The organism is Coleofasciculus sp. G3-WIS-01 (assembly GCF_040223135.1).
Classification (GTDB): domain Bacteria; phylum Cyanobacteriota; class Cyanobacteriia; order Cyanobacteriales; family Coleofasciculaceae; genus Coleofasciculus.
The window spans coordinates 1-57671 of the sequence record NZ_JAVJZI010000168.1; the positions used below are offsets into that span (position 1 = coordinate 1).

The 57671-nt window shown below is 46.1% G+C and carries 47 protein-coding genes and 1 pseudogene (1 of these 48 running past the window's edge); 26 read left to right on the forward strand and 22 right to left on the reverse strand.

Annotated elements, in window-relative coordinates; translation table 11 throughout:
• Window positions 1-371 precede the first annotated feature (371 nt).
• Both RIM23_RS16195 and RIM23_RS16200 read right to left on the reverse strand, forming a co-directional pair.
• On the reverse strand, window positions 372-707 hold the full coding sequence (locus tag RIM23_RS16195) for a DUF760 domain-containing protein (RefSeq protein ID WP_446359296.1): 336 nt from the start codon (window positions 705-707) through the stop codon (window positions 372-374).
• A gap of 125 nt (window positions 708-832) precedes the next feature.
• Window positions 833-1792, reverse strand: coding sequence for an RNA polymerase sigma factor, RpoD/SigA family (locus tag RIM23_RS16200; RefSeq protein ID WP_446359310.1), 960 nt, complete (start codon window positions 1790-1792; stop codon window positions 833-835).
• Window positions 1793-2279: 487 nt separating this feature from the next.
• On the opposite strand from RIM23_RS16200, the gene RIM23_RS16205 reads away from it, so the two are divergent.
• Together RIM23_RS16205 and RIM23_RS16210 are read left to right on the forward strand one after the other, a co-directional pair.
• On the forward strand, window positions 2280-2918 hold the full coding sequence (locus RIM23_RS16205; protein ID WP_446368277.1) for a histidine phosphatase family protein: 639 nt from the start codon (window positions 2280-2282) through the stop codon (window positions 2916-2918).
• 12 nt (window positions 2919-2930) lie between these two features.
• Entirely contained in the window at window positions 2931-3971 is a 1041-nt protein-coding gene (locus RIM23_RS16210; protein ID WP_446368228.1) for a glucokinase, read from the forward strand.
• 5 nt (window positions 3972-3976) lie between these two features.
• On the opposite strand, the gene RIM23_RS16215 is transcribed toward RIM23_RS16210, so the two are convergent.
• Window positions 3977-4132, reverse strand: coding sequence for a hypothetical protein (locus RIM23_RS16215; protein ID WP_446368229.1), 156 nt, complete (start codon window positions 4130-4132; stop codon window positions 3977-3979).
• A 220-nt stretch (window positions 4133-4352) separates the two neighbouring features.
• Here RIM23_RS16215 and cysC point away from each other — a divergent pair, with 220 nt between their 5' ends.
• Window positions 4353-4907, forward strand: coding sequence for an adenylyl-sulfate kinase (gene cysC / locus RIM23_RS16220; RefSeq protein WP_446336355.1), 555 nt, complete (start codon window positions 4353-4355; stop codon window positions 4905-4907).
• Between the two features lie 188 nt (window positions 4908-5095).
• Here the strand turns inward: cysC and RIM23_RS16225 are convergent, their stop codons facing one another.
• The gene (locus tag RIM23_RS16225; RefSeq protein WP_446368230.1) at window positions 5096-5605 is read right to left on the reverse strand and encodes a hypothetical protein; all 510 of its coding nucleotides are present in this window, start codon (window positions 5603-5605) and stop codon (window positions 5096-5098) included.
• Between the two features lie 798 nt (window positions 5606-6403).
• Here RIM23_RS16225 and RIM23_RS16230 point away from each other — a divergent pair.
• Window positions 6404-8284, forward strand: coding sequence for a glycoside hydrolase family 10 protein (locus RIM23_RS16230; RefSeq protein WP_446368231.1), 1881 nt, complete (start codon window positions 6404-6406; stop codon window positions 8282-8284).
• 264 nt (window positions 8285-8548) lie between these two features.
• Here the strand turns inward: RIM23_RS16230 and RIM23_RS16235 are convergent, their stop codons facing one another.
• Complete coding sequence (locus RIM23_RS16235) at window positions 8549-8992, reverse strand: hypothetical protein (protein ID WP_446368232.1); 444 nt, start codon at window positions 8990-8992, stop codon at window positions 8549-8551.
• A 755-nt stretch (window positions 8993-9747) separates the two neighbouring features.
• Between RIM23_RS16235 and RIM23_RS16240 the strand changes: the two genes are divergently transcribed.
• Window positions 9748-10389 carry a DUF938 domain-containing protein gene (locus tag RIM23_RS16240; RefSeq protein ID WP_446368233.1) on the forward strand — a complete coding sequence of 214 codons (642 nt, stop codon included), beginning with the start codon at window positions 9748-9750 and terminating at the stop codon, window positions 10387-10389.
• On the opposite strand, the gene RIM23_RS16245 is transcribed toward RIM23_RS16240, so the two are convergent.
• Window positions 10380-10937, reverse strand: a complete 558-nt coding sequence (locus RIM23_RS16245; RefSeq protein WP_446368234.1) for a hypothetical protein — start codon at window positions 10935-10937, stop codon at window positions 10380-10382. The two genes, RIM23_RS16240 and RIM23_RS16245, sit on opposite strands and share 10 nt — an antisense overlap.
• 222 nt (window positions 10938-11159) lie before the next feature.
• A complete protein-coding gene (locus RIM23_RS16250; RefSeq protein ID WP_446368235.1) occupies window positions 11160-14141 on the reverse strand; it encodes a glycerol-3-phosphate acyltransferase in 2982 nt (993 codons plus the stop codon).
• 364 nt (window positions 14142-14505) lie between these two features.
• Between RIM23_RS16250 and RIM23_RS16255 the strand changes: the two genes are divergently transcribed.
• Complete coding sequence (locus RIM23_RS16255) at window positions 14506-14991, forward strand: TerB family tellurite resistance protein (protein WP_446359284.1); 486 nt, start codon at window positions 14506-14508, stop codon at window positions 14989-14991.
• 168 nt (window positions 14992-15159) lie between these two features.
• A complete protein-coding gene (locus RIM23_RS16260) occupies window positions 15160-16050 on the forward strand; it encodes a tRNA-dependent cyclodipeptide synthase (protein WP_446359283.1) in 891 nt (296 codons plus the stop codon).
• A 149-nt stretch (window positions 16051-16199) separates the two neighbouring features.
• Here RIM23_RS16260 and iscB read toward each other — a convergent pair whose 3' ends face one another.
• Both iscB and RIM23_RS16270 read right to left on the reverse strand, forming a co-directional pair.
• Window positions 16200-17501, reverse strand: a complete 1302-nt coding sequence (iscB, locus tag RIM23_RS16265; protein WP_446368236.1) for an RNA-guided endonuclease IscB — start codon at window positions 17499-17501, stop codon at window positions 16200-16202.
• Window positions 17502-18173: 672 nt separating this feature from the next.
• The gene (locus RIM23_RS16270) at window positions 18174-20096 is read right to left on the reverse strand and encodes a transglycosylase domain-containing protein (RefSeq protein WP_446368237.1); all 1923 of its coding nucleotides are present in this window, start codon (window positions 20094-20096) and stop codon (window positions 18174-18176) included.
• A 497-nt stretch (window positions 20097-20593) separates the two neighbouring features.
• On the opposite strand from RIM23_RS16270, the gene tyrS reads away from it, so the two are divergent.
• The 6 genes from tyrS to RIM23_RS16300 all read left to right on the forward strand — a co-directional run bounded on the left by tyrS (window position 20594) and on the right by RIM23_RS16300 (window position 27117).
• Window positions 20594-21766, forward strand: coding sequence for a tyrosine--tRNA ligase (tyrS, locus tag RIM23_RS16275; RefSeq protein WP_446368238.1), 1173 nt, complete (start codon window positions 20594-20596; stop codon window positions 21764-21766).
• A 793-nt stretch (window positions 21767-22559) separates the two neighbouring features.
• Complete coding sequence (pyrF, locus tag RIM23_RS16280) at window positions 22560-23276, forward strand: orotidine-5'-phosphate decarboxylase (RefSeq protein ID WP_446368278.1); 717 nt, start codon at window positions 22560-22562, stop codon at window positions 23274-23276.
• A 100-nt stretch (window positions 23277-23376) separates the two neighbouring features.
• On the forward strand, window positions 23377-24522 hold the full coding sequence (locus RIM23_RS16285; RefSeq protein ID WP_446368239.1) for an SDR family NAD(P)-dependent oxidoreductase: 1146 nt from the start codon (window positions 23377-23379) through the stop codon (window positions 24520-24522).
• Complete coding sequence (locus tag RIM23_RS16290) at window positions 24515-25420, forward strand: glycosyltransferase family 2 protein (RefSeq protein WP_446368240.1); 906 nt, start codon at window positions 24515-24517, stop codon at window positions 25418-25420. The genes RIM23_RS16285 and RIM23_RS16290 overlap by 8 nt, the downstream gene beginning before the upstream one ends.
• Before the next feature lie 221 nt (window positions 25421-25641).
• Window positions 25642-26202, forward strand: a complete 561-nt coding sequence (locus RIM23_RS16295) for a hypothetical protein (RefSeq protein ID WP_446368241.1) — start codon at window positions 25642-25644, stop codon at window positions 26200-26202.
• A 114-nt stretch (window positions 26203-26316) separates the two neighbouring features.
• The gene (locus RIM23_RS16300; RefSeq protein WP_446368242.1) at window positions 26317-27117 is read left to right on the forward strand and encodes an ion transporter; all 801 of its coding nucleotides are present in this window, start codon (window positions 26317-26319) and stop codon (window positions 27115-27117) included.
• Window positions 27118-27260: 143 nt separating this feature from the next.
• Here the strand turns inward: RIM23_RS16300 and rsgA are convergent, their stop codons facing one another.
• The 6 genes from rsgA to grpE form a co-directional block, all read right to left on the reverse strand.
• Window positions 27261-28463 (reverse strand): small ribosomal subunit biogenesis GTPase RsgA, encoded by a 1203-nt coding sequence (rsgA, locus tag RIM23_RS16305; RefSeq protein ID WP_446368243.1) that lies wholly within the window; start codon window positions 28461-28463, stop codon window positions 27261-27263.
• The gene (locus RIM23_RS16310) at window positions 28460-28729 is read right to left on the reverse strand and encodes a sulfurtransferase TusA family protein (protein ID WP_446368244.1); all 270 of its coding nucleotides are present in this window, start codon (window positions 28727-28729) and stop codon (window positions 28460-28462) included. The genes rsgA and RIM23_RS16310 overlap by 4 nt, the downstream gene beginning before the upstream one ends.
• Window positions 28726-29850, reverse strand: a complete 1125-nt coding sequence (gene dnaJ, locus RIM23_RS16315) for a molecular chaperone DnaJ (RefSeq protein WP_446368245.1) — start codon at window positions 29848-29850, stop codon at window positions 28726-28728. The genes RIM23_RS16310 and dnaJ overlap by 4 nt, the downstream gene beginning before the upstream one ends.
• 22 nt (window positions 29851-29872) lie before the next feature.
• Window positions 29873-30004 (reverse strand): hypothetical protein, encoded by a 132-nt coding sequence (locus tag RIM23_RS16320; RefSeq protein ID WP_446359274.1) that lies wholly within the window; start codon window positions 30002-30004, stop codon window positions 29873-29875.
• A 12-nt stretch (window positions 30005-30016) separates the two neighbouring features.
• Window positions 30017-31987 carry a molecular chaperone DnaK gene (dnaK, locus tag RIM23_RS16325; protein ID WP_446368246.1) on the reverse strand — a complete coding sequence of 657 codons (1971 nt, stop codon included), beginning with the start codon at window positions 31985-31987 and terminating at the stop codon, window positions 30017-30019.
• Between the two features lie 174 nt (window positions 31988-32161).
• Complete coding sequence (gene grpE / locus RIM23_RS16330; RefSeq protein WP_446368247.1) at window positions 32162-32968, reverse strand: nucleotide exchange factor GrpE; 807 nt, start codon at window positions 32966-32968, stop codon at window positions 32162-32164.
• A 728-nt stretch (window positions 32969-33696) separates the two neighbouring features.
• Here grpE and RIM23_RS16335 point away from each other — a divergent pair.
• From RIM23_RS16335 to RIM23_RS16350, 4 genes are all read left to right on the forward strand, one after another.
• Window positions 33697-35700: a GspE/PulE family protein gene (locus RIM23_RS16335; protein ID WP_446359271.1), complete on the forward strand. Its 2004-nt coding sequence runs from the start codon at window positions 33697-33699 to the stop codon at window positions 35698-35700.
• 112 nt (window positions 35701-35812) lie between these two features.
• Window positions 35813-36934 (forward strand): type IV pilus twitching motility protein PilT, encoded by a 1122-nt coding sequence (locus tag RIM23_RS16340; RefSeq protein ID WP_446368279.1) that lies wholly within the window; start codon window positions 35813-35815, stop codon window positions 36932-36934.
• An 89-nt stretch (window positions 36935-37023) separates the two neighbouring features.
• Window positions 37024-38244, forward strand: a complete 1221-nt coding sequence (locus RIM23_RS16345) for a type II secretion system F family protein (protein WP_446368248.1) — start codon at window positions 37024-37026, stop codon at window positions 38242-38244.
• 285 nt (window positions 38245-38529) lie between these two features.
• Window positions 38530-39114: a hypothetical protein gene (locus tag RIM23_RS16350; protein ID WP_446368249.1), complete on the forward strand. Its 585-nt coding sequence runs from the start codon at window positions 38530-38532 to the stop codon at window positions 39112-39114.
• Between the two features lie 64 nt (window positions 39115-39178).
• Here RIM23_RS16350 and bioU read toward each other — a convergent pair whose 3' ends face one another.
• Entirely contained in the window at window positions 39179-40177 is a 999-nt protein-coding gene (gene bioU / locus RIM23_RS16355) for a (S)-8-amino-7-oxononanoate synthase BioU (protein WP_446368250.1), read from the reverse strand.
• Between the two features lie 364 nt (window positions 40178-40541).
• On the opposite strand from bioU, the gene RIM23_RS16360 reads away from it, so the two are divergent.
• Genes RIM23_RS16360 through RIM23_RS16370 form a run of 3 tightly spaced genes read left to right on the forward strand, consistent with a single transcriptional unit; the run spans window position 40542 to window position 41626 of the window.
• Window positions 40542-40751 carry a DUF2997 domain-containing protein gene (locus RIM23_RS16360; RefSeq protein WP_446368251.1) on the forward strand — a complete coding sequence of 70 codons (210 nt, stop codon included), beginning with the start codon at window positions 40542-40544 and terminating at the stop codon, window positions 40749-40751.
• A 33-nt stretch (window positions 40752-40784) separates the two neighbouring features.
• Window positions 40785-41171, forward strand: coding sequence for a DUF1257 domain-containing protein (locus RIM23_RS16365; RefSeq protein ID WP_446359266.1), 387 nt, complete (start codon window positions 40785-40787; stop codon window positions 41169-41171).
• Window positions 41171-41626 carry a ferredoxin gene (locus RIM23_RS16370; RefSeq protein WP_446368252.1) on the forward strand — a complete coding sequence of 152 codons (456 nt, stop codon included), beginning with the start codon at window positions 41171-41173 and terminating at the stop codon, window positions 41624-41626. The genes RIM23_RS16365 and RIM23_RS16370 overlap by 1 nt, the downstream gene beginning before the upstream one ends.
• An 846-nt stretch (window positions 41627-42472) precedes the next feature.
• On the opposite strand, the gene RIM23_RS16375 is transcribed toward RIM23_RS16370, so the two are convergent.
• The 3 genes from RIM23_RS16375 to RIM23_RS16385 all read right to left on the reverse strand — a co-directional run bounded on the left by RIM23_RS16375 (window position 42473) and on the right by RIM23_RS16385 (window position 44937).
• On the reverse strand, window positions 42473-42754 hold the full coding sequence (locus RIM23_RS16375) for a YiaA/YiaB family inner membrane protein (RefSeq protein WP_446353167.1): 282 nt from the start codon (window positions 42752-42754) through the stop codon (window positions 42473-42475).
• Window positions 42755-43238: 484 nt separating this feature from the next.
• A complete protein-coding gene (locus tag RIM23_RS16380; protein WP_446368253.1) occupies window positions 43239-44417 on the reverse strand; it encodes an RNA-guided endonuclease InsQ/TnpB family protein in 1179 nt (392 codons plus the stop codon).
• Window positions 44365-44937, reverse strand: a complete 573-nt coding sequence (locus RIM23_RS16385; protein WP_446368254.1) for an IS607 family transposase — start codon at window positions 44935-44937, stop codon at window positions 44365-44367. The genes RIM23_RS16380 and RIM23_RS16385 overlap by 53 nt, the downstream gene beginning before the upstream one ends.
• 619 nt (window positions 44938-45556) lie before the next feature.
• On the opposite strand from RIM23_RS16385, the gene RIM23_RS16390 reads away from it, so the two are divergent.
• Window positions 45557-51235 carry an Ig-like domain-containing protein gene (locus RIM23_RS16390; RefSeq protein WP_446368255.1) on the forward strand — a complete coding sequence of 1893 codons (5679 nt, stop codon included), beginning with the start codon at window positions 45557-45559 and terminating at the stop codon, window positions 51233-51235.
• Between the two features lie 208 nt (window positions 51236-51443).
• Here RIM23_RS16390 and RIM23_RS16395 read toward each other — a convergent pair whose 3' ends face one another.
• Together RIM23_RS16395 and RIM23_RS16400 are read right to left on the reverse strand one after the other, a co-directional pair.
• Window positions 51444-52292, reverse strand: a complete 849-nt coding sequence (locus RIM23_RS16395) for an ABC transporter permease (protein WP_446368256.1) — start codon at window positions 52290-52292, stop codon at window positions 51444-51446.
• Between the two features lie 160 nt (window positions 52293-52452).
• On the reverse strand, window positions 52453-52608 hold the full coding sequence (locus RIM23_RS16400) for a hypothetical protein (protein ID WP_446368257.1): 156 nt from the start codon (window positions 52606-52608) through the stop codon (window positions 52453-52455).
• Here RIM23_RS16400 and RIM23_RS16405 point away from each other — a divergent pair.
• Entirely contained in the window at window positions 52600-53154 is a 555-nt protein-coding gene (locus RIM23_RS16405) for a TRAP transporter small permease subunit (protein WP_446368258.1), read from the forward strand. The two genes, RIM23_RS16400 and RIM23_RS16405, sit on opposite strands and share 9 nt — an antisense overlap.
• Complete coding sequence (locus RIM23_RS16410) at window positions 53138-54475, forward strand: TRAP transporter large permease (RefSeq protein WP_446368259.1); 1338 nt, start codon at window positions 53138-53140, stop codon at window positions 54473-54475. The genes RIM23_RS16405 and RIM23_RS16410 overlap by 17 nt, the downstream gene beginning before the upstream one ends.
• A 266-nt stretch (window positions 54476-54741) precedes the next feature.
• On the opposite strand, the gene RIM23_RS16415 is transcribed toward RIM23_RS16410, so the two are convergent.
• Window positions 54742-55065, reverse strand: a complete 324-nt coding sequence (locus tag RIM23_RS16415) for an efflux RND transporter periplasmic adaptor subunit (protein WP_446368260.1) — start codon at window positions 55063-55065, stop codon at window positions 54742-54744.
• A gap of 537 nt (window positions 55066-55602) precedes the next feature.
• Here RIM23_RS16415 and RIM23_RS16420 point away from each other — a divergent pair.
• The 3 genes and pseudogenes from RIM23_RS16420 to RIM23_RS16430 all read left to right on the forward strand — a co-directional run.
• Entirely contained in the window at window positions 55603-56859 is a 1257-nt protein-coding gene (locus tag RIM23_RS16420) for a DUF4114 domain-containing protein (protein WP_446368261.1), read from the forward strand.
• Between the two features lie 153 nt (window positions 56860-57012).
• Window positions 57013-57273: pseudogene (locus tag RIM23_RS16425) on the forward strand (transposase); the annotation flags it as partial.
• 223 nt (window positions 57274-57496) lie between these two features.
• A protein-coding gene (locus RIM23_RS16430; RefSeq protein WP_446368262.1) for a hypothetical protein crosses the window boundary here: on the forward strand, window positions 57497-57671 show its beginning. 569 nt of this gene lie beyond the right edge of the window; the window shows 175 of its 744 coding nt (coding positions 1-175); it begins with the start codon at window positions 57497-57499; its stop codon lies beyond the right edge, outside the window.

The following is a 57671-nucleotide window of genomic DNA, read 5'->3' on the forward strand; positions in this document are numbered from 1 at the left end:
TTAATCGTAGACACGATTACTACTGCGTCTCTAACTGGGAGCCGTTGGTTAAGGCTGATATCGAGCAACAATGCCGGGTATCAGCCAAGCATAAGCGTTAACGGTTATCGACCAAAAGTTACACCGTGGACTTATACCAAGACAGAATTACTGATGGGTAGGTTTGTCTAGGTTTTTAGAAGCGGTATTTCCTCAAGATGACTTTTAACCTTCGAGGACATGGCGCCTCTCGTGTGTAGGGGCTCTTTTCACGACTATCTTTTCGGTTCTACAACAGATGTAACTCGCGCCCTCCCCGATTCAGGGTTCTAGACGTCTAGGGATGGGTTCTTCCCTAGTTAACTGACCAATCCTATCCTTTACTTCAGGGCTTACTCTCTGCCGGAGGAATCGGTCTTTTGCAGAGACTTTTCAAACGTCATGCGTTGTTCAGCGTTACGTAGAAAATAACCACTAACCATTGCTGAGGCTAATAAACGTCCGAGATTTTCGCGGCTAGTATTAATGGTGACATCAAAGTGGTCTGAAGGAATATTCCCCAACAATCCCACCACATTACGTTCGATGACCTGAAACACATCAGCCGAGGTGGGTTTGGATAAATGGGAAACGATTTCTGGACTCAGGGATTGTACGTACTCCCACAAAAGATTATTGTCTCCATTGCCGTCAAAAAATTCTGGGTCGCGATCAGATTGGTTGTTCACCGTTTACCTCCGAGCAATAGCTCTCTATCTGTAATTTAATTTAACAAGGGACTTTTGATCATCAGGTAGTTGGAACCGAACCTCACCTATTGGGTTGTCCCACAAAACATAAGACATAAGACAAACTAACTGACTGCAATATATTCGCGCATTTCGGCTTGGCGCTTGCGAAGCTTAGACAGGGCTTCCCGTTCAATTTGTCGGACTCGTTCACGGCTGATTTTGAGTTGATCGCCAATCTTGGCGAGTGTCATGGGTTGACCATCGACTAAACCAAAGCGTAGCATTAATACCTCACGTTGCTGCTCGCTCAAATCCGCCATCAGCTTCTCCAGATCGACTTGCATGGCTGAATAGGTGGCAAAATCTTCTGGCGAAGGTCCGCTGTCTTCGAGCAGTTCTCCGAGTTCCGTATCTTGATTATCGCCAACCCGCAGATCTAATGACAGAGGTTGACGCGCTTTCTCCAGGTACTCCCGGACTTGCTTTGGTGTCAGGTCTAATTCTGTCGCCAATTCCGACATAGTGGCTGCACGCCCTAGCTGCTGGGAGAGTTGGCGCTGGGCTTTTTTGATTTTGTTGAGCTTTTCTGTGATGTGGATTGGTAAGCGAATCGTTCGTCCTTTTTCTGCGATCGCACGGGTAATGGCTTGGCGAATCCACCAGTAAGCGTAGGTGGAGAAACGATACCCTTTGGTCGGGTCAAATTTTTCTACACCCCGTTGCATACCAATCGTACCTTCCTGAATCAAGTCCAGCAAGTCTACATTGCGCTTGATATACTTCTTCGCCACGGAAACCACCAGACGTAAATTGGCTTCTACCATTTTGCGCTTAGCGACTTGACCCGCCCTAATGCACCCTTTTAACTCAGTTTCCGATAGGGACGAGGCTTTCGCCCACTCACACAGCGTTGGTTCGTAACCCAATTGTTCAAACAGCGACTCTTTGATTTGCTCTAGGGCATTTAAACGCTGTACTTGTTTTCCATATAATATCTCTTGCTCGTGGGTCAATAGGGGTACACGACCAATTTCTTGGAGGTAAGTCCGGACAAGGTCTGTAGAGGTCTGAGCAGTTTTCATAGCGATCGCTATATCATGAGTGAAGTTCAAGCAACTAAGCTCCTTTTCAGGAGGGTTCACCTCAGGCTTGGGTGAACGCTTCTCTATGAGAGAAATGTTAATTTTTATTTCAATAGCGGGAGAATAGATTGATTAGAAAACTCGAAACTTGGATGAACAGAGTAAGTCAAATTCCCCATCCATAACCCAATTTAGGGCTGGCTATCCGATTTGTTTGTTTTTGCCTCTGCCTATTTCATAAGTTATCTGCCACAATCCAACACTTCGTTAAATATTGTAACATATCTTAATCAAAAACCGTTCATCTAGAACAGGAAGGCAGGGGTGCACCGTTGTAGGGGCGGGTTTTACTGATAACGTTTTGGAGAAAACCTCTAACCTGACTAAACTGGCCCTTGTTAGAGAGCAAGAGCGCAGGTTCTTGATGTGCTATGGCGCTATGGCGAGCGGTTTTCCTGGATTTTTTGTATTATCGGTTATTTATGTCATGACTCAAACCGTCTGGATTGCCCGACACGGAAATCGCCTCGACTTCGTTAACCCGGAGTGGTTTAACACAGCTCAACGTCCTTATGATCCCCCTTTATCGGAAGATGGCGTTGGTCAAGCAAAGGAATTAGGTCAACGGTTACGCGGTGAGACGATTAAGCATATTTTCGCCTCACCGTTTTTGCGAACGGTACAAACAGCGAACCAAATCGCTCAGATTCTGGACTTACCCATTAAGATAGAGGCGGGTTTGAGTGAATGGCTGAATCCGGAATGGATGCAAACAGAGCCAGAACGACTGTCTGTTGAGGAAATGCAAAAGCGCTTTCCCTGTATTGATTCGGGTTATACCTCCCGCGTCATCGCTCACTATCCAGAAACCAACGAGAAGGTGCTAGAACGCACCGCTCAAACAGCACGCCGACTGACCACAGAATTCACAGACGATATCTTATTGGTAGGTCATGGTGCCTCAGTCGTCGGTGCGACCTGGGGATTAGTTGGGGGTCAACCCGAAGTGAACGCGACTTTATGCTGTTTAGTCAAACTCGTGGGTCATGGGGAAAAATGGGTGATGGAACTCAACGGGGATACATCCCACCTCAGTCAAACTGAGAAGGTAATTCGATTTAATTAAAGTTAAGATTCTATGACATTAATACTGGCAGGAGATATCGGCGGGACTAAAACGATTTTGCGACTGGTGGAGGAAAAAGACTCTCAATTGTTGCAGGTTCTCCATGAAACCCGTTATCCTAGCCGTGATTTCCCAGACTTAGTACCTCTCGTCCAGAGGTTTGTATCGGAAGCGGTACAAAAGCTACAGCGGAAACTGACCATCGAAAAAGCCTGTTTTGCGATCGCAGGTCCTGTAGTCAACGATACCTCCAACCTGACCAATTTGGCGTGGGTACTGGACGCCAGACGCTTAGAGGAAGAACTCGCCATCGCCAAAGTCACTCTAATCAATGATTTTGCGGCGGTTGGTTACGGGATTCTCGGTTTAGACTCGGACGATGTATGTACTCTACAATCGGTTACTCCCCAATCCGAGGCGCCAATTGCGCTACTCGGTGCGGGTACAGGTTTAGGACAAGGATTTCTGATTCAGAACCAGGACAGGTATCAGGTTTTTCCCTCTGAGGGCGGACATGCTGATTTTGCCCCCCGCACTGAACTGGAGTTCCAACTTTTACAATATTTACGCGAGAAATACGATATCCAGCGCATTTCCGCCGAACGAGTCGTTTCCGGTCAAGGAATTGTCGCCATTTACCAGTTTTTGAGAGATCGGCAATTTGCCCACGAATCCCCAGATATTGCCCAAGTTGTCAGAACCTGGGAAGGAGAAATGGGACGCAGTGAGAAAACCGTTGATCCGGCGGCGGAGATTTCTAAAGCGGCGTTGCAAAAGAGCGATAGCCTCAGTGAACAGACTTTAAAAATGTTTGTGGAAGCCTATGGTGCTGAAGCGGGGAATCTGGCGATCAAACTCTTACCCTACGGGGGGTTATATATTGCTGGCGGGATTGCGGCTAAGATTTTGCCCTTGATGCAGGATGGTACTTTTGTGCGAACTTTTACTGAAAAAGGTCGGGTTAGTCCCCTGTTGGAAAAGGTTCCAGTTCATATTGTGATGAACTCCCAAGTTGGGCTAATTGGTGCAGCAATATGCGCCTCTCAATTGTAAATCCCTCAAAACGTTTTCGGTTGTTGCGATCGCGGCGAAACCAGAGAAGCAGGAGAAGCCATGTTCCAGACGTGCCATGGCGCGTCTTTGATCAGAGGAGACTTTTGGCACAACAGAGTTAAACTATTGTCAATCCTGAACTTAGGTTGAATAGCACTCAAAAGCGTGCATTTTGGGAGCGCCAAAACCCTTGAGCTACCGTAGGGTGGGCAATGCCCACCAGCATACCAGTCAGTGACATTCAACTTAGGTTAAAATCTAAGCCTGATCAGCAAACAATGTGTTATTAGAGAAAACAGAAGTTTGACGATTAGTGTTTCACCTGAGAAAACAGGATCAGTTTTACTTACAGTAGGTTTTAGGACAGCGACAGAAATAATTATGAATCAGCGCGGTGTAACAATATGGTTCACGGGTCTAAGTGGTGCGGGTAAAACCACGATTACCCAAGCATTAGCCAAAACCTTGCAAGACAAGGAATGTAAGCTAGAAGTTTTAGACGGCGACATCGTTCGCCAGAATCTCACCAAAGGATTGGGCTTTAGCAAAGAAGACCGCGACGAGAACATTCGTCGCATCGGTTTTGTATCCCACCTACTTACCCGCAATGGTGTAGTTGTCTTGGTATCGGCTATCTCGCCCTACCGTGAAATTCGAGAAGAGGTACGCCAAAAAATCGGTGATTTTTTAGAAGTTTACGTCAATGCTCCTCTGGCAACATGTGAAGAACGAGATGTCAAGGGATTATATAAACGCGCCCGCGCTGGAGAAATTATCGGGTTTACCGGAATTGACGATCCTTACGAACCCCCCCTCAACCCAGAAGTGGAATGCCGTACTGATCAGGAGGAGTTATCGGAGAGTGTCGCCAAAGTGCTGCAAAAACTGGAAGAGTTGGGTTATCTACCAAAGCAGCTTGCTGCCGAAAGCGCTTAGAGACTAGTAGAAGAAGGCTCCAAGGCTCCAAGGCAGTAATGGGTATCTGCTTTTTAGTTTACTGCAAGCTTTGTGGACGTGTAACCACAGCCGTCACCCGAAGTAGAGACGCGCCATGGCGCGTCTCTACATAAATGATGTCTCCTAACCGCTATGGCGGTTGCCATATCACATCCTGAGCTTATTTGTTATTTCAGATGAGCGCAAACCATCTTGTAAGCTTGATAAAAAGCTCGCTGGTTGAAGCATTCCAACCGAATGGGATTCGCTGCCCAACTTTTAAAATCAGGAGCTAATCGAATCATCTTTTGCAAAATTCTATCATCGATCCACAAAACGAGTGGAAAAGGAAACTGTTTGCGAAACTCCTCACGCACCAGATTAGTCGCACTCAATACTTGATCAACAGCAACCACCGAATCAAGACCAAAGACGACTAAAGCAGGTGGTGGTGGTTCATCCAATGCTGTGAGGATTGCCGTAAACAGAGTATCTACTGAGGGATGCAACCTCACACCTTGAATAGGAAGTGAAGAGAGTTCTTGCAACTGGTTTAGTACGCATAGCGGTTGGGGTGAAAACTTGCAGCATACCAAAATCAGGGCAAAGTGACCTTGGGACATAACAATCGCTCTGGCAAGCTTTCTCAGAGATTGTCCGTTATTGGCGTTGAAAGCTTGTGCTTCTATATCAGTCATAGGAAGATGCTGACAGTTTGTCCTAATTTGAATGCTTGGATTTTATCTAAATTTTCCGGTGGTATTCTTCTTACTTTTAAATAAAAAAATAATCCCACTTCCTAATTTCTAATAAATTTTAGGGGATGGATGAATGAGTATGAACCGATAGAGAACAACAGGGTATGGGTCTCCTAATCCGTTCAATTGTAATAAAACTTCAAACTTCCATCCAGTTCAGATTCCCTGGGCTAGGGTGGAAGTCTCTAGTACCCCATGGCATGCTGACTAGCTCAATCTCCCCTGCACCTTTCCACCCCCTCCTCTCCCGTCTTGTTGCCCTCAACCGTTCTACTCATCTAACGCCCAGTTTTGTTAACCTAGCCGATGGAGATGGGTTCAGCCGTAATGGGATCTTTATCCTAAAAGCGCCTGGGGCAATCATGAGCATAAGGGGAGAGCAGCTAAGATTCCTGACCTGAAGACAGTATTACTCACAAAATACACTTTAAATGTGAAATTTTTGGGTAAGTATGGAGAGTACCCCAGTCGAAAAATGTTGCAAAACTTAAAATATTGTGCCAATTCACCATGTCACCCACCAAGAACGCCGAAATGTTTGTAGCAAAAAATACAAAAATCTCCCGATCAACATTCCGAATCAGTCAGAGTTTCAAAATTCAAAACGATTCCCTCATTCCTCATCCGATAGCCTTGGGCGACAAGTATCTTTGGCAACCTTTACCTAGCCCAGCCAGTCATTCCTGATCAGTAAGGGGTGCAGCCTCTCAATAGTGATATCTCTAGACTTGCTACTTTATGAAACAATTTGTCAAAACGTTATTTACAGCCTTTGCCAATGGGCTAATTGCGTTTAGCCGTGCTTTTGGGCATCAGGCTTGGTTAATATTTCTATTTATATTTGGCTTGTGCTTAGCCTTATGGCTGCCCACCCTAGCTTATGCTCAAACGCGGATGAGTGATATCCAAGGAAATTGGGCGCAATCGTGCATTGAAAAGCTAGCACAGCAGCAGATTATTCGCGGTTACCCAGATGGTCATTTTAAACCCGATTCTCCCGTCACCCGGGCTGAATTTGCCGCCATGCTGGGTCAAGCATTTCCGGATGCGCCAGAGATACGCACGGGCGGAAAATTTGCCGATGTGCCAACTCAACACTGGGCAAGTCAGGCGATTCGCCAAGCCTATCAAACTGGGTTTTTAGCGGGCTATCCGGGCGGACTATTCCAACCCAATCAACCGATCCCCCGTGTGCAAGCCTTAGTATCCTTAGCCAGTGGATTAAAATATTTTCCCCAGCAACCTGCGATTGAAACCTTGACATCAGCATTTGAGGATGCTAAAGCGATTCCCAATTATTCCCAAGGCGCGATCGCAGCCGCTGTAGAAAACCAGCTTGTAGTCAATTATCCCACCGTACAAACCTTCAAGCCGAACCAAAATGCCAGTCGGGCTGAAATTGCTGCTTTTTTGTGCCAAGCCACTCAAACCGCCGAGTTGCTCCCCTCCCAGTATATTGCCAAAGTCGATACTCAAGTCCCCAATTCGGCTCAAGCTGAGTTACGAGGGGTGTGGCTGACGAATATTGATAGCCAAGTCTTATTTTCTACTCAAGGCATTACCGACGCCATTCAACGCCTAGAGACACTCAACTTCAACACCGTCTATCCTACCGTTTGGAATTGGGGTTATACCCTCTACCCCAGTCAAGTTGCCCAACGGGAAATTGGGCGGGCGGTAAGGCTTGTGACTCCCCTAGATCAATCCCCTGATCCCGATAGGGGTACCCAAGGACGAGATATGCTCAAGGAAATCATCCAGCAAGCCCATCAAAAGGATATCAGGGTGATTCCCTGGTTTGAATTTGGTTTTATGGCACCGGCTGACTCGGAGTTAGCCAAACGTCATCCCGATTGGCTGACGCAAAATCGCCAAGGTGTGAAAATTTGGCAAGAAGGAAGTCACGATCGCGTCTGGCTCAATCCCTTTAACCCTCAAGTGCAGCAGTTTATCCAGGATTTAGTAGTCGAGTTAGTCAACAACTATGACATCGATGGGATTCAATTCGACGATCACTTCGGCTTGCCCTCTGATTTTGGTTATGATCCCTTGACAATTAAGCTTTATCAACAAGAGCATCAAGGTCAATCACCTCCCCGTGATCCCAAAAACCCAGAATGGGTGCGCTGGCGGGCAAACAAAATTACAAACTACTTAACCCAGCTTTGGAAAGCAGTTAAAGCGCAAAAGTCGGATGTGATTATCTCCCTTTCTCCTAATCCTCAACGTTTTTCATATGAATTCTTTCTCGCCGATTGGTATACCTGGGAACGCCGTGGTTTAGTCGAAGAATTAATTGTACAGATTTATCGCGATGACTTTGATCGGTTTATTTCAGAACTCGAACAGCCGGAAGTGCAGGCGGCGCGACGTCATATTCCTGTGGGGATCGGTATTTTAGCGGGTTTAAAAAATAAGCCAATTTCTTTATCGCAAATTCAAAACCAAGTAGAAGCCGTGCGTCAACGGGGATTTGCTGGAGTGTCGTTCTTTTTCTACGAAACCCTGTGGAACAACGCCTCAGAACCCTCACCACAGCGTCAGGCGGCGTTTCAGGCACTCTTTCCTATGCCTGCGCGAGCCCCTGAGATTTCAGCGGATTGGGAAGTCTCTGATTAGATATGGATTCACCCTGGGGAAGTTTTAAGTTTTGAGTGTTGATCCTTTGCTTCGCTAGTCTGGCATGGTTTGTCGGGGCGGGTTTATGTGATGCAAGTGTCAGCTATTGATGGCAACGTTTATTCAAAACCCGCCCTGACCGATGTGTAGGGGCGGGTTTTACTATTATCGTTTCTTGCCTCACAAGGGATGTGACTCGCACCCGCCCTGACAAATGACGAATGACAAATGACCACCCTAACCCGTTCAATCGTGCTAACCTACTTAGTTATTGGGCTCAAGGTTACTGCGTTCTAATTTAACCACGGAACCGGAAGCATCCGTGCGATAGATCCAGCGGCGTTGTCCATTGGCAACAGCTACTTGCCATCCAGATACAGGCATTGGTTTACAAGAGGCTTTTTCCTCAGCCAATCCTAGACAATTATCAGACCAGGTATGGGGTTGCACATCCACTAGGTCGAGTTTAGAAGAAGGCACTCGCGTATGCTGCGATGCATGTTGCAAAACTATATGACCAATCGCCGCAGATAACTGAGAATTTGCCTGAGTAGACTGATTGATCATTCCTTTATTATTGGGTGATAGATAATCCGCACTAAAGGACAAAATCAGAGTAAAGGCAATGGCTTGCAGAATTAGACGGGGTTGGATGACACTGTTTTGAAGGGTTTGTTTTTCTGAGTTAGTTGCTTTAATCGTTTTCATAACAAATCTCGCATAAGGGGGCTTGAGTCGGATAGCGTACCAATCGGTAGATCACAGCACCCCAATGCCGAATTTATCCGGAATCTAGCAGCTTATTCCGGTTGCAGCATTTTTAAATCGATTGCGATGAAATGGTTAACTCAAATAAAGTAGGAAAGATCTTGTTTGATTGGACGCTACCCAAAGGCAACATCTACAGAATTAAGTTAAACGTTGTTCTGTTGGCTTAACTCAATCCTGATAGTTTGTAAGTCTAGTCACTCAGCTTTACAGATACTTGGCTTTCCTACAACTTTAAACAGGGTGAGCTGCTAGGGTATAAGGGTTAACACAAGACCCAATCTATCCTCTTGAGTAAGAGGAGCTGTGGTTGAGCGAGTTATTAGCACGCTCTAGAAAGGCTTAAAGGTCATCCCTCAAGCCGGCGCTGTACCGCTTGTATCGGTCAGCGTGGGGTCGGTGACTCTGGCTGTGTTTACCCTTAGCTGTTCTTTGTATATATTATTTTAACTGATAAAACAATAAATTTCTAGCTGCCAAAGACCCGGATGCTTATACACTAAGCGTTACAAACACTACCCTCGCGATCGCGCCCTGAGCTAATTTCTCTGACAAGCTTTGGCTTTTCCCAGAGGAGCTAATGCCCGATGCTCACCTTCAGCCTTACTGATGCCGACTCCTGCCCTGCTCACGCAACAGATAAGGAACCGGGTAAGTGCTAGACATTAAACAAGTCTAATCGATAAGAATAAATTATGAGTACAACGGACGACGAACGGCAATACGCACCTGCCACCCAACGCAACCGCGAACCGATTCTGGAGATTCTACGGCGCGTGCTGCCTGCAAAAGGTACAGTTTTAGAAGTTGGTAGTGGTACAGGGGAACATGCCATTTTCCTTGCCCCACGTCTAAAGCCACGTCAATGGTTACCTTCTGATCCCAATCCTCAGATGCGTGCCAGTATTGCAGCATGGTCTGTAGGCGAAGCTGCTGATAATCTTTACCCGCCCCTAGATATTGACGTGCAGACACCGGTTTGGTCTGTGGAGAAGGATGCGCCTGTGGATTGGGAAACCTCACCATTAAATGCAATAGTCAGCATTAACCTGATTCACATCGCCCCCTGGTCAGCTTGCTTGGGACTGATAGCCGGGGCGAGTCGCCTGCTTCCTCCAAGGGGCATTCTCTATTTATACGGCCCGTTCAAGCGCAATGGACAGCATACTGCTGCTAGCAATGCTGCTTTTGATGCCTCGTTGCAGGCGTCCAACCCAGACTGGGGCGTGCGTGACCTTGAGCATGTTGTGGCAATAGCCCAAGATCAACATCTAGTCTTGCACCAAATCTACCCGATGCCTGCGAACAATCTTTCAGTAGTTTTTCGTCATTCTTGAGCGGTTTGCGTCGCTTTCTCCAAAATATTGGTGCGAATACATCCGCTATGCCAAGTCCAGTTCGGTTGAGAGTCTAGGGGATTGTATTGCGCCCAAATCTTGCCACTATGGGTTTGGTAAAAGTCTACAATTTCTGCTGTCGCTTCACCGCCCCAAGGTGCTTTTACCGTAATCTGGTCGCCTTTTTGAAACAGTTCGCCTGCTTTGTTTGTCGCTTCTGTAACCGGAGGGGGTGGCGGTTGCTTTTCAATTAATTTGGCGGGGGTAGGTTTGGGTTTAATGACTATATAGGGTCTTTTTTCTGCCGCCGGAGGGCTGGCTGGGGCAGAACTCTGGGTTGACTCGGGTTTTTTTTCTGCCTCTGGGGGGGTGGCTGGGTCAGAACTCTGGGTTGACTCCTCAGTGGGAGGAGGATTAACCTCAGTGGTGTTTTGGGTTGATTCCTCAATTTTTTCTGTGGATTCGGATGTCTCTGACGTTTCAGGAACATTCGGCGTCAGAGATTCGATATTGGTTTTTTTGCGGCTGGATTTTTTTTTGCGAGCCATAGCAGTCTGGTAGTTGTCAGCTTATTAGAACCTGAATTTTCCTGTCGGGGGGGGTGGGGGTATTACCCCTCATCCCATCCTGGACGAGTTGGGTTATGTTTTATATCTGGGGTGCATCTACATTTACCCCATAATACTCAAAGATTCAGGAAATTCTATATATTGATTGATCCTCTCGCTTTCCCACATAGGAAGTCGTGGGAAGCAGAATGAGAGTTATCCTCACTCCAAAACCTCTACGATTCCGGATTGTCCATCAATCCTTACCCGTTGACCATTGCGGAACATCTGAGTCGCGTTATGAATATCCATTACCGCTGGAATTCCATATTCCCGCGCCACGATCGCGCCGTGAGATAGCCGCCCTCCAACCTCAGCAATTAAACCGCCTGCACGCGCTAATAAGGGTGCCCAACCCGAATCAGTATAAGGGACAACCAGAATCGTTTGGCGGTCAATTTCTGGAACTGATTGTAAGTTATCTAAAACTCTAACCCAACCTTCCACTTGTCCAGCACTTGCACCAATTCCCATAAGACGCTGTTGAGCGGGTTCGGATTGGGTTTGCATCAGCAAGGAAACCGCCGGAGGATTGCCATAGAATAGGGGAGGGACACTGACTAATTGACGATGCTCGTCTAAGAGCGATCGCCGATAGTTAATCAATCTTGGAAGTTCCTCTCGCAAAACCCCATCTGTTTCAGCCATTAGACGCTGAATTTCCGCAAATTCTAAGAAGAAAATATCCCCAGCCTCAGATAGTAAACCTGATTCTAACCAATGCTTTTCCAGTTCCACAAAACTCCAACGCAATTGGGCTAAAAATTGCGAATATACTTCAGTCACTTGCCCTTTTAAATTCAAACGCGCCTGTACCACTTCTGCTTTCCATCGCTGACGCTTGGGTGGTTTAGTCGCTGGGGGAGGATCGCATAAAAACTGGGCAAAGAGTTGCCGTATCGGTCGCGGGTCTTCTTTCCAAGTGGGAACGGCAATATCTGTGGCGACATCGCTGAGATAGCCATATTCTGTCAGAAATTGATCGAATTGTTCCAACACACTTTGAGCATCGGGAATTTCTGACAAGGATGTAAATACAGAAGCGTGATTATCACAATTAATTTGTTTTGGGCTTAATAAATGGCGCGTATCATGGGCTAATTGGGCTAGCGATCGCACGCTGGCAATTTCTGGAGTTTGGCTATTATCTAATTCTTTATCCTTTACCTTGAGCAACGCTTGCCGCAGAGACAGACTTAAAGGAGCGAGAATACTATAATAAGTTGCTCGTTGTAATTCCGATAAAATCTGGTTCACTCGTTCCAGAATTTCGGCGTCTGATAATTCAGAAACTGGTTGTTCTTGCAGTTGACTCAAAGCCGGAGCAAAATGGTGTTGATAATCTTGCTCAAAATCCTTATCTAAATTCCATTCTCGACCTAATAGACGAAATAATCCGGGGAGGTTCCGCAGCGTGGATTTCAGGGGCGGTTTAGAAAACTTAGCCCCCCGTGTCAGAAATTCCAAACTTTCTGGCGGTAAACCCATGCGCCGGAAAATATCGCCTAACAATGTAGCATTAAAATAGGCGCGAGCATAATGCAGTGTAGCGGTTTGATTAAACTCCAATCCCTGCGCCCGTTCTTTTAACACGATGGTAAAAATTTCCCCCCAAACGCCACAGGTGAGGGGACGGTTAATTGACCAGGTAAGGGGTCGAATCAGTCCGGGAATTACCTCCGCCGCAATCTTGCGCGTCCAGATGGGTTGTAGATTGGTAATCGGTCGCGCTTGCAGTAGCCATAATTGCTGACCATCATAGGTCCATTCAATATCTTGGGGAATCCCATGGTAGCGGTCTTCCAATTCCCGCGCCAAAATAGCCACCTCTTGGACTAACGCCGAGGGTACATCCCCTTGTCCTTCAATTTCAACCGATGGGTAACGATTATCTCCAGTCTCCTGTTGATCAAGTGGGGCTGGTTTCGTCGAGTTATCGGTTTTGTCCTCAAGGTTATCGGTTAAACCCGCCCCTACAAGCTGGGGTTGCTGGAAAAATACCCGATACTGTTCTGGGGTGACTTGACCCGATACAATGCGGGTGGCATCTCCGGGTAATCCTTCGATGACTACGGTGTCTTGTTGTTGCTGGATGGGGTCACGACTAAATGCGACACCGGAAAAGACGCCCTGAATTTGTTTTTGAATTAAGACAGCCATAGCCGTGTCTGGCAAATCCCGATTACGGCGATACCCTCTGGCGGCGGGGTTATGATAAGAGGCTAAGACTTGGGTAATCGCTTCCTGTAAAGCCGGACGGCTGGTTACCTGTAAAACTGTTTGATATTGTCCGGCGGCTGACGAGAGTTCTGCATCTTCCCCAATAGCAGAAGAACGAACCACAAGGGGTTCTGATTCCGAAACGGGGAGATATTTGACCAAGGGTTCCATATCATCCCCTGGAGGTAAGACCCATCCCTTTGGCACAGCGTAACCCCAACGTTTAAGCTGGGATAAGGTAGCTGCTTTGGCTCCAACCTGTTGCGGCTCAAGCTCGCGCTCAAGAGGAATAATCGCTTTATCGCCTCGGAAAAAATGAAACACGGATTGAGATTCTGATTTAGCTTGTTCGGTGGGAAGGTCTAAGTCATCGGGAATTTTATGATAAATCCAACCGATAATCAGACCCAGCGCGATCGCACTGACAATTCTAGCGAAATCATCGGGGTGCAACAGCGCCAGAATTAGGGGAAATAGAACTAAAACACCGATACGTCCCGTCGTGCGATCGCGGATAATTGTAAAGCCTATACCCCCAATTAAAAATACCAATAACGCCACTCGCCACTCATGCACCACAAATCCCCAGACCACATTTGTGGTTCCAGCACCTTTACCCATCCAGTAGCGTCCCATCACTAGCATAATCAGGGCAATGATTTCCCAGGTGGGTTCCCTAGGAAAGAAATAACGCGCCAGCAAAACAGCCGCAATTCCCTTCAAGGCTTCTGATAATACGGCTAAGATACCCACCCAACGTCCACCGTGGTAGAACGCAGCGGAGACAGATACATTACCCGTACCGACTTGAGAGAGTTGGCGTCTTGTGAGTAGGTAGGTAATCCAGGAAATCAGGGGGAGTCCACCCAGTAGGGGACAAAGAACAAAAATGAGTAAAGCACCCCAAACCTGTGTTAGCGTCATGGGACATTTATTACTAAGATTTCCTTGATTCTACAAGGGAGATGGGGTAGTACCGACGTGACCGTGAAACGTCTCTACTCTCCATGCTTGCACAAAGGTGGCCAGAAACTTTTGCCGAGATGCACTAGACACAATCTTTTCAAACCTGAAAAACGCCAACTCCTTACTCAGCAACCTTTATCCGGATTGGTATATTTTGGTTACCAGACTATTGACAAATGGAACATAATCTTAAATTGCCGCCAATGGTGGTACACCGATCGCGATCGCAACAGGAGATTTATTCAGCTAGCCTGACTTACTTGCTCAAATGACTCAAGGGTAATAGAATACCGAATGTATGTTCTAAGCAAAGGAGCCAAATATGAGTAGTGGAAACAGTTTGGAACCCACTCAATATGCCAAGCATCGATACAATATCACTCAACCCATTGATTTTGATGTGGCAGTAAAGTATGGTGGTGCCCTGATGGCGATCGCCGGAGCCGATGGCGAACTCAGAGAAGCTGAATTCCAGTGGTATGTTGATGAACAAGAGCTTTTGATAGTAGACCCTCAAGAATACATCGAAGCCCTACGTCAATTCGATTGGAAGGGAGCCAATATTGAGGATCTATTAAAGGGGATCAGCTATGATTTCCCTCTAAATTTTCGCCGCTCCATGTTGTACCAAGCGATTAAGATGAGCCGAGCTGATGGTAATTACCATGAAAAAGAAAAAGCGGCTGTGGCTAAAGCAGCAGAGATTTTAGGCATAGAACGCAGTACTGTTGTGACTCTAGAGTCCTTGGCTGAATTGGAAGAATCAACCCAGCGACTGCGGCTTGCCTTATTTGAGACAGACGTTTAATTTAGGTTAACACCTTTATCTAGAGGATTTTGATAGGTTTGTATTATGAGTAAGTCTATCAAAATCCTGTTTTGATATCTGGGAAAAAACTGTGGAGAAAATAGGGAATCAGGATTTCAGGATAATAGTTATCGTTCTTCCAGACAGTCCCCAAGAATATTTAATTGTATGAATAGTCATAGAGATGAAGAAAAAATCATCGAAAACTTTGACTGGAATCAGCTTTCCCTAGAGCGGTTGAAGCTGATTCAATCTAAAATTGGTAAAGCAATTTACATTAAGAAAAAATGCTTGAACTTGACCAATTCTACAGAAAAAATGTCCCAGATTCATGGGTACAAGGCAAGTTTAGCTAAAGTCTTTCCATCTCGTCTACGTAGTTCACTATCTGAATATAAACAGTGTGTTTTCGGAATCAGCCTTGGCAGTAAAAACTTTGTTGATCCTAAGCGCATCGAAGCCTGTATCAAATGGATTAGCGAAAACTTTCCGGCTTGCCTAGTCCTAGTTTGTGATAGTATATACCGACTGACAATCGAGGTGAGACAGGGAGTGAAAGGAGATGAAGCTCGCTTGGAGGCAATTCGCACTGGAGAGCAGTTTATCGATGAAAACAGTTACCTGTTCAACCAATACTCCGGACGTTGTAAGTTCGAGTTCCAAAAGACTTCGCAAATTGAGAATCAATCAGACTTTGAGATGTATTACCAGGAACTCCACTGTCTTTATCAAAAAGACCAATCTTTTCAAAACATGGTCAACTCATTTGCCCAGAAATATCTCAATCGAGGTGAACAGGTGGAAGCGGGGAATAGGCAAGACGATTATAACTCAGAAAAAATGTATCTGGGTACAACCTACCTGCTTGAGGAGTCAGCTTTATTAACTTGTCTCGTTAAACAAGGATGGTCTGTTTTTGTTTATCCCGGATCAATCAAAACCTTTGAAGAAATTGTGGAGGGTTTATACCCAGAAGTCCCTGAACCACTCAAGCAGATGGTCTGGGTTAGCTTGCGCCTCAAACAGTGGACAGCTAAAAGTGGACATGAAACCCAATAATGGCATCATATCATGTCCGGTGGAATACTTACCAGCTCGTTTCGGACATAAATAAAGATAACTGTGTTCATTTTCAGGAACATACAAAATCCTTGCCCTTGAGTGCGATCGGTGCGCCTCTAGTCATTAAATCAATGGACAAAAGTGGATTATGTGGCATAACTATAGCCATCATGCCGATGGATTGGTGTGCAGTATTTGTGGTTAATGATTTGAAGCTTCTGGATAGATGTGGAAATATCAAACTGCCCGGTTTTTCTAACTGTGACTCGACCAACATGAGTACCTGCGTTTTTCCCTTTGGGGACAGCAGCCTTTACCATATCCCCAGTCTGGAAGCCGTAAACCTTTTTCACCCTAGAACGAACAGCTAGCTCACCCTTCTTATTCACTTGAGGGAAACCAAACTTGGTGATATTGCACATCCGTCGATGCCCGTAACCTGTAGCCTTGATTATCAAAGGTTTGACGACTTTGACTATGACCCGGTGGGGTGTTGAACTGCCAACAGCTACCGCATCTCCCCAGTGAGTTTTTTCTAATCCCAGACGAATGCGATTAAACTTGGTTTGTCCACCCGTCCCAGTTTCCACGGGTAGCCCCGTGGCTTTGAGTCGCTCAAACAAAACCCATCGGGTCCTATTAACAGCAGCAGCATCAGCCAATGGTTTTTTGAGTTGAGCAAAAATTCGATTGAGAACATCTGGCTTACCCGCCAAGAATTCTCGAATGTCTTGACTCCCTTTAGCTTGGTTGCACGGGCGACAAGCGATGGCTAGGTTGCTAACCCGGTCACTGCCGCCAAGTGAGCGTGGTTTGACGTGTTCGACTTCTAGTCGAGTGTCGGTTGCACCGCAGTAGACACAACACCGATTGAACTTTTCAAGGAGATACTCGCGAACCTCGTAGCCCGCCAGCTCGCCCTGTTGATACTCTGCGCCAGATACCTCTGAGTTCTGCATCTTTTGTAGATCGAACCTGACTAGCTCCTGGCTAATGCCCATGATCGGACAGACTCGTGATAATCGCCTTACCCAAGTCAATATATTTTGAACTCGACTGTTTAGAGATGGTGGCAACCACCTGAAGGGACGGCGGCGGTTATTGAACCGTGCTTTACGGTATCTAGTTTGGCGATTGCGTCGTGAGCGTCTCACTTGACGGCGGGTGGTAAGCGCATCTCGGATGGCGAACCCCCTATGAGTTAATTCGGCTGCCCATACCACCACATTGCTTTTGAGGACGGCAATTCCTGTGACTTTCGCTCCTGGGTCAATTTTTAATCTGTATTCTGAGACTTGAGAGTCCTTCACCTGTGTGTCAGGCAAAATGATCGTGAATGGAAAGCGACGAAACACTGACGCTGTGCCAGTACGAAGCAACTTTCTGGCGCGTGCTGGGTGAGTAGGAGCGAGCGGTTTTTTATTTTTGTCCAGTACAAACACAAACATAAGTTTTAATCTCGGATTGCTCCGGTAACGTGTTCCTCGACAAAGTTAAAGAGGCTTGTTCGGTCAAAGACACTGGCTTAGCTCAATAAACCTGTTTAATCCTTGACGACAGGGCTACAAACTGGAAAGCATTCGTAGGTGTCTTGACCTCTTTAACGTAGGCTTTTAAGCCTCAGTCATGGCTATCTTGTCCACAGTTGTCCTGTGTTGAGCGGATAGCGTAATGTTACAAAAGTTAATCAGCCTGCCGTTTACTTTTCAGTGTCATCAGTTTAATTAGGGATTGCTGCATTAATGTAGAAGGTATACAATACTTGGGTTTCAAGCATTTTTTTACCGGGGATGGTGCAAGCTTTTGGTACATAAATACTCCTCATCCTTGCATCTGGAGCAGGAAAAATGTATCCCCTGCCTCACACAAGACTCCCAACAGCAGCCCCGAATTAACCTCTCACCTCCCTACGCAAATCTGGACAATAAATCTGTGAAATCAGTGTTTTAAGGACGGGGATACTTAGACGCAGGTTCAAAGTAGCGTACTGGCGAAGTCGAAACCCACCCTACGGTATCTCTAACCTGAAGATGAGAGAACTAACCTATCAGTGTAATCCGTGTGACTAACCTCTCACCTCCCTACCCAAATCTGGACAAGAAATCTGTGAAATCAGTGTTTTAAGGACGGGGATACTTAGACGCAGGTTCAAAGTAGCGTACTGGCTCACCCTTCAACGCCTGACTCATAAAGTCGCGCCATATTGGTGCAGCAAATCCACCCCCTGTCGCCCCACCCCCTAACGGTCTGTAGTTATCATTGCCAATCCAAACCGCCGTGGATAATTGTGGCACATATCCGACGAACCAGACATCTCGTTCTGAACTCGTTGTTCCCGTCTTCCCAGCCGCAGGGCGTCCAATTTGAGCAGCGGTTCCGGTTCCTCCTTCAATCACGCCTTGGAGGACAGCATTCAGGGAAGCCGATGCCCATGGATCAAGAACAAGGCGAGGTTTCGGGGTATTGTCTAATAACACATTGCCCATACTATCAGTCACCCGGACAATGATCGTCGGATCAGAATGCCAACCTGTATTGGCAAAGGTAGCGTAAGCCCCTGCCATTTCCAAGGGCGTCACCCCAATCGCACCTAGGGGTAAAGAGGTTACGGGTTCCATGGGGCTTTTAATCCCCAGAGTGCGGCACACTTCAATCACTTTATCTAACCCAACGGCTCTGCCCAGCTTAACGGCGGGAATATTTCGCGACTGAACCAGCGCAGTACGAATACTCATCCCTCCGCCGTAACCACCTCCATAGTTTCTGGGCGAATACCACCCACTCCCATCCCGGTAGCTGACTGGGGTATCCATCACCGTGGAATAGGGGGTATATTTGCCAGTGGCAAAGGCAGTGTAGTAAACAAAGGGTTTAAACGCTGAACCCGGTTGGCGTCGGGATTGAATGGCTCGGTTGAACTGACTCTTTTCGTAACCGATACCCCCCACCAAGGCTTTGACATAATGGGTGCGCGGATCAACAGCGGCTAGTGCGACTTGATCAGCATATAACCCCCGGCGGCGCAAGTTCTGGTGAGCGCGAGCGATGGTGTTTTCCGCCATGCGCTGGAAATTGTAATCTACCGTGGTTTGGACGCGCATCCCCCCTTTGAGAACCGCATCTCGACCAAATCGCTCATTCAACTCCGCCACGACAGCTTCTGTGATGTAGGGAAGCTGGCTGGTTTGCCAGGAGGTTAACTTGCCCAAACGCAAGGGTTGAGCTAAAGCATCTTTTTTCTCTTGAACCGTGATCCATCCCAGTTCCCGCATTCTCTCCAGCACGATTGCTTGCCGTTGTTTGGCTAAGGGATAGTTGGCAAAGGGGCTATATTCTTCGGGAGACTGAATCAATCCAGCGAGCATGGCTGATTCTGCCAAGGTTAAGTCAGTGGCTGGCTTGGCGAAGTAACTCTCAGATGCCGTTTGGATGCCATAATTGTTATGACCCCAATAGATCTGATTCAGATACATTTCCAATATCTGGTCTTTGGTGAAGATTTGCTCCAGCCGGATTGCCATGACTGCCTCGGCAATTTTACGAGAGAACTTTCTCTCCCGAGACAGAAACAAGTTTTTCACTAGCTGCATGGTCAAGGTAGAGCCGCCTTCTACTACAGCCCCCTTCTCCCAGTTGGCTAAAAAGGCTCGACCCACACTGTTGGGGTTAACGCCATGGTGAATATAGAAGTGACTATCTTCCATGGCAATAACCGCTCGCTTGAGATTGGGGCTAATGTTTTCTAACTTAACCACCTCTCGATTCGCTTCACCATGCAGGCTAGCCAGGTGCTTCCCCTTAATATCGTAGACGTAGGTCGTTTCGGTGGGAACATAGCCCCTGAGAACTCTCACATCGGGAAGATTGCGGAAGCTTGTCGCCAAGCCAACCAGCCCACCAGCCACAACCGAGCTAGTTAGCATTGTAATGCCGAGAATGGTTCCGCCTGTTACCTGAGTGACTCCTTGCACGAATCGGAAAGCCGGTGGCAATCCCTTTTTACTATCTCTTTGTTGTTTTTGTTGGATGGTACTAGACGACACAGTGATTTCACTTCCTCACTCAAGAAAAAAATACTGGATGGCTGTGTGGGAGGCAACCTTAGGGGGGATACGTTCTATACCTTCTATAGATGATTACAGAAATTTATGGCAAAGTCAGGATTAGCGATCGATTCGGTTTTGGCGATTCTTGTCCCCTGTGGACGTTGCTCCCAGCGTTGAATCAGTGGACGGTGTTCTCCCTTAGATCTTTCTTAATGTTAAGCCTGAGATAATCGTTCATGATCAAAAACCGAAGTATTTTGGCTTTTGGCTGAAAAAATGGTAACATTACTTTTCTGGATTGGCATAAACAACGGTAAATCTTAAGCATCTGCTACTCTCGTGTACGTTAACTAATCGGGCAAGAAGTCTCCAGCCATAATCGATGATTAAGAGGCGAGATGGATTGCCAATGGTAGAAAACTTGTTTCCATATCCCTAATGAGCCGTTCACTCCTTAAAGATTTCCCAGACGAATGTCAAACTCCTTAAACACAATGTCTCAGTCATTATCTTGGTTATACCGAGGTGTTAGTGACATTTTTCCCAACCAACCAGATTCTCAAGACCCGAATGAGAACCTAGAGCAACGGATTCTCAAAACTGAGCGTCCCTTGCGGGTCAAGTTGGGAATTGACCCGACTGGGACAGATATCCACTTGGGTCATAGTATTCCCGTGCGGAAACTGCGAGCGTTTCAAGATGCGGGTCATACGGCTGTCCTAATTATTGGCGATTTTACCGCAAGAATTGGTGATCCAAGTGGCAAATCTGATGTCCGGAAGCAGCTTTCTGAAGCACAGGTGCAGCAAAATGCCCAAACTTACTTGGATCAGGTGCGTCCGATTTTGGATTTTGAAACACCGGGACGCCTGGAGATTCGCTATAACTCGGAATGGCTGAGTAAGCTGGATTTGGCGGAGATTCTCGATTTGTTAGCCACGATGACGGTGGGGCAGATGCTCGCTAAGGAGGGGTTTGCGGAACGATTTAAACAGGAAAATCCGATTTACCTGCATGAGTTTCTCTATCCCTTAATGCAAGGGTATGATTCTGTGGTAGTTAAGGCGGATGTGGAGTTAGGGGGAACGGATCAAAAATTTAATATTGCTGTGGGGCGAGACTTGCAGCGGCATTTTGGTCAAACTCCCCAGTTTGGATTACTCCTGCCGATTTTAATTGGTACAGATGGCGTGCTGAAGATGTCTAAGTCGCTGAATAATTATGTGGGGTTGCAGGAGGCGGCTCAACCCATGTATCAAAAGCTGGAAGGGACTAAGGATAATCTGTTAGAGAACTATTTTGAGCTACTCACCGATTTACCCTTAGAGGAACTCCCGACAAATCCCCGCGATCGCCAACAACTCTTGGCTTGGACAATTGTCGCCCAATATCACGGTAAAAAGGAGGCGGATGAGGCTGCAGGCGGGGGAGCTATCCCAGAATTTTCCCTCTCCCAAGTCGAGTTTCCGGTTAAGTTGTTCTATATCCTCAATGCTAGTGGGCTGTGCAGCAGTAGTGGCGAAGGGCGGCGACAGATCAAAGGCGGAGGTGTGAAGCTAGAGGGCGATCGCATTACAGATGTAGACTGCACCTTTGATTCCCCAGAGGCTTTAGAGGGTAAGGTTTTACAGGTGGGGAAAAAGAAATCTGTACGGTTGGTTTCGTAAGCTACAAAAAGGCAGAGGGCAGATGGCAGAGGGAAAACACTCTAAGGATTTCAGCGTAAAAAGCTTCCCTAAGGGCGGGTGCGAGTCAAGTTTCACCGAAAGTCGCATAAGTTATCTGTAAAACCCGCCCCTACACCCACGCTCCCTGGCATTAGCGCAAGTTTAAAGATTTGTCAACTAAATCAGTGAGATCAGGTGGTATTATAAAGATAATCAGACTGTGTGTTCCATAGGAGGTTCGCTCATGTCACCATTATTGCCGCTCATACTGCTATGGGTTTTTCTGGGAATGGCTTTTTTATCGAGCATCCATGCAGAAGGCAGAGCCATTACCTAATTTGGCAAAACATAGAAAGAAAAGCAAACAACAAAGATACCGCTAGCTTTGCTATACTACGAAGAGAACGAACGTCCGAGGAAGTCGGATTCCTGTAAAGCGGTGCCTCGGAACTGAGTATCGTTCCTCAATAGTTTCGTACAAAACAGGCTATATGCCTGTGGGTCGGGAGAAGTCTTTCCCCTTTTGGGGAGGAAGACACTTCACGCATATCAATACAAAAAAGGGGAAAGAAATTTCTTTCCCCTTAAACTATCTATGGGTTTGTAGGGGCGGGTTTAGAGGCTCAGGTTTGCAACTCACCAATAACGGCTCAACAAAACCCGCCCTTATGCAATTGTAGGGACGGGTTTAGACAGTCAGATAAGTTGGTCAGAGCGCCTTCTTCTATTGCATAAGTTGCACGGTTAAATGAAAATGGGATAATCTGTGGCTACTTATCAACAAGCATTTCCCATGTCAGTAGCAGAGCGGATTATCGTCCCCTTAGATGTACCTACCGAAGCCCACGCGATCGCTCTCGTGGAACAATTACCCCAAGTGAGGTTCTGGAAAGTAGGACTGGAGCTATTTGTCAGTAGTGGATCTGCGATTCTTCAGATTCTCAAAGATCGGCAAAAACGGATCTTTTTAGATCTAAAGTTTCACGATATTCCCAATACGGTAGCTGGGGCGACACGGGCGGCTGCTGGGTATGGCGTAGATTTACTGACAATTCATGCTGTAGCCGGTCGTAGGGCGCTCAAAGAGGCGGTAGCAGCAGCGAAGCAAGGAGCAGAAGCCGCCGCCTGTTCACCACCGAAATTAATTGGAATTTCCCTACTCACCAGTTTGAACTCGCGAGATTTAGCCTTTGATTTAAAGGTTCCAATTGAATTACCCGAATACACCCTACAGATGGCGCTTTTGGCGCAAAAAGCCGGATTAAATGGGGCAGTCTGTTCGCCCCAAGAAGTGTCCCAGCTGCGACAAGTGTGTGGCGATGATTTTCTCCTGGTTTGTCCCGGTGTCCGTCCCAGTTGGTCTGAACAGGGCGATCAACAGCGCTCAATGACGCCAGCAGATACCCTGAAAGCGGGCGCTGATTACTTGGTGATTGGACGACCCATCACGGCGGCGCCTGACCCCGTCGCCGCCTGGGAGAGAATTTGCCAGGAGTTATTAAAATATTAAATTTTAATTAATAAATTAAGCCTGATCCTTGATCGGGAATTATCTTTTTTATATAGACGTAAACGATAAAAATATATACTGTGTGCTTTAGGGGAAAACTATGGTTAAAAATATTTTGATTACAGGAGGTGCAGGATTCATTGGTAGTCACTTGGCTGAGAGTTTATTTCAGAAAGGCTATAACATAACTATATTAGATAACTTGTCAAATCAAGTTCATGAAAATTATTTCACAAAAAATAATCTTAAAAAATTGCAAAGATTTAGTATTTTTTTTCAAGGAGACATACGAAACCAGAAAGACAATTTAAAAGTTTTAGAAAACCAAGATGTGCTGATACACCTAGCTGCCGAAACAGGTACAGGACAGTCTATGTACCAAATTGAACAGTATATAGATGTTAATCTGCGAGGTCTAGGCATTTTACTCGAACAGATTACTAACGGTAGTTCTTCTATCCAAAAAATAATTTTATCATCATCAAGAGCTGTTTATGGAGAAGGCAAATATTTTTGTCAAGAACATGGAAATATTTATCCCAGTAGCAGAAAAATACCAGAATTAATAAAGGGCAATTTTGACATACAATGTCCTTTTTGTAATCATTCGCTTAAGTGTGTGCCAACAGATGAAGAATCACCGATAAAGCCATTATCAATTTACGGAATCACCAAAGCATCTCAAGAACAGCTTGTCAAAAATGTCTGCGAACATCTGGGAATTGATTATGTGATATTTAGGTATCAGAATGTTTATGGACCTGGACAATCTTTATCTAATCCATATACTGGGATTCTATCCATATTCTCTACAAGGCTTTTGAATGGTCATCCTATCAATATTTGGGAAGACGGTTTGGAAAGCCGAGATTTTATTTATATTGACGATGTTATTGAAGCGACAATTCTTGGACTAGAACATAATCAAGCCAATAATCAAATATTCAATGTCGGCTCAGGACGGATGATATCAGTATTACAAGTTGCAGAAATTCTTCGGCATCAATATGGTTTAGATAGTGAAATTGATCTAACTATAAGCGGAAACTTTAGAGTGGGAGATATACGTCATAACTGTGCTGACTTATCAAAAATCAAAAATCAACTAGGCTTTCAACCTAAATATACATTTGAGCAAGGAATATCCAAGTTTGTAAAATGGGTTAAACAGCAAAGCGTATCTAAGGATTATTATGAATCCTCAATCGATGAACTCAAAAGGATAAAAGGTTTATTTTATGGATAAAGTAGGGGTTGTTACTGTCACTTTCAATAGCCAAAATGTTATTGAAGAATTTTTAGATTCAATTTTTTCCCAAAGTCATGAAAATTTTAAGCTCTATGTGATAGATAACGCATCAGCAGATAAAACTTTAACTATAATTAACTTTTATCATGACAGGCGAATATTAACTATTAATAATTTGAATAATCGAGGAGTTGCTGCCGGAAATAATCAGGGCATTGAAGCTGCTTTAAAAGACGATTGCAATTATATTCTACTAATTAACAATGATACAGTGTTTAGTTCGGATTTAATTTCTCAACTATTAAAAGTTATCCGAGAGAATAACTGTAGTATGGCAACTCCTAAAATGATGTATCATTCTCGTCCTAATGTTATATGGTGTGCTGGCGGTTTTTTTCGTAAAACCAATGGGTATCTTCCAGAGAATAGAGGTTTAAATCACAAAGATATAGGACAGTTCAATTGTGTTGAAAGAGTCGATTATGCACCAACCTGTTGTACATTAATTAAAAAGGAAGTTTTTGAAGATATTGGTTTAATGGATGAAAAATATTTTGTCTATGCTGATGAAGTAGATTTCTTTTACCGTGTTTGGAAAAATGGTAAACACTTAATGTATTATACTCCTAATACTAAGCTTTATCACAAAGTTGGCGCTTTAACACAATCTATGAGGGGAATACCACAATCCAAGTATGCGGAATTCTATCTAAGATATACAACAAGAAATAATATTTACTTCCTGAAAAAACAAAATACACTGTATTCCAAATTTTTTATTGCTTATTATTTTGTGAAAATGCCTTTTAGTTTTTTACTAACCGGAAGATATAACCGTAATTTAAAAACTTTTTTGCTTCTGCAAAAGTCTTTTGTTGAAGGACTATTTCTTTAAACTACAGTTCTTATGGGGCTTGCTTTTGAGCTATTAAACCTGATAGTTTAGCGATCGCACTATTCTATTTTTTGGTCGAAATAGTTTATTGTCCAAGTCTCTTGTAACTCCCTATGAATCTTAAGTTGATCCAATGCCTAACAGTTGCCTGTTGGCTGGGATTCCAGATGCCTAGTAGAGCATTTAATACCGATTACATCCTCGGATCACAAACGCTGAAGATGAAACCGACAGAGCAAATCGTCCTCCCCTGTACCCCTACATTCCTGTATCCTTGTACCCCTAAACCTATACTTCTGGCTCAATCGGCGACTTGTCCCTCTGATGTAGAAACCTTAACATCTCTGATGCTGCGGGATTTGCCTAACTACGCGAATCGGGTGATTCAGCGATCGCGACCTGTAAATGACGACATTGATATCAATCTATATATCATCGTGGCAGGGCGGGCAGAATTTCAACCCCTGACCCTTGGTCCTGGTTCCTATAACTCTGTGACAACTGCCAGCGTAGAACCCCCGCAGCAAGTGTTTTTCACTACTCTAGAACGCCAATATGTCGAGGGAGGTGCAATTGAAACCCAAAGTTTTCACTGGCTCTTTTTAACCCATACCGATAGTGGATGGCGCTTGGCTCTGATGTTTACGCGCCTAGGTTCAGCTTCACCAGAACGCCCACCAACGCCGCCACGAGAGAGTAGTGATGGTATTATGGGTCGAGCCGTGCAGCTCTGGTTGCGAGATTGTCGGGCGGGCGCAATTCAAGTCTCCTACAGATATTAGTTTATCTTACAATTGAAATTAGAAATCAGTGCTGAATCTGTTAAATTTTATTGAGGGCATTTTGGTAAATACCTCAACTCCAGTCTTTAATTTTTCTTTGATAGTGCCAGATTAATGCCCGATAATTTGCGACAAACTATTGCTCTTTACGTAGAAGATATTGAATCGCCTGTGGGTAGGCGATTCAACTTGCTGATTATGGGGTTAATCCTCTTGTCTTCAGCAATTTTTGTGTTAGAAACTTATCCCATACCACCGCTATTTCGCCTAAGTTTAGATGTTATTGACCGAATTATATTAATTGTTTTTGTCGTCGAGTATTTACTCCGATTTTGGGTCGCTGAGTCTAAAGTTAATTTCTTCTTTAGCCCGGTTTCTCTGATCGACCTGATCGCAATTGTACCTTTTTTCCTCGGTGTAACTGATATTCGATTTATTTTGATTTTTCGCTGGTTCCGGATTTTGCGGTTAGTTCGATTCTTAACGTTGAAAGTTTATGTTTTTAGTATTAGCAATCAAGATAGCATTATCCTTGCCCGCATATTATTTACATTATTTACCATAATATTTGTTTACTCTGGATTAATTTATCAAGTTGAACATCGAATCAATCCTAAAAATTTTAATACATTTTTAGATGCCTTCTATTTTGCCGTAGTCACGATGACCACTGTTGGGTTTGGTGACCTCACACCAATTTCAGAGGGGGGTCGATTACTAACAGTGCTGATGATTTTGACAGGTATTGCTCTCATTCCTTGGCAATTGGGAGATTTAGTCAAGTATTTACTGAAAACGGCTAACCAAGTGGAGAAAGTCTGTGCCGGGTGTGGTTTGCCGTTTCATGATTCTGATGCTCAGTTTTGTAAAATTTGTGGGACTAAATTAGAGCAGGCTGATTTATTTAAATCTTGATTGTTATCAGTATAATACTGCATTAATGGTGCAAGTTCGGAAATTTTTGGCTCAAAATCAACCCGACAATACACCATCTAATAAGGGAGTAGTAATGAACTTACCTTCACCGGAAAATGAATAGTGGGATTATTCTTGCTAAATCAAGGTAAATCTTCGATTTCCTGATACAGTTCCTCTAAATCCTGCTGTTGAGTCCGCCGCGAACGCCGTCGATATTTCTTTGTTTCTAACTTGGGTTCGTACTGCGTTTGCCCCTTTCCTTTGGTTTTCGCCTTAAGAGTGGACTCTGGATCAGCTTGTTGATTCAACCGTTCCTGACGCGCGATCGCTTCCTCTAAGAAACCCAGATAATGATCATAGCGTTCCCACTCTCCCCGTACCGCACAGTTGGGTTCATCTCGATGTAAGCAATCACTAAATTGGCAATTGGCTACCGCTAACCGTTGTTGCGCTTCGGGAAAGTAATGGATTAAATTACCTGGCGTGCAATCCAAGTCAGGCTGATTAAATCCCGGCGTATCTGCCAATAAACCCCCTTGGGGTAACTCAAATAATTCCACATGGCGGGTGGTGTGGCGTCCCCTTCCTAATTTTCCGGTTACTTCTCCCACTCGTAGGTTGGCTTCAGGGGCAAGTTGGTTAATTAAGCTAGATTTCCCCACTCCAGACAATCCAGCTAAGACCGTAATTTTTTGGTTTAAGCGATCGCTGAGTTCTGCTAAACCTATATTATTGTAAACACTGATAAATATGGGTTGGTATCCCCAAGCTCTCAAGCGCTGCTGCCACTGCTGTTGTGCTTCTTTTGTGACTAAATCGCTTTTATTGAGACACAAGCACACCTGGAAACCCGTTGATTCTGCCTTGACTAAAAAGCGACTCAGTTGATAAGGATCAAGGGTAGGTTCTGCTAACGCAAAAACTAAGAGAATTTGTTCAGCATTAGCAACGGGAGGACGATCCAGTTGGGTAATCCTAGGGAGAACATCCGCGATCGCACCTCTATTCCCTGTCCAGTCTGGTTCTTCGATGACAACGCGATCGCCCACCATGACCCGTTGACCAATTTTTTTCAATCGAGAACGACGAGTACAGAGTAAAGTGTTGAGTGTTGAGTGTTGAGTGTTGAGTGTTGACCCAAAGCTAGGTTGATCGGGAACCTGATTTGTAGGGGCGGGTTTAGGGATTTGCTGCTGGTTATTGATGGTAACGTTTGTACAAAACCCGCCCTGGCTGAGTTTTGACTCTAATCGAACCTGATAAAAATTAGCCTGAACTGCCAGAACTGTCCCCAAGAAGGGGGGACATAACTCAGACGGTGGGATATCTGCTATCTCACTCATGCAGAGGCTTGAGGACACCGTACTCTTAGGGCAAAGTAGTCTGTGTGATTTTCGAGTGCCTCTATGGGGTAACCTGCCATCGCCAAACTATCGGGAACCTGTTCAATGGGTTCCCCCGGATCAAGCCACACTTCCAATAAAGATCCGGGCGTCATTTGTTCTAGACGTAGCTTAGTTCGCACAAAGTTAATTGGGCAAGGTGTTCCTCGCAAATCCAGTTGAGCATCGGGTGTCTGATTAATTGTCGATACCGTTGGCTTACTCATCCGCGAAACAGTCCTCCCAAAAAGTCTTCTAGCCCTCCTTTACCTGTGCGATCGCCTTTAATTTTTGCCAGCTTCTCCAGCAACTCCCGTTCCTCCGTCGTGATCCGGGTGGGAATGTCTATTTGAATCGTAATCAAATGGTCGCCCCGACTCACAGGATTCCCTAATTTTGGCACACCATGATTTTCCAACGTTAACACCGTATTCGGTTGGGTTCCTGGGGGAATCTTCAACTCCACCGGACCATCGACGGTATTAACCTGTAGACGACAGCCTAAAATAGCTTGTAAGTAGCTAATTTTCAGATCAGACAGAACATTAATGCCATCCCGCTGAAATTCAGCATCTTCCTCAACAAATAGGTAGACATATAAATCTCCTGGAGGACCACCGCGCGATCCCGCATCTCCTTCTTTAGAAACCCGCAGCCTGGTTCCATTATCCACACCAGGTGGAACCGTAATTTTCAGCTTTTTGGTTTCTTGTTTGCGACCTGATCCCCCACAGGTTTCACACTTATCCTCAATCACCTGTCCTTCGCCGTTACAAGTGGGACAGACTGAAACTTGAGTGAAACTGCCAAAGGGGGTACGAGTAGCGCGACGCACTTGTCCTGTGCCGCTACAGGTCGAACAGGTACGTGGTCGAGTTCCCGGTTTTGCTCCGGTACCGTTACAGGTATTACAGGTTTCTTGGTGAGGAATCCGAATTTCCTTTTCCCCACCGAATACAGCTTCCCGGAATTCCAGCTTCAAGTCTAGGCGCAGGTCATCCCCTCGCACCGGTCCACCACGCCGACGCGCTGTTTGCTGACCCGCACCACCAGCAAAACCACTGAAGAAGCTTTCAAAGATATCGGCAAAACCCATATCCCCAAAATCTGGATAGCCAGCTCCAGCACCTGATGATACACCCGCCTCGCCAAAGCGGTCGTATCGCGCCTTCATCTCTGGTTCGGACAGGATTTCGTAAGCTCGATTAATTTCTTTAAATCGCTCTTCCGCTCCTTGTTCCTTGTTAACGTCTGGGTGGTACTTCCGGGCAAGGCGACGGTAAGCCCGCTTTATTTCTTCTTTGTCAGCGTCGCGAGAGACGCCGAGAACGTCATAGTAGTCAGGCATAGAGCAATGCAGGAGGGTTGGATTACGTTAGGGGGTGGGTTGATAGTGATAGTCTGTTCAGGAGATCGGCTTGAGCGCCACCGATGGCTGATATCCGGCTCACCTGCACGTCTATCCATTTTGGATCAAAAAACCAACGAATTGCTACTTCCATTTATGCATTACCTTAGTCAACTGTTTCATCGTCAGCATTATTTACGGTTTCATCATCAAAGTTAAGAATTAACTCTTCTTCTTCGGGTTCCGATTCTGAGGGTTCACTAACCTCTACTGGTGAGGCAAGGTCTTCCTCGCTTTCGCTAATCTCATCGGGTTCCAAATCGGGCGCACTTTGCTGGTAGACGGCTGCACCAATAGTAAACAGCGTTTGTTGGAAATCTTCCAGTTGCTGTTTAACGTCCTCAACCGTAATCGATGGGTCTTTGAGCGCAGCTTGTAGCTGTTGCTTTTTCTTCTCTCCCTGCGCCTTCAAGTCCTCACGTACCAAATCGGCATTGTCTTTCAGGGTCGATTCGTAGCTGTAGAAGAGGCTTTCGGCTTGATTTTTCAGTTCCACCAGTTGCATCCGACGGCGGTCTTCTTCGGCATATTGCTCGGCTTCTTGGCGCATCCGTTCCACTTCGCCACCACTTAATCCACCGGTGTTGGTAATTCGGATGCTTTGCTCTCTTCCTGTACCTTTATCCGCCGCTGAGACGTTAAGAATTCCATTGACATCGATATCAAAGGATACCTCAATTTGAGGCACACCTCGGGGAGCCGGAGGAATGCCTGCTAGTAGAAACTTACCCAAGCTTTTGTTATCACGAGCCATCGCCCGTTCACCCTGGAGGACGTGAATTTCCACAGAGGTTTGCCCGTCCGTCGCCGTGGAAAAGATTTGCGATTTACTGGTGGGTATTGTGGTGTTACGCTCGATAATTTTGGTGAAAACTTCGCCCAAGGTTTCAATTCCCAGTGAGAGCGGGGTCACGTCTAGCAACAGCAAGTCTTCAACTTCACCGCCCAAGATGCCCCCTTGAATAGCTGCACCTAGGGCAACGGCTTCATCGGGGTTGACCGATTTATCTGGCTGGCGACCGCCGAAAAACTTACTAATCGCTTTCTGGACGGCTGGGATGCGAGTCGAACCCCCGACCAGCAGAATTCGGTCGATATCATCGGGCTTAAGTTCACCATCTTTGAGCGCCTGTTTTACGGGTTCGATGGTACCTTTAATCAGGTCGAGCGCCAGTTCTTCAAACTTCGCTCGTGACAATTCCATCTCTAGATGTTTCGGACCTGTTTCATCTGCTGTAATAAACGGCAGGTTGATCGAGGTGTTCAACATACTAGAGAGTTCAATTTTCGCCTTTTCTGCGGCTTCTCGCAAGCGCTGTAACGCCATCTTATCGGCGCCGATATCGATGCCTTCTTGTTCCTTGAACTGCTCAATCATCCAGCGCACGATTACGTTATCGAAGTCATCGCCTCCTAAATGGTTGTTGCCAGACGTGGCTTTGACTTCAAATACGCCGTCACCCAGTTGCATGACCGAGACATCGAATGTACCGCCGCCTAAGTCAAAGACGAGGACTTGTTGTTCTTGGTCTTGCTTATCCAGACCATAAGCCAACGCTGCTGCGGTTGGTTCGTTGATGATCCGCAGCACTTCTAGACCTGCGATGGTTCCAGAATCTTTGGTGGCTTGTCGCTGGGCATCGGTAAAATAGGCAGGTACCGTGATTACCGCTTGTTCTACGGGTTCACCGAGAAAGTTTTCGGCATCGGCTTTGAGCTTTTGCAGGATCATGGCAGAGATTTCCTGCGGCGTATACTGATGGGAGCGGATTTGGACATCAACGGTATCGTCGCGACCCTTGATACAGGTGTAAGGAACCCGCGATCGCTCCTCTACCGTGTCATCCCAGCGACGACCAATAAACCGTTTAATACTATGGACAGTATTTTCAGCATTGGGAACTGCCTGACGCTTCGCCAGTTGACCAACCAAGCGCTCATTCGATTTGCCAAATCCCACAATACTCGGTGTGGTTCGTCCGCCTTCCGTGTTGGAAATGACGAGGGGCTGACCTCCTTCCAGGACAGCCACGCAACTATTAGTTGTGCCCAGGTCGATGCCAATGACTTTTCCCATAGCGCTTCGGCCTATTTGATCGGTAAGGTTTTCTTCTTTAGGTGGTAATCTGTGGCTACAGAACTCGCCTGATGTTCGCTCAACCGTTTTTTTCGGGTTGATTAAACCAGCTACAGCTACTTAGACAAGATCTATTTTAGAGACAGACAAGCCAGGCAGGTATACCCCTGCCGCTTAACTTTCTGGTTCTGCCGAGGTGTCCTCCTCTGAGGTTACCATGGGTTCTTGAGCCGCAGCAACTTTAACCATGGCATGGCGCAGCACGCGATCGCCTAAGAAATAACCACGCATAAGCTGTTCGATGACGATTCCTTCGCCGTATTCATCGCTCGGCTGCCGCATCACCGCTTCGTGGAAATTGGGATCAAACTCCGTTCCTTCCGGACGCATCGGCGAAACCCCTAAGCGTTTGAATGCCTCCACGAGTTGCTTGTAAATTCCCTGATAACTCTTATGCACTGCCATCTCCCCATCATTTTGAGGTTTGATGTGCGATCGCGCCCGCTCAAAGTTATCGACCACGGATAATAACTCGCCCAGAGTATTCCGCTTAACTTGATGTTCTAAATCTTCTTTTTCTTTCGCCGTCCGCTTGCGGAAGTTATCAAAATCGGCTGCCATCCGCATCGATTGGCTTTTAAAGGCTTCAAATTGCTGATTAATTTCCTCAATTTGAGCTTTAAGGAGTTCATTTTCCTGCTTTAAGGTTTCGATAACCGCGACATCCTCCTGACTTGGCAATCCGGCGGAGTCTGATTCAGCAGACTCACTCTCCACGCCTTGCCCTGCCGAAGTTTTTGTCGCTTCGGTTGTCACTTCAGAGGTTGCCGCTTCTGCCGTTGATGGTGACTCAACCTCAGGTTGTGTCCCAACCTCCACCTCGGAAGTTGCCTCATTTAAATCGGGGTTATCTGAATTCACTGCCTTATGCTTATCTGTTTGTTGCAACGTAGTATTTTGTTGTTTTTCTTCGTCACTCATGATTCACTCGTACTAAAAACTCGATCAATCTCCTGCTCCTTCTAGGATGGCTTCGTTTACCTTGCCCAGATTAACGGCAAGATTTAGGGTAGGCTAAAGCCCCAGGCATCAAGTCGGGATTGCTACCTCCTCAAATCCTAGTACATACTGGTGAAAATTGTCTGTTAATAATGTGTCTATTGATTCAATAGCACACTCAACAGGATTTCCTGGAGCATGTTCGAGACGTTAGCCACGTCTGGGAGACGGGGAGTATTTTTACGGCTGGGTATTTGCCGCCACCCTGCACGAGTAGAGCAACCCTAACCTGGAGACGGGTGAGACTCAGTTGAATTCCAAGGGGTGTAAAACGGTTAAGATAAAACTTGTGGCGGTATCCCCATTTATAATAAGGAATAGAGTATTCTATCAGGGTATAGAGGACTAATTTTGACTTCAGTCAGAATTCTATCACGTTTAGATTATCTGAAAACTTGCATTTCACCCTTGCCAGGATATTGGTAACTCCAGCATGTTGGCATCCGACCTTATTCACGCCTCAAAGTGTTTCTCAGCATGGGTACTCCGATCTAAACCCATTGAGAAGGGAGCCATCCTGAGATCTGTCGAGCCATTTTATTTGAATCGACGGCTTGGCGAATGGGCTTACCGTTGCCTTTTTCTCCAGTACGACAAAAGCTAAAACTTTTAGGAATTCTGTAATCTTTAAGGAGATAGTCTCACCCACTATGACTCAATCCCCATCATCATCAGCAAGACGTGCCCTTGTTGTCAAAAACGATTTTTCGCCCTTTGGAAATAAACTAGTTCAATCGGGTTACGTTGATGACGGTCAAATGCGGCAGGCATTGGCGGAAAGCCGTAAGTCAGGACGACCTCTAACCGATGTCGTTGAATCAATTACCGGGCGTCAGTTGCCACCCGACTTAGTGCGCCAGTACAAGAAACAGCAACTATTTGAACTAAAAATACTTTACGGTGTTGAATCTCTCGATCCGGAACTTAGTGAAATTTCAGGTCACCAAGTCAAGGAACTCATAGAAAGCCTGATTCCCATTGACATCTGTAGTCGCTATCGCTTGGTGCCATTATCCAAGAATGACACACAACCGCCATCGGTTCTGGTGGCAATGGTTGATCCGGATAATCTCGACGCCCAAGATGATCTGAACCGGATTCTGCGCCCTCAAGGGATTGGGCTACGGCGGATGGTGATTACCCAGGAAGACTATCAGCATCTGATTAATCAATATCGTGATCACAAACTGGCACAAGAGAAGGAACAGGAAGCTGCCAAGCAGACAGACATCAGTAAGGATCTTGAAAATCTCGACACCCTTTCCGATGCACCGGACGAAACAGAAGCTGATTTAGGGGCAGCCCTGAATGAAGCCGGTGGCGCCCCGGTGATTAACTTGGTGAATCGAATCCTCGCCAAAGCCCTGCAAGAGGACGTCTCTGACATTCACATCGAACCCCAGGAGGAATACTTACGTGTTCGCTTCCGCAAAGACGGCGTACTGAGGCAAGCCTTTGAACCCTTACCCAAAAAGATTAAAGATGCCGTTGCGGCTCGCTTCAAAATTATGTCAGATTTGGACATCGCCGAACGTCGATTGCCCCAAGATGGCAGAATTCGGCGCATGTTCCAAGGGCGCAAGGTTGACTTCCGAGTCAGTACCTTACCCAGTCGCTACGGTGAGAAGATTGTGCTGCGGATTTTAGATAACTCTAGCACCCAGCTTGGTTTGGATATTCTGATCACTGACCCCGAAAGCTTGGAAATTGTCAGGGAAATGGCAGCACGCCCCTTTGGGTTGATCTTAGTCACAGGTCCAACGGGTTCAGGTAAATCCACAACCCTCTATTCAATCCTGGCTGAGCGCAATGATCCAGGCGTCAATATCAGCACAGCAGAAGATCCAATTGAGTATTCCTTACCCGGTATTACCCAGGTGCAGGTACTGCGGGAAAAAGGGATGGACTTTGCCTCAATTCTGCGCTCATTTCTACGGCAAGACCCAGATGTGATTCTGGTGGGTGAGACGCGCGATAAGGAAACCGCGAAAACCGCGATTGAAGCGGCGCTCACGGGACACTTAGTCTTAACCACTCTTCATACTAATGACGCGGCTGGCGCCATCCCCCGCCTGGATGAAATGGGAGTTGAACCGTTCATGGTGTCGGGTGCGCTGCTAGGTGTGTTAGCCCAGCGCCTGATGCGGCGGGTTTGTTCGGAGTGCCGCACACCTTACCAACCTAGTGCGGCTGAACTGGCTCGATTTGGTCTGTCCGCTTCCAGTGAAGGGGAAGTCACGTTCTATAAAGCCAATACCCTACAACCAGATGAAATCTCCGAAGCTCGTGCCAAAGGAACACTCTGTCCAAAATGTAATGGGATCGGATACAAAGGACGAGTGGGTGTGTATGAAGTCATGCGGATGACCGAACGACTGCAAACCCTGATTAACGAAGGAGCGCCTGCCGAACGGCTCAAAGAAGCAGCGGTTGAGGAAGGGATGAAAACCTTATTATTCTATAGTTTAAACCTGGTGCAGGACGGTCATACCACATTGGAAGAAGTAGAACGGGTCACCTTTACTGATTCTGGTCTTGAGGCAGAACTGAAAGCCAAACGCAAGCAATCCCTCTCCTGTAGCACTTGCGGCGCCGGGTTACAACCGGAGTGGTTAGATTGTCCGTATTGTATGACCCCGCGCTTCCGTGACTAACTGTTGCGGCTATTCCTGAATTGTTGTTGGCTTTCACCCCCAACAACAATTGATTCGGAAACAAACACCGATAACCAACAACTAATTCGTATTGGGAGACAACACCATGGCAATGGATTTAATTATTGAAGACTTGATGGAGCAAATGATTGAAATGGGTGGCTCAGATATGCATATTCAAGCTGGGGCACCGGTCTATTTCCGTATTAGTGGTAAACTTCAACCTTTTGGGGAAGACCCCCTGAATCCCCAAGAATGTCAGAAGCTGATCTTCAGTATGCTCAATAATAGTCAACGCAAAGAATTGGAGCAGAACTGGGAATTGGATTGTTCTTATGGAGTGAAGGGATTAGCTCGCTTCCGGGTCAATGTTTATAAGGAGCGGGGTTACTACGCCGCTTGTTTGCGAGCGTTGTCCTCCAAGATTCCCAACTTTGATCAGTTAGGTCTGCCTGATATTGTGCGGGAAATGAGCGAACGTCCTCGGGGATTAGTGCTGGTTACAGGACCTACGGGTTCGGGAAAAACCACCACATTGGCGGCAATGATTGATTTAATTAATCGTACCAGACCCGAACATATTCTTACCGTCGAAGACCCAATTGAGTACGTCTTTCCCAATATTAAAAGCTTAGTTCACCAACGTCAAAAAGGTGAAGATACCAAAACGTTTGCCAATGCTCTCAAAGCTGCCTTACGGGAAGACCCGGATGTGATTCTGGTCGGTGAGATGCGGGACTTGGAGACCATTTCACTGGCAATTTCAGCCGCAGAAACGGGTCACTTGGTCATGGGAACCTTACACACCAGTTCCGCCTCTCAAACCGTGAACCGGATGCTGGACGTGTTCCCCCCTGAACAACAACCTCAAGTTCAAGCTCAGCTGTCGAACTCCTTAGTCGCCGTCTTCAGTCAAACCCTAGTACCCAAGAAAAACCCGAAACCCGGTGAGTTTGGTCGGGTAATGGCACAGGAAATTATGATTGTCACCCCGGCTATCTCTAACCTAATCCGTGAAGGGAAAGTGTCCCAAATGTATTCCGCCATCCAAACCGGGATGAAAATGGGCATGATCACCATGGAACAGACGTTGGCAAATTTAGTCAAACAAGGAACAATTTCCTTTGAAGCAGCTGTGTCCAAGAGTTCTAAGCCCGACGAGTTACAGCGTATTATCGGTGGAGCCGCCGGAATGGCTGCCGGGGGCGGTAAAGTTGGTGCTAAGACTCGCTAAGTTATCGGGGTTAGTTTTTTCGTGAACAAAAAACATCACCAGATAACTAACCCTTCCCTTTAATTCTTTTTTTCATTCAGACGCAAGCCATGCCTACCTTCATTGCTGAGGTTCGGGATTCCAAAGGAAACGTCAAAAAAGAGAAAGTGAAAGCTCTCTCTACTGATCAAGCCCGTGCCCACTTTCAAAATCAATATCCGACTGTTGGTAGTATTCAGAAAGCTTTTAGCCTGGAAGACCTGAATTTAGACGTAATCCAGGAAAAGATGACGAGTGTCAGTGTTAAAGACCGAGCCGTCTTTTCCCGGCAATTTGCGGTAATGGTGAATGCTGGAGTTGCCATCGTTCGCTGTCTGGGTATCTTATCTGAACAATGTGCCAATCCCAAGCTGAAAAAAGCGCTGACTGCCATCAGTAACGAAGTCCAGCAGGGAACTAGTCTCTCCGATTCGATGCGGGATCATCCCGCCTGCTTCGACCAACTCTATGTCAGTATGGTGCAAGCGGGGGAGGTTGGGGGTGTCCTGGATGAAGTTCTCAACCGATTAGCCAAGCTGCTCGAAGATATGGCGCGGCTGCAAAATCAGATTAAGTCGGCAATGACTTATCCTCTGGTGGTTGGTGGCTTTGCTGTATTGGTGTTTTTGGGCATGACCATTTTCCTCATCCCTATCTTTGCTGGGATTTTTGAAGAAATCGGCGGCACATTACCAGCCCTGACTGCCTTTATGCTCTGGTTGAGTGGTGTTCTCAGAAGCTGGTACGCCCTGATTCCAGTTGGGGTGATCATCGTTACCACGGTTGCTGTCAAGCAGTACTACAAAACTCCACCGGGTCGCCTGCAAATCGATGCACTGTTATTGAAAGTACCCCTGTTTGGTGAACTGAATGAAAAATCATCAGTTGCCCGGTTTTGCCGCGTCTTTGGCACGTTGACTCGTTCGGGGGTTCCTATTCTCAATGCATTAGATATTGTTCGGGATACGTCAGGAAACCAAGTAATTGCTAACGCTGTGGAAGCTGCCAAGCAGGAAATTCAGCAAGGGGGTTTGATCAGTGTTGCCATGCAAAATGAACAAGTTTTTCCCAGTTTGGCAATTCAGATGATTAGTGTTGGCGAAGAAACAGGGGAATTGGATTCGATGCTGATGAAGGTTGCTGATTTTTATGAAGATGAAGTTGAGCAAACCGTAAAAGCTTTGACCAGTATTTTAGAACCCGTGATGATTATTGTCATTGGGGGAATGGTGGGTACAATCCTGGTTTCTATGTATCTGCCCATGTTTAAAGTTTTTGAAACCTTGGGTTAAAAGGGTAAAGATTTCCAGTATATGGAGCCCCCATTCCTACAATCATCTGATGGTAGAGGATTTGCTGCGTTGATTCAGCTACTCGTACAGCACACAGGAGGAAATCAAAGAACCGTTCACGCATTGCTGAAACGCTTACCAGGTAGGCATTTTCAATGTTGAAGGCGTGAATTTCTAGGGAACGGTACTAGCAACATGAGCAACCTCTACTGATTTTCCACGACTGTTCGTGAATATTATTTAAACTAGTCAACAAGACGTTAGTAAATTGCCACTTATTTAAAAATGCCAGTTAAACAATCTAATTACGAAATCAGCTTAGCCGAATATAGCCACCATGAGGGGGCGCTAGGGCTGCTGAAGCAACATCGACCTTACCTGGAAATGATTCCTAGTATGCGCCGCCCTTCGGAAAGTGTGATCACAATTCCTCTACCCATTGTGCGCCTGCGTCATCTCCAATCATCAACAGGACATTCTAACCTGACAAGTTTGAACGGAACTGTTGGCTTACCCTGTGATGTTGTCATGCTGATGTGTGATCCGGAATGGAAAATAAAAATGGGGGTGGAAATTCTCATTTTCATCCATCGCCCCCATGAAGATTTTTCGGATTTATTGAGTCGTTGGCGTCAGACTCAAGTGTTGCTAGATAAAGATTATGAGTGGCTAATGCCCCCCCGCCATCAACACATTCTCAGCGAAGGCGTTGACCAGATTTATCCGTTATTCGTGCTCTTCCCGGACACACCTCAACGAATTCAACGCGGTTTACGAGGTGCGGATTTACCTTTTGTCATGCAAAGTCCCGATTATGGGATGGAAGAGGAACAACCAGAAAGCTTGTCTACCGAACATCCACCTGCTTAGCGCAGGGGAGATGGGGGAGATGGGGGAGAGATTTCTCAATCAACGAATGACAAAGGACAAATGACTATCGAACAAAGTGTGGCATCACTTCAGCCGCTGTTAATAGACCGTAAATACCTCGTTGATGTAATGATATCCCGGCTTTGAGGTAGCCAAAGGCAGGACCACAGACATTAGCCGCCATACTGGTTTCGTCACCTAGAGTAAAGGTATGGGTGGAGATTTTGCCCTCAAAGGTTCTTCCTGTGACTTGGACATTGGTACTTAAGGGTTTTTTGGGATTACGGGTATCAACAATGCCGCCGACGGTGACGCGATCGCGAGAGCATATTCCGGCTAATTCTAACATGATATCATCAGCATGTTCCATATTCTCTAAGGTGAGAATACCATTGGTTTGATCCAGAAGCGCTTCCACATCCCCATCACTCATCTGATGTGCCTGTTCGACATCGTAGCCGGGAAGGTGAGCAATATCTTCTCGAATCGTGGCGCGATAGGCTTCCCAATTGGCAATACCCACACCAAAGGTAATTTTAACGCTGTGTATTTCAGCATAGCTTTGAGCCGCGATCGCAGCCGCCGCCGTTAACAGTCCCGGTGTGGCACCACATCCCGCCATGTAGGTGATTCCCGCCGCTTGAAGTTCATCTTTCATCGCGAGTAACTGTTCTACCGCACTGGTGCGCTTCAGGGCATCTACGAGTACCCCCCGCCATCCGGATTGGATAAACTGGCGGGCGACTGATGCCATAAACGTATTCGGCAAATTGGGTAGGGCAAGGAAATATCCATCCACCGCCGCCTTTTCGATTAAATCAGCAATTGTGTTGTTGCTGAGAGTCCCTGCGGGTTCTAGATAACCCAGTGACCCTTGATTATGATACATTGCGATCGCGCGATCGGGATCTAGCCCAGTAGCATCATAAGCCCAGCCCTGCTTATCAGCCGCCGCCACCCAAATCATCTCCCGTTTACCAGCCAGCACTCTAGCCGCCGCTTGTCCTAATCCGCCAAAGCCTAAAATACCGACTCGAACAGGTTTGTTTAACGTAGAATCCATCGAATTCCTCAGTTGCGTCTCACTCAACAACCTTCCATTATCTCTCCCATCTCCCCCATCTCCCCTAGAAGGGCGGATTTAATGTCGGGGCGGGTTTTACAACTATCATTCACGGTTGCACCCAGATTTGACTAAACCCGCCCCGACAAAATAGACCATCCTGCCGCTTGACTGGGAGGGAAAGATACGCGAAACTTAACAAAAGATTAGTGTATGATACTAATCAAGTATTAATTTCTATGATGCGAATAATAACGAGAGACTACTCAACTAGCGACAGAGCGGGTTGTTTAGGCTCACAGGCTGTAGCTGAATTAGTGTTACAGCAAAGAACTGGAGGACTGACCCAACCGTTAACAAACTGATGGAAACCTTAGAATTTGTCATTTATCCAGATGGTCGAGTGCAAGAGAAAGTCACGGGTATCGTTGGCGCCTCTTGTGCAGAAGTGACCGCTGCCATTGAAGCTCAGTTGGGACAAGTCGTCTCGATGGAGCAAACATCGGAATACTTTACCCAACCGACTCAGCAGTCGGCAACAGCAACCGCTCAAGCTACCTATAGCGCTTGGTAAGTTTTTTTGTTCAATTCGCTTTCTTTAACCAAAATGTCACATTTCAGCAACATAAAAACTCAAATCCGCAACCTGACCTCTTTACAATCGGCGTTAACTGACGTTGGCGTAGATTGGAAAGCAGGTCCGAGTCAGGTGCGTGGGTATCGGGGTCAAACCCGCACCGCCGAAGTTGTTATCGAACAAGAGAATAACTACGATGTCGGCTTTGCCTGGAATGGTAAAGAATACGAGCTAGTTGCCGACCTCCAATACTGGCAACAGCCGTTATCTGTCGAGGGTTTCCTCAATCGTATCACCCAGCGGTATGCCTTTCATACCGTAATGAACGAAACTGCCAAGCAAGGGTTTCAAGTTGCCCAACAAGAAAATAATCAAGACGGTTCAATCCGTTTAGTTGTCCAACGCTGGAGTGCGTAATGTCTGATTTCTCCCCGACACCAGAGCGTTCAGGGTTAGAACCCGAACTCGGCGGCGTCTTCCGAGATGCACCAGAGCGTTCCGGTTTAGAACCCGAACTCGGTGGTGAGCTGCGACAGAAAGGTGTTTATGTCGATGAAATTACCTGTATTGGCTGTAAGCATTGTGCCCATACGGCTCACAATACATTTTACATCGAGCCAGATCATGGGCGAGCGCGTGTTTTTCGCCAAGATGGGGACCCAGAAGATTTGATTCAAGAAGCAATTGACACCTGTCCCGTTAATTGCATCAACTGGGTAGACTATACCGAACTCAAGCAGCTAGAAGAAGAGCGACAGTTTCAGGTCATTCCAGTTGCTGGATTTCCGATTGAGTCGGCTGTCGTGGCGACCAAAATGCGGCGCAAGAAAGCCCTTCAACAATATAAGTCAAAGTCAAGCCCAAAACAATAGGCTGTTTATTACAGTCTTTGGGATATAAATCCTCAATGGTTCATCGCCGTTGAGGTTTTTTATCAATGGATAATTAATAATTGATAATTGACAATTGATTAATTGGGTCTAAGACCTCTTCGTTTACGAAGAAATTAAAAAAGATTTTCCTTAATTTCAATCCTCTTCTTTTAAGGAGAGGTCATTATTCATTGTTCATTATCCATTGTCAATTTGTGAATATGTTCGTAGGGGCGCACGGCGTGCGCCCATGGACGGCGTGCGCCCATGGACGGCGTGCGCCCATGGACGGCGTGTTCCCATGGACGGCGTGTTCCCATGGACGGCGTGTTCCCATGGACGGACTGCGCCCAGCGACAGCCTGTGCCCATCGACGGCGTGCGCCCATCGACGGACTGCGCCCATGGACGGCCTGTGCCCATGGACGGCGTGCGCCCATCGACGGCCTGTGCCCATCGACGGACTGTGCCCATCGACGGACTGTGCCCATGGACAGCGTGCGCCCCTGGACGGACTGTGCCCATCGACGGCGTGCGCCCCTGGACGGACTGTGCCCCTGGACGGACTGTGCCCCTAGACTGACTGCGCCCATCGACGGCGTGCGCCCAGCGACAGCCTGCGCCCATCGGCAATAATTTTAGATGAAATCGCCAAAACCCTGTAGAGACGTTGCATACAACGTCTGGAACAATCTGGACATAAAAGGGTTATGTATGACGGATTCGGTATGGTACGTAGTTCACAAGGCGCACAGATTGAAGGGCGCACAGATTGAAGGGCGCACGCCGTGCGCCCCTACAAACGATACGGGGCAATTTGGAACTGGGAATAATCTACATCTCCTCCTTATTTCAGCGGATGATTTTCGTTGAGTAATTTTTCGATTCTGGCTTCATCTACTCTGGAGATAATGCGTTTTGATTCGTGAATATCGCGGGTGGTTTTGGCAAGGCTAATGGTTGAGCCAATGGAGAAGGCTAATCCCATTCCCATAAAGCCTTTTGTCCAACTATCGACGGGTAGATATAATATACCGATACTCATAGCCGAGACGGAAATAATAAAAGAAGCCCAGGTTTGAAATACCCAAGCGTTACTGTGGATTTGGTTATTAAACGGTGATTCCATAGTCCCTTTCTTCATCAAAAAGCGGTGAATTCAATTTACTCAAGGATAGGAATCGCTTGGCTAATAATTTAGGGACAACGGGACAGTTTTGGGAATTGCACAGGAATTGGATAACTGAAAGACTCGGAAAATCGTACCGACTATTTGTCTATTGTTGTGCCAGTTGAGAAATTGTTTAATGGTTTGCCATTTGTCCCTGGTAGGGGCAACCCGCCGGATTGAATTAACACCATCCAACTTTTAATTCTATCAGGTCGCTCCCCGCTGGGTATTGGTAATATTTAACACAACATTGATGCCGAGGCGAGTCAAGGTAAATTAGTTCTCCCACCGCACATTGATGCAGCGATTTGCCCCTACCGCTACCGCTTCTACATAGGTACGGTGTGATGGTTCTTAGGTACGGTGCCATGGTTCTTAGGTACGGTGTGATGGTTTTTGGGTACGGTGTGATGGTTTTTGGGTGCTGTTATAGCAGATACATTTAACCCGGAAAAATCTGGCAATTACCGGAAGTTTCTGAGTGTGGCACAATCTGGAATGAGGCTATCACGCCAGATGTGGAGGTATCTCTCAAAGCCTTCAACAGAATATTGAAAGCGCCATTGATATCACGCGCAATGGTGTGACCACAGGAGGGGCAAGTAAACTTCTTGTTGCCTCCTAATTTTGTGTGGATATGACCGCACTTTGAACAGGTTTTACTGGTGTACTCTTCCGTTACGTCTACTACAACACAGCCATATTTAGCCGCTTGATGCTTCAACGCCATCTTAAAACGGTAATGCGACCACGTAACCAGCTTTCGTGCCGTTTTTGTATTTAGCCGTCGTTTACCCCGTTTGACCATATTCTTGACCTCAAATGTGGGCAAAAATATCACTTTGTACTTGGTACATAGATAGTTGGCTGCTTTCTTGTGCAACTCCGAAACTAGGTTACGAATCTTGACTCGTATCTTTTGTGCCGCCTTGCGTAACCGATACCGTAGTCGCTTAAATTGCCGCCCCTTGGATAGGCCGACTCTAGACATCAACTTGTCAAGATGACTGGCTAATCGATAAATGCGTCCCATATCAGACTTGCCAATTTCCCAAATTTCGGAACCATCAAACCCAGTAAGAAATGTCCTGACACCTGGGTCGAGGGCAATAGCTAATTGACTATTTAGAGGTTTTGGCTTAGGTTCGTCTACGGCATAGCAGATAAACCAGCGTCCTCTGTCCAAGACCAAGGTAGGCTCGTGGTGCATCTTATCGATGATTGGTTCACTCGCCTTAAAACTTAATCCCTTGGTCTGTGTCGGGTAAAAGGTTTTCTTTTTCCAATTATCCTTTTGAAACCGAATGGATTTAACCGGTTCACGCACAGACCTGAACTTAGCATCTCCCCCTGATTTTTTTGCCGCTTTGTGTGCCTCATAAGCTTGAAACACTGCCAATTGACGGGGGTTGTATGGTGCTTGACTAACCCATTCTGGAGCCAAACCCATAACCGTTTTTCGTAGGTCATACTTGCCAATTTTCTGGGTTTTGAGTATAGCTATCGCTTGATTAAAACACCACCGGGATGCTGATATCCATTGGAACCAGATTTTAGCCAGTGCTGTTTCAGGGTAGACTCGGCTCTTCTTTGATAGCAGACTTGTACTTTCTGAGTCCATACAATCTGCTCCTGTTGACATGGACGATGGCAAGAATATCCTCAACCATTTCTCGCTCTGGAGATAAGTCACTTCGGTTGAGAACCACGAGTTTGCAGTCTTTTTGTTGACAGAACCATTCGATGAGGTCAAGACCAAACCGGACAAGTCTGTCTTTGTGGCAGACCACAATTTCTCTGACATCTCCTGACAAGACTTGTCCCAAAACGGATAAAAGACCTTTGCGCTTGTAATTAAGTCCTGACCCGATTTCCTTGACAAGTTTTCCATCGGTAAACAGGGATTGCAAGTAGTCGGCTTGTCGCTCAAGGTCTGACTTCTGCTTATAAGAACTGACTCTGGCGTAGAGGATTCTGATTCTTGTATCGCCACCTGGACTGATGACGGAATCGATATCATACCGTCGATGACCCGCAGGAGTTCTAATTGTTCGTATTTTCCCGTCTTTATCCCAGTTTCGGAGCGTCTTTTCTGAGACTTGGAGGATTTGGGACGCTTCCCTTGGCGTGACATACCTCATAGTGTTTTTACTAAACTACTCAAGACACTACCACAAGTGAGGGAGATATTTCCGGGAAAATCTAGAAATTACCTGTAAATCTGCATTTAGTCATTAACAGTAGACACATCGATTAGGACAAACGAACTGTTGTTCCAGACGCGCCATGGCGCGTCTCTACCATAAGATGCGTCCTAACCGCTATGGCGATTGCTATAGCTAGTCGATTGGTTTCTTTGCTTCGTCTACCGGAATTTTGGGTCTAAAGCCCCTCCATTATGATGTGCCGGAATGGGAGACTTTTGCGTTTGCTGTCGAAAAACAAGCTAGTTTATGGGTAAGGCGTTGCACAGCCCACCCTGCACTAATTATGTTGGGTCGCCTTCTGTTGGATATTGATAATTTGACACCGCATTTAGACAGGGGCTTTTTCGATATAGGTTAATTCTTATACCCAACATTGATGCAGCGAGGAGCCCCTACAGCCCCTACAGCCCCTACAGCCTCTACACCCTACAATCGCGATAATTCCGCCAATCCTGACAATGGATTCCATAGAAAATAAATATTGTGTGATCTAATCCCACCCAACCCCCAAGGATTTATTATAATTTCTATCTAAATAAGAAAATCATTTAAAATGACCACACTCAATTTTGCTGACGACAAAAAATTCTCCACCGGGGATGGTTCGCTTGCCGTTGGTATCGGAGACTATAACGGCGATGGACATCTGGATTTAGCTGTTGTTAACCATCATACCAACAATGTTGCCATTCTTTTAGGCGATGGTACGGGAAACTTTGGTATCGCTCCCTCATTGAAAGTAGGAACTCGTCCTTTCGATGTCGCTGTAGCGGACTTCAACGCCGATGGCAACTTGGACTTGGCAGTATCTAACCGCGACTCGAACAACGTCTCGGTACTGTTGGGAAATGGGGCTGGAGGGTTTAGTGCGGCGACGAACTTTGCCGTGGGGACTCAACCCTCTCAAATTGCTGTCGCCGACTTCAACGGGGATGGTAAACCTGACTTAGCGGTGGGCAACAACGGGTCTCACCACGTTTCAATACTATTGGGGAATGGGTCAGGCGGCTTTAGTTCTGCGACCAACTTTGCCGCAGGGGGAACGAATCCCACAACGATTATCGCCACTGACTTTAATGCCGATGGAAACCAGGATGTCGCGGTCAGACTTTGGGAAGAGAAGAAAGTCGCTGTACTTTTGGGGAATGGAACAGGTGGTTTGGGCAGTCCGACCAAGTTTGCTACGGGGACGAATCCCAATGGTTTAGCGGTAGAAGATTTTAACCAGGATGGGAACCTTGACCTCGCTGTATCAAACGGGGGTTCTCACAATGTCTCTATCCTATTAGGCAATGGGTCTGGTGGATTTGGCGGAACTACTAACTTTGCTGTAGGGACTAATCCTTCTTGGCGGATTATTGTCGCTGATTTCAATGGTGATGGTAATTCAGACTTGATTGTCCCCAACCACACCTCTGACAACGTTTCGGTACTATCAGGCAATGGTAGTGGTAGTTTTAGCAATGCTATTAACTTCGGAGTCGGGGATAATCCTCATGGCATGGCAGTAGGAGATTTTAATGAAGATGGTAAACCAGATTTTGTAGTCGCTAACTACAACTCCGATAACATATCCTTACGCCTCAACACCACCAACTTTCCCCCTATCGCGAATAACGATACCTTCACCACAACTGAAGATACGGCTATTTCCCTCAATCTATTGGCAAATGACAGCGATTTAGACAGTACCGATACTCTCTCCATTACTGCTGTCGATACCACCAATACCCAAGGCACCGTCCAAATTAATCCAGATGGCACCGTTACCTACAGTCCCGCCACCGCGTTTCAATCTCTCGGTGTGGGCGAAAGTGTAACTGACCAATTCACCTATACTCTGGATGATGGCAATAATCATACCGCTACCGCAATAGTTTCTGTAACGGTTAACGGTATCAACGATAATCCCATCGCCAACAACGATACCGCCACCACTGATGAAGATACAGCCACGACTATTGCGGTTAAAGATAACGACAGCGATATCGAAAGCAATACCGTAACAGTTTCTGGCATAGATACCAACAATACTCAAGGTAATGTTACCATAAACGCTGATGGTACAATCACCTACAATCCGAATACAGCCTTTCAAGACTTAGGCGCAGGGGAAACCAGCACGGATACGTTCACCTACACAATTAGTGATGGCAACCAAGGAACCAATACCGCTACCGTCACCGTAACAGTTACTGGGGTGAATGATGCGCCGATTCTCAGCACTATTAATAAACTAGGTAACGAAGATACTGCAATTTCCTTTAGTGCAACTGACTTTAGTAACGCTTTTAGTGACGCCGAAAGCGATAACCCCAGTCAAATCAAACTCCTGTCTCTTCCTGATGCGGGTATCTTGGCGCTAAACGGAATAGCTGTTAGTGCCGGACAAGTCGTTACTATTGCGGATATCAATAACCTTACCTTTACCCCCAATCCCAATTTTAATGGCACAACTAGCTTTGGTTGGAATGCGTCTGATGGCACAATTTTTGCTGCGGGGGAAACGGTTAATATTACGGTAAATCCGGTTAATGATGCGCCTGTTGCCCAAAATGATACTGTTACCACTGCTGCTGATACGGCGATTGTGTTCAATCTCCTCAGTAATGATAGCGATGCCGATAATGATAACCTGATTCTGGATAGTTTGGGTTTGGTGACCGGGGGTTTGGAGGAGGGTTTGGAGACCAAACCCCTACGGAATATATGGGGAACGGTTACTCAAAATGCAGATGGCACGATTACCTATACGCCCAATCCGGATTTCCAATCCTTAGGGGTTGGAGAAACTGTTACGGATACGTTTGACTACAGCATCAGTGATGGGAATGGGGGTACAGATACAGCCAACGTCACGATAACGGTAACTGGGGTTAATGATGTTCCCATTGCTGTAAATGATAGTGCGACAACCAGTGAAAATGGGGCAATTACGCTGAATCTATTAACGAATGATAGTGATGTAGATGATAGCGATAATATCAGTATCAGCAGTTTAGATACTACTCAAACACAGGGAAGTGTAACCTTAAATACAGATGGCACAGTTACCTATAATCCCGGTACAGCGTTTCAGTCATTAGTCGCAGGGGAAACGGCGACAGATACATTTAGCTACACCCTAAGTGATGGGAATGGTGGAAGTGATACAGCCGTTGTAACTGTAACAGTAGCCGGAATTAATGAACCGGATATTCCCGTTTCCTTTAGTAATGCCACAAATTTTGCTGTGGGGGATGGTCCTGTTGGTCCAGGTATGGGGATAGCGGATTTTAATTTAGATGGAAACTTGGATATTGCTGTAGCCAATTACCATTCAAAAAATGTTTCAGTGCTTTTAGGTAATGGTAATGGTGGTTTTGGTGCTGCTAGAAACTTTGGTGTAGGCAATATTTCTTTATCCGTGGCTGTGGGAGACTTCAATGGTGATAATAAACCCGATTTGGCTGCCACTAACCATGTCGATAGTAAAGTTTCTGTCCGTTTAGGGGATGGCGCTGGTGGATTTAGCACGGCTAGTGACTTTACTGTAGGGACGAATCCCCGACAAGTTGTTGTCGGAGACTTTAACTTAGACAACAACTTAGACTTGGCAGTTACTAATTGGACTTCTAATAGCGTTTCTGTGCTATTAGGCAATGGGTTTGGGGGTTTTAGCGCGGCTAATAACTTTGGCGTAGGCACAAATCCTTGGGGTATTGCTGTCGCCGACTTTAATGGAGATAGTCAGCTAGACTTGGCTGTATCAAACTATACTTCTAATACCATTTCTGTAAGATTGGGAAATGGTAAGGGCAGTTTTAGTACAGCGACTAATTTTGGCGTAGGTACGAATCCCTTTGGTCTTGCTGTCGGAGACTTCAATGCAGATAGAAAACTCGATATCGCTGTTGCTAATTATGGTTCCGATAATGTCTCCATTTTGTTAGGAAATGGGTCAGGGGGTTTTGGTGTGGCGACTCACTTTGCCGCAGGAACTGGAAGCCGTGGCCTTACTGTTGCCGACTTTAATGCCGATGGGAAGTTAGATATCGCCACAACCAATCAAGATGCCAATACTGTTTCAATTTTGTTAGGAAATGGGTTGGGTAATTTTAGTGAAACCATTCAATTGGACGTAGGGACTACTCCTGTAGGTATGAATATCGGAGATTTCAATAACGATAGTAAACCTGACCTCGCTGTCGCCAATTATGGTTCTGATAACATTTCCATTCTCCTCAATACCAGTAATTTTCCTCCCATCGCCCAAAACGATACCATTACCACGGATGAAAATACGCCGCTAATTTTTAATCCGCTCACCAATGACCAAGAACCGGATGGAGACAGTCTCACTATTGACCGCATAGAAACCAATTCTACCCAAGGAATTGTCACTCTAAATACAGATGGCACTATTACCTACAATCCCGGTACAGCGTTTAACCATTTAACGACACAAGAAACTGCGACTGACTCATTCAATTACGTTGTTAGTGATAGTACCGGACGCACGAATACGGCTACTGTTACTGTTACGATTACCGGAATTAATGATGCGCCCACACTCAATGCATTTAACAAAATTGGACAAGAAGATGGTTCTATTACCTTCACCAATACAGACTTTATTAATGCCTATAGTGACCCAGAAGGAGATAACTTTACCGCTATCAAACTCCTTTCTTTACCTCAAAATGGCACGTTAACCCTAAATGGTAATCCTGTTGGTGAGGGCGCAAGCATTGAGGGCGCAAGCCATGAGGGTGCAAGCATTGAGGGCGCAAGCATTGAGGGCGCAAGCATTGAGGGTGCAAGCAGTGAGGGCGCAAGCATTGAGGGCGCAAGCCTTGAGGGCGCAAGCCTTGAGGGCGCAAGCAGTGAGGGCACAAGCATTGAGGGCGCAAGCCATGAGGGTGCAAGCCTTGAGGGTGCAAGCCTTGAGGGCGCAAGCCTTGAGGGTGCAAGCCTTGAGGGCGCAAGCCTTGAGGGCGCAAGCAGTGAGGGTGCAAGCAGTGAGGGCGCAAGCAGTGAGGGCGCAAGCCTTGAGGGCGCAAGCCTTGCGCCCCTACGGAACGGCTATATCTCAATTACTGATATCAATAATCTCATCTTTACGCCCGATGCTAACTATAACGGTACTACCAGTTTTGTCTGGAATGCTTCGGATGGCACTAACTATTCGGCGGGAACAACGGTTAATTTAATCATCAATCCCGTTAATGATTCTCCTGTCGCTATTGCCGATAAAGCTACCACTCAAGAAGATACTCCAGTGAGTATTGATATTCTCAGTAATGATAGTGATATCCTGGATGGCGATACTTTATATATCGATACCTTTGATATCTTCTCCACCAATGGAGGTACAATTACTCGTGATCAACGGGGAACTCCCAATGACGCAACTGATGACTATCTTCTCTATACTCCCGCCTCTGGATTTAGTGGTGAAGATAGCTTTAATTACACGATTACCGATGGACAAGATACGGATACCGCCACCGTCACGATTACCGTTAATCCAGTTAGCAATTTAACCCTATTTGGTACACCGAATAACGACACCCTCAGCGGGGGAGGTGGCGAGGATCTCGTATTTGGCGAAGGTGGGAATGACGAATTACATGGGGGTTCAGCGAATGACTTCCTCAGTGGCGGCGACGATGATGATCAACTCTTTGGCGGTGCTGGAGATGATATCCTCATGGGAGAAGCTGGGCGCGATCGCATCCACGGCGGAGTCGGACATGATACCGTAGAAGGCGGCGATGGCAATGACTACATATTCGGCAATCCCGGCAATGATATCCTATTCGGCAATAGCGGGGAAGATATCATACGCGGTGACGAGGATAATGATATCCTTTATGGCGGAGACAGTCGCGATCGCTTATTTGGCGATACTGGAGATGATTTTCTCCTGGGAGAGGGTGATGCGGATATCCTGGTGGGCGGTGAAGGGGATGATACCCTTGATGGCGGTGCTGGGGCGGATAAAGTCTATGGAAATAATGGGGCGGATCAGTTTATTTTAAGAGTTGGAGAGGGAAGCGATACCATCTTTGACTTTAACCCTGGGGAAGATATCTTAGGGTTAGCTGGGGGACTAACTTTTGATCAGCTTAATCTTATGGGTATGGGAAGTACCACCCTAATTCGGATGAATGGGAGTGGAGAATTATTAGCCATGTTAATCGGCGTACAAGCCACTCAAGTCAGTGTAGCAGATTTTGTCGTGGTGTAGGAATTGTGCGATATTGACACACCAACCCATCGTAGGGGTTTGGTTTCCAAACCCCTTGGTTTCCAAACCCCCGGTTTCCAAACCCCCCCAAACCCGCAAACCGATTTTATCGTGGTATAGGAGGGATGCGATCGCGCCCATTGTATCAAAATTGACCCATAAACCCAAACCCCCAAACCCCTACAGAGGGCACGGCAATGCCGTGCCCCTACAATACATCTGCAAACGCGGGACGCAATTTCTGATAACACCAAAACCCCACACCAAAAACAACCCCAGAAACGCCAAACGCTACTACCCATTCTAACCCATGTTCCACTGACCCAACCAATACCAAATCCCGATAAACCTGAGCAATCACAGCTAGAGGATTCAACCAAAACACCCAATCCCGTAACCCTTCTGGAATCACCGAAGCGGGATAGACAATCGGCGTCATATAAAACCAAAGATTCAAAATCACCCCCAACGTTTGGGGAATATCTCGTAAAAATACGGTTAACCCGGCTGCCAAATATCCTAATCCGGCGGTTAATAACAACTGGGTTAACCAAACTAAGGGCAATAACGCTAACGTGGCATGTAATGTTCCTGAAGATATGGCAACTAACACAATCAGCGCGGTTAATCCCAAAGCACTCTCAATAAATGTCGATAAGACGGGAACCAGTGGTAATAATGCCAAGGGAAACACCACCTTTTTTACCAAATTGGGTTGTCCGACTACCGAACCCGCCGATTGAGTCAACCCGCCAGTAAAGGCAATCCAAGGCAATAACCCAGCAAACAACCATAAGCCAAAGGCAATATTGTTATCCGCAGGTAATCCCTTGAGACTAAGTTTCACCTTCAGAACAATGGAAAACACGTAGGTGTAAATTAACAACTGCGAGAGTTGATTGAGGAGGGGCCACAAATTCCCCAATACTGAACCCTTATACCGTGCCTCCAAATCCCGGCGCACTAATGTCCGTAATAGGTCAAATTTGACCCACCACTGTTCATCTAGGGGCAACCAGCGTCTAATTTTACCAACTTTCCGAATTACGCCGAGCATTAATTTTAGTATCTCGTATTGCTTCAAATTATCCTAAACCGAATGGTACGCTCTTGAAGGCTGGTGGGCAATGCTCCCCATATTTCCCATGGGGTGGGCGAAGCATTTGCGATGGAATGTTAGCATAAAACCGAGACATCTGGGCGCAAATGCTTCGCCCCTACGAATGCATCTGTTCCCCATCTTTCCCATCTTTCCCATCTCCCTCATCTCCCCCGTCTGAAGAAAGGCGAAAATTTGCTACATTCCTGGCAACAGTGGCGGTAAAATACATCATCTGGTGTAGCGTCAGGAGAAGCCGTAAGCCTTGCAGCAATTATTACAGATTTCTCGACTCATCGATGCCTTTAATGAATGGGTTGGTCGCCTAACCTACTGGCTAGTATTACTGATGATCGCGATCGGCACATGGAATGTCGCCGGACGCTATATTGGCTCTTTTCTGGGTCAAAAACTCAGTTCCAATGCCTTTATCGAAAGTCAATGGTATTTATTTGACCTGGTATTCCTCTTGGGTGCAGCCTACGCCCTGCGCCATGATGAACATGTGCGGGTGGATGTATTCCATAAAAGCTGGACACCGAAATGGAAAGCCCTGGCTGACTTAATCGGGACGTTGTTATTCTTGATTCCCTTTTGTTTAATGGTGATTTATTTCTCCTGGGAAACCATTCTCAATTCCTGGGCAATTCGGGAAATGTCTCGTGATCCAGGAGGATTACCACGCTATCCGATCAAATCCATGATTATTGTTAGCTTTGTTCTACTGATTCTGCAAGGGATTTCCCAAGCGATTAAAAATTGGGCAATTTGCACAGGCTATCTGACACCCGAGGAGGAACATCATGATGCTGGAGTATGAATGGTTAGGTCCTCTGATGTTTGCTGGGGCGTTGGTATTTCTGTCGCTGGGCTATCCGGTAGCATTCTCTCTGGGAGGAGTTGCGATCGCGTTTTCCATTATTGGTGTGAGTTTGGGTGTTTTTGACCCTATCTTCCTGACTGCCATGCCCCAGCGTATTTTTGGCATTATGGAAAATTATACCCTGTTGGCAATCCCTTATTTTATTTTCTTGGGTTCCATGCTGGAAAAATCTGGCATTGCTGAACGCCTGTTAGAAACCATGGGGATTCTGTTTGGGCGCCTGCGGGGGGGACTTGCCTTAGCTGTAGTATTAGTCGGGACGCTATTAGCCGCAACTACTGGGGTTGTCGCCGCAACCGTCGTGGCAATGGGACTGATTTCTTTACCGATTATGCTGCGCTACGGCTATGATAAACGATTGGCAACGGGGGTAATCGCTGCATCGGGAACATTAGGACAGATTATTCCTCCGAGTGTGGTTTTAGTCGTATTGGCAGATCAATTAGGAATTTCTGTCGGGGACTTATTTATTGGGTCCGTGATTCCCGGTTTATTAATGACGGCAGCTTTTGCTGTACATGTACTAATTGTGGCATGGTTAAAACCTACTGCTGCACCGGCTTTACCTGCTGAGGTTCGCAACATTGGCGGGAAAGCCTTAGGGCGTCGGGTTCTGTTTGCGATGTTCCCACCGTTATTATTAATTCTTTTAGTCTTAGGCAGTATCTTTTTTGGCTTTGCTACACCAACAGAAGCCGGAGCGGTGGGTTGTGTGGGCGCGATGGTACTTGCTGCTGCCAATCGTAAGTTAACTTGGCTATCGTTACGCCAATCCTGTGACGCGACGCTACGAATTACCAGCATGGTGATATTTATCCTACTGGGTTCTACGGCGTTTAGTTTAGTCTTTCGCGGTTTAAATGGCGATCAGTTTATGTATGATATTCTCGCTAACCTACCCGGAGGTCAGATTGGGTTTTTGGCAGTGAGTATGATAACGGTATTTATTTTAGGCTTTTTTATTGACTTTTTTGAAATCGCCTTTATTATCGTTCCCTTGTTTGCTCCTGTGGCAGAATCTCTAGACGTGAACCTTGTCTGGTATGGTGTTATTTTAGGGGCGAATTTACAAACGTCCTTTCTCACACCGCCCTTTGGCTTTGCCCTCTTTTACTTACGGGGTGTCGCCCCACCGGAGGTGAAGACGACAGAGATTTACTGGGGAGTAATTCCATTTATTTTGCTTCAGGCGCTAATTGTTGTGTTAATTATCGCGTTTCCAGGGCTAGTCAGTTTCCTTCCTTCTTTGAGTCGCTAATAGCAAAATGATGATAATTTAGGCGGACATAAACGGCTAGTTTAGCTCTATCATTTGCCAAGATAGATTTATCGGTATCTTTGATCCGCCTTTTCCTACACTCTGATCTGTTTTGAAGGGCGAATTTTATTCAATTCTGAACGCTTTTAAATAAAATGCCTAAAATTTTACTTATATCTTTAATGTAATAATTGCTCAAGTCGATACAGACATCAGCATCCATCCGTAAATTAAACGCTTTCTTAAATTTACTTAATGTAGTAAAGTCAGGTGGCGGTGTAATGTCTTAGTTTAGCTTGGCGGGGACGAAAGGTAACGGGTTTATGGTTTTCTACATATTCTAAGTCTTCTTCCTTGATGTCTACTGTGGCGGTGAGGTTGCTGAGTTCAGCGATTTCTAGGAGGAAGTCTTCGGTGGGTTTTAGTTCTTGATTTTGCCGCAAGTCTAAATGATTGGTGAGGATAACCCCGGCGATGGGAGAACGTAGGGTAAGATTTTGTTTAAGGGTTTTTAGTTCAGATAGACGGTTTTTTAGGGTCGCGATCGCTTGCTGTTGGGTTATCATTTGGGATTGTGCTGTGGCAATCATTTCAGAGGCGTCAATGGCGGCGAGTTGGGAGGCGGTTTCGGTTTGTGTGATTGGGGCTTTTTTTGAAACGCAGAGGTTCGCAGAGGGAAGCGCAGAGGAACGCAGAGGGGTTTGGAGGGATTAATCTTTAAGCAGAGACTTACGGGGTTCTACGACATAAGCTGACATGGGGAGTTTACAGTTTCCGTAATTTTACGGAGGATAGGCTGATGTGTGAATTGTGTAGGGGCGGGTTTCACGACTATCTTTTCGGTTGCACCCAGATGTAACTAAACCCGCCCAGACGCGCCATGGCGCGTCTCTACAATAGTCAAATTAATCCATGACAGCTTGGTTAAGGGGGGTTAAGTTTAAAACTGTAACATTTACGACCTATTGCTGATAATCAGGGAAAAGTTCCCCGCTTTATGAAAACTTAATAAAAAACTCAAGACAAAGTTTATTATTTTGGTATAGGATAGTGAACAAGCTAGATTTCCGTTCAGTTGATTTTCCCTTCAACTTAATACGTTTTCTGTCCGAGTTTGCTGCTGGCAATTGCTGCTCTATTCAGTAACAGGATTTGCTGGATTACTCGTTTACATTGACTGGCAGCAGCGTTTGGGTTTTAGCGTGCTTATTATTTCAGATAATGATTTAGAGGAGATTGCCTTCGTCACGTCGGTTGAGGGAGAGGAAACGTTAGAAGAGATTCCCTTTGTTACCTCACTGGATGACGTGGCGGAGAGTGAAGCCACTGATGAGGCGCTGACGGAAGAAACGCCGTTAAATGAATCGCTATTAACTGGGTTAGACAGTTCTAGTGTGACATTTGAATCCGGCGTGTTTACGGTTGGACAAACTGGGGAGGTTAGTGTTGATTTCCTCTTTGATGGTGGGGGATATGAAGGTGAACTTGCCGTCTTTAGTTTAGAGGGGATGGAGGAGTTTGGTTTCATGCTGGTTCCCAATAGTACCGTGCAACGGGTGTTTGATAATCCCGATGTGGGAGGGGCGGCGCATCCCCTATTTTCCATGGCGACGGCGAATCCAGATGATGGGTTTCATGTGGGGCAAATTGCCGATGTCACGGGGGATGGAAGTACCTTTGTGATGGAAGATATGCGGGTGGATACGAAGTCGGATGGGGATTATAACGATGTTATTTTCCAAGTGCGCGGGGCGACGGGTGAAGCCGCTTTAATGGATGAGGTGATTGATTCTGGAAAGGATTGGCGGGATTTGGAACTGGGACAAGAGATAATTGATTATGCTCTACCCGAACCAGTGGAGGTAGATTTTGAGTTCCCAGAATCGGATCAGCCTTTAATCGGTGTGATTGATACGGGCTTTAGCGAGGATAATCCTGATATCGACTATAACCGAGTTAGTTTAGGACAAGACCGGATTGATGGCGATAATAACCCTCTGATAGAAGCTGGTGAGGGGAATGAACATGGCACTCATCTGTTAGGAATTATTGGGGCGACTCAAGATAATGATATTGGCGTTGAAGGGATTAACGATGATGCGCCGATTTGGGTTGGGCGTGCTGTTGGTTCTGGCAAGTGGGCAGAATCATTAGTGGAATTTGTTGATGCGGCTCAAGAATCGGGACAACCCAATGCGGTGGTTAATTTGAGTTTAGATTTAACCCAAATTGATGCCAATGGGGAGGTATTGACTCGTTATCCCGCATTTCTCACAAAAGGCGCGATTGCGAATAGCATAAACCTTACCAGACAAGGATTTAAGCCCATTTATTCACCCCCAGTTGCACAGAACAGTGTGTTGCGCCTTCAAGCCTCTGAATAATCATTTTTCTCAACCTAATCAAAAAAGGCAAATTGATGCTCATATTTTTGGAATAGGGCTTTAGCAAAAACAATTAATTAGCGTATAGTTTACGCCAACTAACTGTTTTTGATTAACTCAAATAAAATTTTATAATTAATTTGATAATGAAGCTCCTTTCAAAGTAACCAACTGAGACTGTGGCTGTCATCAATAGCTTATGTTTTGGTGCAAGCCTTTCGCTATCATGGTTTAAAGAAAACTTCTTTGTCCAAAGCAACTGTCGGAACAATTCGCCTCAATCTCCTTAAGTTAGGAGCGAGAATCACAGTCAGTGTGAGAAGAATTGTTATTGCCATATCCAGTTCTTGTCCCTATCAAGAGATTTTAGCGATCGCGCACTCAAGAATTCAAGCCATTCCCAATACGAGTTAAGTTTTTAGCTCTCGAAGATAACAAGCATAGTTGTGAAAATGACTGAAGCTCTTTTCAGTTTATTTTGTCATATAAATTTGCCAATACTAACGCTCATTTTATCGAATGCTTCGGGTAAGGGTTAGCAATTTCAGGTTAATCTTGTTGGAGAATATGGAATTTTTATATTCTGCGCATGAAAAGTTCTACTTTTCCCCTTCAAATTAGCTTCTCAAATTAGTTTGTGAGAAATGCGGGTAATGCGACAGATCGCACCCTACACACAGCAGTAAGAGATGTCCGTGGTCAGACAATTGACTCCATTCACTACACCTCTAAAATTTACCGACAACAGAATGGGCAATGGGTTGCTGTCAATCCAAATAGCACTGGTAACAGTGTATTTCGCTATGATTCTC

Excerpts from the sequence above, each read along its gene's own strand:
- RIM23_RS16335 (WP_446359271.1), top strand. The coding sequence starts at position 33,697 with ATGACTCAATCCCCATCATCATCAGCAAGACGTGCCCTTGTTGTCAAA.
- RIM23_RS16290 (WP_446368240.1), top strand. The coding sequence starts at position 24,515 with ATGGATAAAGTAGGGGTTGTTACTGTCACTTTCAATAGCCAAAATGTT.
- RIM23_RS16395 (WP_446368256.1), bottom strand. The coding sequence starts at position 52,292 with ATGCTCGGCGTAATTCGGAAAGTTGGTAAAATTAGACGCTGGTTGCCC.
- RIM23_RS16410 (WP_446368259.1), top strand. The coding sequence starts at position 53,138 with ATGATGCTGGAGTATGAATGGTTAGGTCCTCTGATGTTTGCTGGGGCG.
- RIM23_RS16255 (WP_446359284.1), top strand. The coding sequence starts at position 14,506 with ATGAGTAGTGGAAACAGTTTGGAACCCACTCAATATGCCAAGCATCGA.
- RIM23_RS16310 (WP_446368244.1), bottom strand. The coding sequence starts at position 28,729 with ATGAGTAAGCCAACGGTATCGACAATTAATCAGACACCCGATGCTCAA.
- RIM23_RS16390 (WP_446368255.1), top strand. The coding sequence starts at position 45,557 with ATGACCACACTCAATTTTGCTGACGACAAAAAATTCTCCACCGGGGAT.
- RIM23_RS16210 (WP_446368228.1), top strand. The coding sequence starts at position 2,931 with ATGACATTAATACTGGCAGGAGATATCGGCGGGACTAAAACGATTTTG.
- RIM23_RS16240 (WP_446368233.1), top strand. The coding sequence starts at position 9,748 with ATGAGTACAACGGACGACGAACGGCAATACGCACCTGCCACCCAACGC.
- RIM23_RS16370 (WP_446368252.1), top strand. The coding sequence starts at position 41,171 with ATGTCTGATTTCTCCCCGACACCAGAGCGTTCAGGGTTAGAACCCGAA.
- RIM23_RS16365 (WP_446359266.1), top strand. The coding sequence starts at position 40,785 with ATGTCACATTTCAGCAACATAAAAACTCAAATCCGCAACCTGACCTCT.
- RIM23_RS16225 (WP_446368230.1), bottom strand. The coding sequence starts at position 5,605 with ATGACTGATATAGAAGCACAAGCTTTCAACGCCAATAACGGACAATCT.
- cysC (WP_446336355.1), top strand. The coding sequence starts at position 4,353 with ATGAATCAGCGCGGTGTAACAATATGGTTCACGGGTCTAAGTGGTGCG.
- RIM23_RS16360 (WP_446368251.1), top strand. The coding sequence starts at position 40,542 with ATGGAAACCTTAGAATTTGTCATTTATCCAGATGGTCGAGTGCAAGAG.
- dnaK (WP_446368246.1), bottom strand. The coding sequence starts at position 31,987 with ATGGGAAAAGTCATTGGCATCGACCTGGGCACAACTAATAGTTGCGTG.
- rsgA (WP_446368243.1), bottom strand. The coding sequence starts at position 28,463 with ATGAGTGAGATAGCAGATATCCCACCGTCTGAGTTATGTCCCCCCTTC.
- dnaJ (WP_446368245.1), bottom strand. The coding sequence starts at position 29,850 with ATGCCTGACTACTATGACGTTCTCGGCGTCTCTCGCGACGCTGACAAA.
- tyrS (WP_446368238.1), top strand. The coding sequence starts at position 20,594 with ATGTCTCAGTCATTATCTTGGTTATACCGAGGTGTTAGTGACATTTTT.
- RIM23_RS16250 (WP_446368235.1), bottom strand. The coding sequence starts at position 14,141 with ATGACGCTAACACAGGTTTGGGGTGCTTTACTCATTTTTGTTCTTTGT.
- iscB (WP_446368236.1), bottom strand. The coding sequence starts at position 17,501 with ATGTTTGTGTTTGTACTGGACAAAAATAAAAAACCGCTCGCTCCTACT.
- RIM23_RS16340 (WP_446368279.1), top strand. The coding sequence starts at position 35,813 with ATGGATTTAATTATTGAAGACTTGATGGAGCAAATGATTGAAATGGGT.
- RIM23_RS16205 (WP_446368277.1), top strand. The coding sequence starts at position 2,280 with ATGACTCAAACCGTCTGGATTGCCCGACACGGAAATCGCCTCGACTTC.
- RIM23_RS16300 (WP_446368242.1), top strand. The coding sequence starts at position 26,317 with ATGCCCGATAATTTGCGACAAACTATTGCTCTTTACGTAGAAGATATT.
- RIM23_RS16375 (WP_446353167.1), bottom strand. The coding sequence starts at position 42,754 with ATGGAATCACCGTTTAATAACCAAATCCACAGTAACGCTTGGGTATTT.
- grpE (WP_446368247.1), bottom strand. The coding sequence starts at position 32,968 with ATGAGTGACGAAGAAAAACAACAAAATACTACGTTGCAACAAACAGAT.
- RIM23_RS16345 (WP_446368248.1), top strand. The coding sequence starts at position 37,024 with ATGCCTACCTTCATTGCTGAGGTTCGGGATTCCAAAGGAAACGTCAAA.
- RIM23_RS16385 (WP_446368254.1), bottom strand. The coding sequence starts at position 44,937 with ATGAGGTATGTCACGCCAAGGGAAGCGTCCCAAATCCTCCAAGTCTCA.
- RIM23_RS16295 (WP_446368241.1), top strand. The coding sequence starts at position 25,642 with ATGAAACCGACAGAGCAAATCGTCCTCCCCTGTACCCCTACATTCCTG.
- RIM23_RS16350 (WP_446368249.1), top strand. The coding sequence starts at position 38,530 with ATGCCAGTTAAACAATCTAATTACGAAATCAGCTTAGCCGAATATAGC.
- pyrF (WP_446368278.1), top strand. The coding sequence starts at position 22,560 with ATGTCAGTAGCAGAGCGGATTATCGTCCCCTTAGATGTACCTACCGAA.
- RIM23_RS16260 (WP_446359283.1), top strand. The coding sequence starts at position 15,160 with ATGAATAGTCATAGAGATGAAGAAAAAATCATCGAAAACTTTGACTGG.
- RIM23_RS16245 (WP_446368234.1), bottom strand. The coding sequence starts at position 10,937 with ATGGCTCGCAAAAAAAAATCCAGCCGCAAAAAAACCAATATCGAATCT.
- RIM23_RS16200 (WP_446359310.1), bottom strand. The coding sequence starts at position 1,792 with ATGAAAACTGCTCAGACCTCTACAGACCTTGTCCGGACTTACCTCCAA.
- bioU (WP_446368250.1), bottom strand. The coding sequence starts at position 40,177 with ATGGATTCTACGTTAAACAAACCTGTTCGAGTCGGTATTTTAGGCTTT.
- RIM23_RS16320 (WP_446359274.1), bottom strand. The coding sequence starts at position 30,004 with ATGGAAGTAGCAATTCGTTGGTTTTTTGATCCAAAATGGATAGACGTG.
- RIM23_RS16415 (WP_446368260.1), bottom strand. The coding sequence starts at position 55,065 with ATGATTGCCACAGCACAATCCCAAATGATAACCCAACAGCAAGCGATC.
- RIM23_RS16230 (WP_446368231.1), top strand. The coding sequence starts at position 6,404 with ATGAAACAATTTGTCAAAACGTTATTTACAGCCTTTGCCAATGGGCTA.
- RIM23_RS16380 (WP_446368253.1), bottom strand. The coding sequence starts at position 44,417 with ATGGACTCAGAAAGTACAAGTCTGCTATCAAAGAAGAGCCGAGTCTAC.
- RIM23_RS16285 (WP_446368239.1), top strand. The coding sequence starts at position 23,377 with ATGGTTAAAAATATTTTGATTACAGGAGGTGCAGGATTCATTGGTAGT.
- RIM23_RS16235 (WP_446368232.1), bottom strand. The coding sequence starts at position 8,992 with ATGAAAACGATTAAAGCAACTAACTCAGAAAAACAAACCCTTCAAAAC.